The 46,070-nt window shown below is 55.9% G+C and carries 50 protein-coding genes; 25 read left to right on the top strand and 25 right to left on the bottom strand.

Going from position 1 to position 46,070, the window contains the following annotated elements; genetic code table 11:
- Positions 1-4: 4 nt before the first annotated feature.
- Positions 5-322, bottom strand: coding sequence for a PTS sugar transporter subunit IIB (locus tag HX884_RS10560; protein WP_178328121.1), 318 nt, complete (start codon positions 320-322; stop codon positions 5-7).
- A 281-nt stretch (positions 323-603) separates the two neighbouring features.
- Positions 604-948 (bottom strand): osmotically-inducible lipoprotein OsmE, encoded by a 345-nt coding sequence (osmE, locus tag HX884_RS10555; protein WP_003857836.1) that lies wholly within the window; start codon positions 946-948, stop codon positions 604-606.
- 232 nt (positions 949-1,180) lie between these two features.
- Here osmE and nadE point away from each other — a divergent pair, with 232 nt between their 5' ends.
- Both nadE and cho read left to right on the top strand, forming a co-directional pair.
- Entirely contained in the window at positions 1,181-2,008 is an 828-nt protein-coding gene (gene nadE, locus HX884_RS10550; protein WP_178328118.1) for an ammonia-dependent NAD(+) synthetase, read from the top strand.
- A gap of 149 nt (positions 2,009-2,157) precedes the next feature.
- Positions 2,158-3,036, top strand: a complete 879-nt coding sequence (gene cho / locus HX884_RS10545; RefSeq protein WP_211944446.1) for an excinuclease Cho — start codon at positions 2,158-2,160, stop codon at positions 3,034-3,036.
- On the opposite strand, the gene ves is transcribed toward cho, so the two are convergent.
- From ves to HX884_RS10510, 7 genes are all read right to left on the bottom strand, one after another.
- On the bottom strand, positions 3,014-3,571 hold the full coding sequence (ves, locus tag HX884_RS10540; RefSeq protein ID WP_178328116.1) for an environmental stress-induced protein Ves: 558 nt from the start codon (positions 3,569-3,571) through the stop codon (positions 3,014-3,016). The genes cho and ves overlap by 23 nt on opposite strands.
- A 288-nt stretch (positions 3,572-3,859) precedes the next feature.
- Positions 3,860-4,351: an ATP-independent periplasmic protein-refolding chaperone Spy gene (spy, locus tag HX884_RS10535; protein ID WP_014831529.1), complete on the bottom strand. Its 492-nt coding sequence runs from the start codon at positions 4,349-4,351 to the stop codon at positions 3,860-3,862.
- A gap of 337 nt (positions 4,352-4,688) precedes the next feature.
- Positions 4,689-5,654, bottom strand: a complete 966-nt coding sequence (gene astE / locus HX884_RS10530; RefSeq protein WP_178328115.1) for a succinylglutamate desuccinylase — start codon at positions 5,652-5,654, stop codon at positions 4,689-4,691.
- A gap of 10 nt (positions 5,655-5,664) precedes the next feature.
- Entirely contained in the window at positions 5,665-6,990 is a 1,326-nt protein-coding gene (gene astB / locus HX884_RS10525; RefSeq protein ID WP_178328114.1) for an N-succinylarginine dihydrolase, read from the bottom strand.
- Positions 6,977-8,464, bottom strand: coding sequence for a succinylglutamate-semialdehyde dehydrogenase (gene astD / locus HX884_RS10520; protein WP_178328113.1), 1,488 nt, complete (start codon positions 8,462-8,464; stop codon positions 6,977-6,979). The genes astB and astD overlap by 14 nt, the downstream gene beginning before the upstream one ends.
- On the bottom strand, positions 8,461-9,495 hold the full coding sequence (gene astA, locus HX884_RS10515) for an arginine N-succinyltransferase (protein WP_178328112.1): 1,035 nt from the start codon (positions 9,493-9,495) through the stop codon (positions 8,461-8,463). Before astA ends, astD begins: the two co-directional genes overlap by 4 nt.
- Positions 9,492-10,712, bottom strand: a complete 1,221-nt coding sequence (locus HX884_RS10510; protein ID WP_178328111.1) for an aspartate aminotransferase family protein — start codon at positions 10,710-10,712, stop codon at positions 9,492-9,494. Before HX884_RS10510 ends, astA begins: the two co-directional genes overlap by 4 nt.
- Before the next feature lie 433 nt (positions 10,713-11,145).
- On the opposite strand from HX884_RS10510, the gene xthA reads away from it, so the two are divergent.
- From xthA to HX884_RS10480, 6 genes are all read left to right on the top strand, one after another.
- Complete coding sequence (gene xthA / locus HX884_RS10505) at positions 11,146-11,952, top strand: exodeoxyribonuclease III (protein WP_013097033.1); 807 nt, start codon at positions 11,146-11,148, stop codon at positions 11,950-11,952.
- 6 nt (positions 11,953-11,958) lie between these two features.
- Positions 11,959-12,642, top strand: a complete 684-nt coding sequence (locus tag HX884_RS10500; protein ID WP_178328110.1) for a TVP38/TMEM64 family protein — start codon at positions 11,959-11,961, stop codon at positions 12,640-12,642.
- A gap of 15 nt (positions 12,643-12,657) precedes the next feature.
- Complete coding sequence (locus HX884_RS10495; RefSeq protein ID WP_375138599.1) at positions 12,658-13,818, top strand: ABC transporter substrate-binding protein; 1,161 nt, start codon at positions 12,658-12,660, stop codon at positions 13,816-13,818.
- Positions 13,791-15,320: a thiamine ABC transporter permease gene (locus HX884_RS10490; protein ID WP_178328108.1), complete on the top strand. Its 1,530-nt coding sequence runs from the start codon at positions 13,791-13,793 to the stop codon at positions 15,318-15,320. The genes HX884_RS10495 and HX884_RS10490 overlap by 28 nt, the downstream gene beginning before the upstream one ends.
- The gene (locus HX884_RS10485; protein WP_178328107.1) at positions 15,320-15,940 is read left to right on the top strand and encodes an ATP-binding cassette domain-containing protein; all 621 of its coding nucleotides are present in this window, start codon (positions 15,320-15,322) and stop codon (positions 15,938-15,940) included. Before HX884_RS10490 ends, HX884_RS10485 begins: the two co-directional genes overlap by 1 nt.
- 73 nt (positions 15,941-16,013) lie before the next feature.
- Entirely contained in the window at positions 16,014-17,321 is a 1,308-nt protein-coding gene (locus HX884_RS10480; protein ID WP_058684496.1) for a sulfurtransferase, read from the top strand.
- Here HX884_RS10480 and HX884_RS10475 read toward each other — a convergent pair.
- Both HX884_RS10475 and HX884_RS10470 read right to left on the bottom strand, forming a co-directional pair.
- Complete coding sequence (locus HX884_RS10475) at positions 17,318-17,935, bottom strand: CDP-alcohol phosphatidyltransferase family protein (RefSeq protein WP_014831518.1); 618 nt, start codon at positions 17,933-17,935, stop codon at positions 17,318-17,320. The two genes, HX884_RS10480 and HX884_RS10475, sit on opposite strands and share 4 nt — an antisense overlap.
- Complete coding sequence (locus HX884_RS10470; protein WP_045295811.1) at positions 17,928-18,497, bottom strand: carboxymuconolactone decarboxylase family protein; 570 nt, start codon at positions 18,495-18,497, stop codon at positions 17,928-17,930. Before HX884_RS10470 ends, HX884_RS10475 begins: the two co-directional genes overlap by 8 nt.
- A 75-nt stretch (positions 18,498-18,572) precedes the next feature.
- On the opposite strand from HX884_RS10470, the gene HX884_RS10465 reads away from it, so the two are divergent.
- Positions 18,573-18,989 (top strand): pyrimidine (deoxy)nucleoside triphosphate diphosphatase, encoded by a 417-nt coding sequence (locus HX884_RS10465; protein ID WP_045902848.1) that lies wholly within the window; start codon positions 18,573-18,575, stop codon positions 18,987-18,989.
- Here HX884_RS10465 and HX884_RS10460 read toward each other — a convergent pair.
- Positions 18,949-19,221, bottom strand: a complete 273-nt coding sequence (locus HX884_RS10460; protein ID WP_013097042.1) for a YnjH family protein — start codon at positions 19,219-19,221, stop codon at positions 18,949-18,951. The two genes, HX884_RS10465 and HX884_RS10460, sit on opposite strands and share 41 nt — an antisense overlap.
- A gap of 228 nt (positions 19,222-19,449) precedes the next feature.
- Here HX884_RS10460 and gdhA point away from each other — a divergent pair, with 228 nt between their 5' ends.
- Complete coding sequence (gene gdhA, locus HX884_RS10455; protein ID WP_020688396.1) at positions 19,450-20,793, top strand: NADP-specific glutamate dehydrogenase; 1,344 nt, start codon at positions 19,450-19,452, stop codon at positions 20,791-20,793.
- Positions 20,794-20,862: 69 nt separating this feature from the next.
- Here the strand turns inward: gdhA and HX884_RS10450 are convergent, their stop codons facing one another.
- From HX884_RS10450 to HX884_RS10440, 3 genes are all read right to left on the bottom strand, one after another.
- Positions 20,863-22,770: a DNA topoisomerase III gene (locus tag HX884_RS10450; RefSeq protein ID WP_178328106.1), complete on the bottom strand. Its 1,908-nt coding sequence runs from the start codon at positions 22,768-22,770 to the stop codon at positions 20,863-20,865.
- Between the two features lie 4 nt (positions 22,771-22,774).
- Positions 22,775-23,818: a selenide, water dikinase SelD gene (selD, locus tag HX884_RS10445; RefSeq protein WP_014831513.1), complete on the bottom strand. Its 1,044-nt coding sequence runs from the start codon at positions 23,816-23,818 to the stop codon at positions 22,775-22,777.
- Positions 23,819-23,934: 116 nt separating this feature from the next.
- Positions 23,935-24,486 carry an NAD(P)H nitroreductase gene (locus tag HX884_RS10440; protein WP_013097046.1) on the bottom strand — a complete coding sequence of 184 codons (552 nt, stop codon included), beginning with the start codon at positions 24,484-24,486 and terminating at the stop codon, positions 23,935-23,937.
- Between the two features lie 167 nt (positions 24,487-24,653).
- Between HX884_RS10440 and sppA the strand changes: the two genes are divergently transcribed.
- The 4 genes from sppA (at position 24,654) to HX884_RS10420 (ending at position 29,670) form a co-directional block, all read left to right on the top strand.
- Positions 24,654-26,510, top strand: a complete 1,857-nt coding sequence (gene sppA, locus HX884_RS10435) for a signal peptide peptidase SppA (protein WP_178328105.1) — start codon at positions 24,654-24,656, stop codon at positions 26,508-26,510.
- A 63-nt stretch (positions 26,511-26,573) separates the two neighbouring features.
- Positions 26,574-27,590 (top strand): asparaginase, encoded by a 1,017-nt coding sequence (ansA, locus tag HX884_RS10430; protein WP_013097048.1) that lies wholly within the window; start codon positions 26,574-26,576, stop codon positions 27,588-27,590.
- Between the two features lie 9 nt (positions 27,591-27,599).
- Positions 27,600-28,241, top strand: a complete 642-nt coding sequence (gene pncA, locus HX884_RS10425) for a bifunctional nicotinamidase/pyrazinamidase (RefSeq protein ID WP_029881996.1) — start codon at positions 27,600-27,602, stop codon at positions 28,239-28,241.
- Between the two features lie 172 nt (positions 28,242-28,413).
- Positions 28,414-29,670, top strand: a complete 1,257-nt coding sequence (locus tag HX884_RS10420; protein ID WP_178328104.1) for a glycoside hydrolase family 18 protein — start codon at positions 28,414-28,416, stop codon at positions 29,668-29,670.
- A 60-nt stretch (positions 29,671-29,730) separates the two neighbouring features.
- Here HX884_RS10420 and HX884_RS10415 read toward each other — a convergent pair whose 3' ends face one another.
- On the bottom strand, positions 29,731-30,009 hold the full coding sequence (locus tag HX884_RS10415) for a YeaC family protein (protein WP_013097051.1): 279 nt from the start codon (positions 30,007-30,009) through the stop codon (positions 29,731-29,733).
- 41 nt (positions 30,010-30,050) lie between these two features.
- A complete protein-coding gene (gene msrB / locus HX884_RS10410; protein WP_178328103.1) occupies positions 30,051-30,464 on the bottom strand; it encodes a peptide-methionine (R)-S-oxide reductase MsrB in 414 nt (137 codons plus the stop codon).
- A gap of 341 nt (positions 30,465-30,805) precedes the next feature.
- Here msrB and gapA point away from each other — a divergent pair, with 341 nt between their 5' ends.
- Both gapA and HX884_RS10400 read left to right on the top strand, forming a co-directional pair.
- Positions 30,806-31,801, top strand: coding sequence for a glyceraldehyde-3-phosphate dehydrogenase (gene gapA, locus HX884_RS10405; protein ID WP_013097053.1), 996 nt, complete (start codon positions 30,806-30,808; stop codon positions 31,799-31,801).
- 72 nt (positions 31,802-31,873) lie between these two features.
- Complete coding sequence (locus HX884_RS10400) at positions 31,874-32,758, top strand: D-hexose-6-phosphate mutarotase (RefSeq protein ID WP_178328102.1); 885 nt, start codon at positions 31,874-31,876, stop codon at positions 32,756-32,758.
- 91 nt (positions 32,759-32,849) lie between these two features.
- Here the strand turns inward: HX884_RS10400 and HX884_RS10395 are convergent, their stop codons facing one another.
- On the bottom strand, positions 32,850-33,596 hold the full coding sequence (locus tag HX884_RS10395) for a MipA/OmpV family protein (RefSeq protein ID WP_178328101.1): 747 nt from the start codon (positions 33,594-33,596) through the stop codon (positions 32,850-32,852).
- Between the two features lie 431 nt (positions 33,597-34,027).
- Between HX884_RS10395 and yeaG the strand changes: the two genes are divergently transcribed.
- From yeaG to HX884_RS10380, 3 genes are all read left to right on the top strand, one after another.
- A complete protein-coding gene (gene yeaG, locus HX884_RS10390) occupies positions 34,028-35,962 on the top strand; it encodes a protein kinase YeaG (RefSeq protein WP_178328100.1) in 1,935 nt (644 codons plus the stop codon).
- A gap of 74 nt (positions 35,963-36,036) precedes the next feature.
- Complete coding sequence (locus tag HX884_RS10385; RefSeq protein ID WP_178328099.1) at positions 36,037-37,320, top strand: YeaH/YhbH family protein; 1,284 nt, start codon at positions 36,037-36,039, stop codon at positions 37,318-37,320.
- A gap of 114 nt (positions 37,321-37,434) precedes the next feature.
- Positions 37,435-37,935, top strand: coding sequence for a YbaK/prolyl-tRNA synthetase associated domain-containing protein (locus HX884_RS10380; protein WP_178328098.1), 501 nt, complete (start codon positions 37,435-37,437; stop codon positions 37,933-37,935).
- Between the two features lie 21 nt (positions 37,936-37,956).
- Here HX884_RS10380 and yoaI read toward each other — a convergent pair whose 3' ends face one another.
- The gene (gene yoaI / locus HX884_RS27190) at positions 37,957-38,061 is read right to left on the bottom strand and encodes a small membrane protein YoaI (protein ID WP_020690334.1); all 105 of its coding nucleotides are present in this window, start codon (positions 38,059-38,061) and stop codon (positions 37,957-37,959) included.
- 145 nt (positions 38,062-38,206) lie between these two features.
- On the opposite strand from yoaI, the gene HX884_RS10375 reads away from it, so the two are divergent.
- Positions 38,207-38,653, top strand: a complete 447-nt coding sequence (locus tag HX884_RS10375) for a DUF441 domain-containing protein (RefSeq protein ID WP_008500737.1) — start codon at positions 38,207-38,209, stop codon at positions 38,651-38,653.
- Here the strand turns inward: HX884_RS10375 and HX884_RS10370 are convergent.
- Positions 38,637-39,428: a helix-turn-helix transcriptional regulator gene (locus HX884_RS10370; protein WP_280925302.1), complete on the bottom strand. Its 792-nt coding sequence runs from the start codon at positions 39,426-39,428 to the stop codon at positions 38,637-38,639. The genes HX884_RS10375 and HX884_RS10370 overlap by 17 nt on opposite strands.
- A 99-nt stretch (positions 39,429-39,527) precedes the next feature.
- Between HX884_RS10370 and HX884_RS10365 the strand changes: the two genes are divergently transcribed.
- On the top strand, positions 39,528-40,703 hold the full coding sequence (locus HX884_RS10365; RefSeq protein WP_013097065.1) for a CynX/NimT family MFS transporter: 1,176 nt from the start codon (positions 39,528-39,530) through the stop codon (positions 40,701-40,703).
- Positions 40,704-40,736: 33 nt separating this feature from the next.
- Here the strand turns inward: HX884_RS10365 and HX884_RS10360 are convergent, their stop codons facing one another.
- A complete protein-coding gene (locus HX884_RS10360) occupies positions 40,737-41,444 on the bottom strand; it encodes a CTP synthase (protein ID WP_038419133.1) in 708 nt (235 codons plus the stop codon).
- A 101-nt stretch (positions 41,445-41,545) separates the two neighbouring features.
- On the opposite strand from HX884_RS10360, the gene HX884_RS10355 reads away from it, so the two are divergent.
- Positions 41,546-41,890, top strand: coding sequence for a DUF488 domain-containing protein (locus HX884_RS10355; RefSeq protein WP_130626400.1), 345 nt, complete (start codon positions 41,546-41,548; stop codon positions 41,888-41,890).
- Here the strand turns inward: HX884_RS10355 and HX884_RS10350 are convergent, their stop codons facing one another.
- Entirely contained in the window at positions 41,891-42,196 is a 306-nt protein-coding gene (locus HX884_RS10350) for a hypothetical protein (protein WP_013097068.1), read from the bottom strand.
- Between the two features lie 80 nt (positions 42,197-42,276).
- Positions 42,277-42,531 carry a DUF333 domain-containing protein gene (locus HX884_RS10345; protein ID WP_038979863.1) on the bottom strand — a complete coding sequence of 85 codons (255 nt, stop codon included), beginning with the start codon at positions 42,529-42,531 and terminating at the stop codon, positions 42,277-42,279.
- A 307-nt stretch (positions 42,532-42,838) separates the two neighbouring features.
- Here HX884_RS10345 and HX884_RS10340 point away from each other — a divergent pair, with 307 nt between their 5' ends.
- From HX884_RS10340 to yoaJ, 3 genes are read left to right on the top strand one after another with little or no spacing between them, the layout of a single operon-like run.
- Positions 42,839-43,867, top strand: coding sequence for a sensor domain-containing diguanylate cyclase (locus HX884_RS10340; protein WP_178328097.1), 1,029 nt, complete (start codon positions 42,839-42,841; stop codon positions 43,865-43,867).
- A gap of 45 nt (positions 43,868-43,912) precedes the next feature.
- Positions 43,913-44,011, top strand: coding sequence for a YoaK family small membrane protein (locus HX884_RS10335; RefSeq protein ID WP_014883431.1), 99 nt, complete (start codon positions 43,913-43,915; stop codon positions 44,009-44,011).
- Entirely contained in the window at positions 44,012-44,086 is a 75-nt protein-coding gene (gene yoaJ, locus HX884_RS27625; protein ID WP_071830143.1) for a protein YoaJ, read from the top strand.
- Between the two features lie 54 nt (positions 44,087-44,140).
- Here the strand turns inward: yoaJ and HX884_RS10325 are convergent, their stop codons facing one another.
- Together HX884_RS10325 and HX884_RS10320 are read right to left on the bottom strand one after the other, a co-directional pair.
- Positions 44,141-44,389: a GlsB/YeaQ/YmgE family stress response membrane protein gene (locus HX884_RS10325; RefSeq protein WP_008500746.1), complete on the bottom strand. Its 249-nt coding sequence runs from the start codon at positions 44,387-44,389 to the stop codon at positions 44,141-44,143.
- A gap of 279 nt (positions 44,390-44,668) precedes the next feature.
- Entirely contained in the window at positions 44,669-45,967 is a 1,299-nt protein-coding gene (locus HX884_RS10320; protein WP_249166301.1) for a sensor domain-containing diguanylate cyclase, read from the bottom strand.
- Positions 45,968-46,070: the final 103 nt, after the last annotated feature.

Here is a 46,070-nt window from a genome sequence, read left to right as displayed (position 1 = left end):
TTAATCAGCGAGTCAGCTTGGGAAGAAATGACCTGCTTATTCGCACCTTCCCTAAACCATCAATCTTACCGTACAGCCCTGAGTCGATAACCTCGACCGGTTTATTCGGTAACAGACGTTGAATTTCTGGCAACATGTAAGCGATCTGCGGACCCAGTAAAATAACATCTGCGGTCTGGCCTTTTTCGCCCGCCAGCGTTTCCGGGAACGCTTCGATCACCACCGGCACTTCATACTTTTCGGCCTGCGCACGCATCTTCGACACCAGCAGTGACGTTGACATGCCTGCAGAGCAGAACAGGTAGATATGTTTCTTTTCCATCATGATTTCCCTCTTTTATGACTACCTGCCGTCTCGCTATCACTCGACTCGCTCTCCTGGCTGACAGGTAATGTGCTGACTGTTGTTTATCGTTGGAGTGAGTATACGTAATGGTACAGAGGGGGGATAATTCTGCACAGGCCTAAATTGTCTCTCATTGACCTGGCTTGTTGACTACCTTCACATTTCAGGCAAATAATTCGCGCAAAGAAATAAGATTTACGTATGCATAAAAAAACCGGCCCAAAGGCCGGCTTGTTAACATCCTCAGGCAAGCAGGGTTACTGCGCCTTAGGTGCCTGCGGATCGGTATCATATTCTGCACAGGTCTGGTAACCGGAATTGATGACGTGACCGGTGTCATCCAGAGCAACAAAGTAGGTTTCTGCCTTACCATCACGTTGACCCAGGATATAGGTCTGGCAGGTACCACGCGCGTGGATCATGGTCACTTCTGACGAAGGCTTACCGGCAATCGCAGCCACCTGCGAACGGGTCATGCCTTTTTTGACATCTTTCACTACCGGCTGTGTAAACTGATCTTTGGTGCGATCGTAAGCCGTACACCCTGCCAGCATAGTCAGTACCGCCGCTGCGCTAAGAATTCCTGCTACGTTCTTGTTCATATTCCGTCCTCTTGTTTATCAGCGTGTTATCTAAGCATGGGATAAAAAGTACTATTGTTCAACTTTGCGAGTTACGCCAGACGAATTTCGGAAAATTCTAATAAAACAACGATAAGCTGCTAAAACGCTGCAAAATAGCGCACTCGAAACTGTGATCCTTGTCGTTTTACGCCTGAAGGGTTAGTTTTAACAGTTAACACATTCTGTTTATGGTCTGCATATGGAGGGCGTGATGGCTCTGCAACACGAGATTATTCAGGCGCTGGGCGCGAAGCCTGCGGTAGATGCAAATGAAGAGATCCGCCGAAGCGTTGATTTTTTAAAATCCTATTTAAAAACGAACTCGTTTCTGAAAACGCTGGTACTGGGCATCAGCGGCGGGCAGGACTCGACGCTGACCGGCAAACTCTGCCAGATGGCCATTTCAGAGCTGCGCGAAGGGACGGGAGATGAAGCGCTGCAGTTTATCGCCGTGCGTCTTCCGTATGGCGTGCAGGCAGACGAACAGGATTGTCAGGATGCCATCGCCTTTATCCAGCCAGACCGCGTACTGACGGTCAATATCAAAGGATCGGTGCTGGCGAGTGAACAGGCGCTGCGTGAAGCGGGCATTGAGCTGAGCGATTTTGTGCGCGGCAATGAAAAAGCGCGCGAACGTATGAAAGCGCAGTACAGCATTGCAGGCATGACCAAAGGCGTGGTTGTCGGGACCGATCACGCGGCAGAAGCCATCACCGGTTTCTTCACCAAATATGGCGACGGGGGCACCGACATTAACCCTATCTTCCGTTTGAACAAGCGTCAGGGTAAACAGTTGCTGGCTGCGCTGGGCTGCCCGGAGCATTTATACAAGAAAGCGCCAACGGCGGATCTGGAAGACGATCGCCCTTCCCTGCCGGATGAAGCGGCGCTCGGTGTGACCTATGACAACATCGATGATTATCTGGAAGGCAAGAAACTGGACGAGAGTATCGCGAAGATTATCGAAGGCTGGTATCTGAAAACCGAGCACAAACGCCGCCCACCCATTACCGTGTTTGACGATTTCTGGAAGAAATAAAAGCAAAACGGTAACCCAGGTTACCGTTTTTAATGTTTGCGCCCTCTCCCTTGGGAGAGGGTTGGGGTGAGAGCATCAGGCGACCCGGCTCTTTTTTAACCACCCCACACCTGCTACACTGTATACCTGAACAGTATATGGAGTCGTATGTGAGCAGGCGTCAATCTGCCCCGCGTCTGGAGTTTGAAGCGGCGGCTATCTATGAATATCCCGAACATCTCCGCCCCTGGCTTGAGGAATTACCTAAACAGCCGGGCGTGTACATCTTTCATGGCGAAAGCGACACTCTGCCGCTCTATATCGGCAAAAGCGTGAATATTCGCAGCCGGGTGCTGTCCCATCTGCGCACGCCGGACGAAGCCGCCATGCTCCGCCAGTCGCGACGCATCAGCTGGTATCCGACGGCAGGGGAAATGGGAGCGCTCTTACTGGAAGCCCGTCTGATCAAAGAGCAACAGCCGTTGTTTAATAAGCGTCTGCGCCGCAATCGTCAGCTCTGCTCGGTGCAGATAACCGCGGGCAAACCGCAGGTTGTCTATGCGCGCGACGTCGATTTTTCGCACGCACCGAATCTGTACGGCCTGTTCGCCAACAAACGTGCTGCGCTACAGGCGCTGCAAACGCTGGCGGACGAGCAGCAGCTTTGCTATAGCCTGCTGGGGCTGGAGGCCACCACCCGTGGACGCGACTGTTTCCGCTCTGCGCTCAAACGCTGTGCGGGGGCCTGCTGCGGCAAAGAGAGCGTCGAGGATCATCACGCCCGGCTTCTTGGCGGGCTGGCGGCCATCAGCGTGAAGTGCTGGCCATGGGAAGGGGCCGTTGCGCTAAAAGAGGTGGGAGAGACAATGACACAGTACCACATCGTTCATAACTGGTTCTGGCTGGGGGCGGTCGATAATCTGCAGGAGGCCGCCACCCTGTTACGCACACCCGCCGGCTTCGACCATGACGGCTACAAAATTCTCTGTAAGCCCGTGCTGACCGGCGAGTTTGACGTTATTGTGCTTAATGACCAGGCAGCCAGTTGATTTCGCTGAATAATAACCTGCCGTGCGATTCCAGCAAACGCAGGGTGTGGGTTCCCTCCTCCCAGCTCGCGCCCTGATCGGCTGTCAGCAATTTATCCCCCAGCTGCCACGCACCGCTTAAGACGAAGACCACACCCCCGCGTGAGCCAAAGGTAGTGAAGGTGCGGTCCGCCACCCGCACTTTCGCCTGGCAGCAATCCCGCCGGGTCATGATGTTGAAGTCCATCGACATCTGCCCGTCGCTTAACAGCGCTTTTACCGGCTGATCGCCGGAAAAACAAAAGGGCTGATGGTGCTTCAGGGTATGGCAAAACGCCTGACCGGCATCCAGCGTCAATTCCCCCCCTTCCAGCAGGGTGATAACCCGGTCAACACCGGGAAAGGAGGAGAATTCGCCATTGCTGGCGATGGTCGCAATGCTGGCACGCCAGAAAAAATCGCGCGTCGCGGGAGGAAAACAACAAATTTCGCGCGTCTCACCAGCACCATTGCGCCAGAGACTGACCGGCATTTTACGGATATCAAAGAACTCCATCACCACTCCTGAATGGCGCAACGAGCGCCAGGGCAAGGATATCGCTATCGTTGCTGTCTTGTTTGTTATGATTGAATAGTTACAGACGTAGTATCGGCAGCAGAGCGGGCAAGCCTTAGCCGGACGCTGATAAAAAATCTAACGTCATGAATTCTCTGAAGCGATGACAGGAGAATACCGCGCCTGTTGCGGCAGACAAGAGGGTAAGAAAGAAAAAACCGCCGGTCCTGTCCACAGCATTTGCGCTTTTGTAGACAGGATCCCGGCGGTCTTAAGAGAGTGAACCGATTATTCGGTTGGTGCTGGCATTTTACCTTCCATTGCCGGACGTTCTGTCAGACGCTTCTCAAAATTGGCATTAAATTGTTTTTTCTGTTCCGGCGTCAGAATGTTGTAGATCTTGTTCTGGGTTTCCATATGAGCCAGCATGCGGGCTTTATGCTGCTCAGCCATTTTGTCGATCTGCGCTTCGGCTTTTGCCTTATCGAAGCTGTCGCTGGCGATAATGTCATGCATCGCGCGGCGCTCTTCCAGCGGAGGACGTTTCATCTGGTCACGCTGGCTTTTCATGATGTCGCGGATCTGCTGTTTCTGCGCATCCGTCAGGTTCAGATCTTTGAACATCATCATCTCGTGCATACCCGGCTTGCCTTTGTGATGCATCATCATTTTGCCTTCAGCAGGCGCGGCAGTGGTGGTTGCGGTATCTGCGGCGAACGCCATGCTGGTAGCGCCCAGAGCCAGGGTAGAAGCAACAAACAGTGCAGTAAACTTACGCATAATTTATTTCCTTACTTTCAGTTATTCTTCGGCGCTATGCCGTGTTGACGAGATTAACTTTACGGGGTTTATCGTCAATTAGTCAGAGCAACGGTAAAACAATGAAAGTGTAAAAAACAAATTTTCGCCAAATATGGAGGAAATAAGGATAAAGCGTGGAGAGTTGCAACAAAAATATGCAATAAGCTGATTATTAAGAGATTGTGCAGAAGTATAACCAACTGCCGTTTAATAATAAAGCAATTATCCAGGAATATTCTGCAAAGAAAATGCGATCGCCTTAATCGCTAAGAATATAGTTTTAATATTCCCCTCCCGCAGACAGGAGGGGAAACGATCAGGACACTTTTTCCAGCATCAGCCCGGCCCGCAGACCAAAGGCCACAGACGGGTTGGGGAACAGCACATATTCGGTTGTTTTCTGCACCTCATAGCGCTCGTCGCCATCCTCCGCCAGTAATGCCCCCTTGCGAAACGGCGTAAAATTGAGCGTGTGGGCCGCCATATGTAGCTGGAAAGCCTCGCTACGGCGGGTGATCTGCTGCACAACCCGATAACGCTCGACGGGCTGGCTGGTATGCTCCGGCTCCGTCCCCCCCAGCAGCGCCCGCAGCGCAAAATGCGTCGGGGCAAAGCGCGTAAGATCGTTTTGCCCAAACGGCAGCGCTTTTCCCAGCTCCAGCGTGCAGGCCAGCGCGCCGAAGCGTTCGCAGGTAAAGTGCGTGAAGGTCCCCCCCGGCGACTGATGGAAGACCAGCGCTTCCAGTCCCGCATCCCCCAGCCAGCGCAGAAAATCTTCCTCCCAGGGCTGGTTACGCTGCGGCAGTACGCCAAAACGCACGTGATACGAGGCGCGGATCGCCGTATGCAGATCGAGATGCCAGCGCGATGGCCCCGCGTCGGTGAAAAAGGAGGTGACGATCTGCTCCAGCCACTGCGCCCGTGCCGTTTCATCACTTTGTGGGAATTGCGACCAGCGGCCACCGAACATGCGGTTGATGTCGCTCACCAGATAGCGTTTATTTTGCGCCAGCGCAGGCGGGTTTCCCAGAACCACCAGCAGACGGCAGTGCAGCGCGATCTCCCCGCTATACAACGCGCGCAGCAGCAGGTCGACAATCTCGACGGGCGCCGTTTCATTGCCGTGAATGCCGGTTGAGAGCAGAAGCGACAGTTCACTCCTGGCGGTCGGTGTCAGTTCAAGCACGCCGCGCCCCAGCCACCGCCAGTGGAATGAGGGCCCCTCTCCCTCACGTTGTGAGGGCGTTTCGTCGGCCAGCGTCAGCGCCAGTAAATTTTCCATAGCGCCTCCTTTAGCGCTGGAACGGGTAAACCGAACCCAGCTGCAGGATTGAGGTTAACGCGTCCAGCGCCTCGCGGCCTTCGCGCAGCAGCTGCGGGTCAACCAGATCGGCCTGCGTTAACCGGTCGCGATAGTAGCGGTCCACCCAGTCGTTCAGGGTGTTAAACAGCGTCTCATTCATCATCACTGCCGGGTTAACGGCCTGCATTTCGGCAGGCGTCAGGACCACGCGCAGGCGTAAACAGGCCGGACCGCCCCCGTTTGCCATGCTCTCGCGCAGATCAAAGACGCGCAGTTCCGCAATCGGGTTATCGGCTTTCACCAGTTCAGTCAGATAACGCCACACGCCCGGGTGATCGCTGGACTCCTGCGGCAGCACCAGCATCATGCTGCCATCGTCCCGGCTCAACAGCTGGCTGTTGAAGAGGTAGGTCTCAACCGCATCCTGCACGCTCACCGCCTGCGTCGGCACCTGAATCGGCGTAAACCCGGGCACGCGTTCATGCAGCGTGGCGAGGAGTTTCTCCTGATGGGCGAACGCCTGCTCGTGGCAGAACAGAACCTGGCGGTTAGAGACGGCAATCACGTCGTTATGGAACACGCCCTGGTCGATCACATGCGGGTTCTGCTGGGCAAAAATCACCTGCGACGGATTGACCTGATTCAGACGCGCCACAGCCTGGCTTGCCGCCAGCGTCTGGCGGGCCGGGTAGCGGGTTGGCGCAGAGTGGCCACCCTCTTCCCGCCCGTAAATAAACAGCTGTAACCCCGGTTCGCCGTAATCGCCGCCCAGACGGTTATGGTTGGCAGCACCTTCATCACCAAACATCGCCACCTGCGGCAGAGCCGGATGGACAGCAAAATGGGCGTCATTATGGAAAATGGCGCGCAGCACGCGCTCCGTGGTCTCCGCTTCGGTGGCACGGTGGAATTTGTTGTTCAGGTTCGCCACCGTCAAATGGACCTTGCCATCCAGCGTATCGGCAGAAGGTGCGACGGTCGCCGCGTTGGCCACCCACATTGAGGAGGCGGAACTCGCCGCCGAGAGCAGGTGTGGCGTCTGCGTTCCCGCTTTCTCCACCACCTGTTCATCAGTGCCGCTAAAACCAAGCTGACGTAACACCGCCAGGTTTGGACGCTCCTGCGGCGGGATCACCGCCTGCGGAAAACCCGCGTCCGATAGCGCCTTCATTTTCAGCAGCCCCTGCTTTGCCGCCAGTTTCGGGTTGGAGACCTGAAAACGGTGTTTCGTCGAGGCTTCATTACCAAAGGAGAGCCCGGCATAGTGGTGCGTCAGTCCCACCAGGCCGTCAAAATTGACTTCACGCGCTTTCATGGCGATCTCCCTGACTAAAATCCAGACCCGGACTCAGCGTTTCCGGCAGCGTCAGCGCGGGTGTTTCCAGGCTCGCCATCGGCCACGCGCAGTAATCTGCGGCATACCACGCGCTGGCGCGATGGTTCCCGGAAGCCCCTACGCCGCCAAACGGGGCGGTACTCGCGGCACCGGTCAGCGGTTTGTTCCAGTTAACAATCCCGGCGCGCGCTTCGAGCAGCAGCTGTTCAAATTTCTCGCGCTGCGGTGAAATCAGACCGCTCGACAGGCCGTAGCGGGTGTTGTTGGCCATCGCAATGGCACTGTCAAAATCGTCATAGCGCCAGACGCACAGCAGTGGTCCAAAGACCTCTTCATCCGGCACGTTGCTCGCGCCGCTCATCTCAACAATGCCCGGCGTCAGCAGCGACGTGCCCGGCTGAACCTGCTTCGGCTCCAGCAAGGTTTTCGCGCCGCGTGAGACATGGTCCTGCCAGGCTTTCAGAACGTTCAGCGCCGCCTGTTCGGAGATGAGCCCGCCGATAAACGGCTGCGGGTCGGCATCCCACGTCGCAGGCACCAGACGCGCGCTCACCTCTACCAGACGCCTGAGGAACGCATCGCCCTGCGCCCCGCGCTTCACCAGCAGACGACGCGCACAGGTGCAGCGCTGACCGGCAGTAATAAAGGCCGACTGGATGGTCAGGTGGACTGCCGCGTCCATATCATCAGGATCTTCCACAATGAGCGGGTTGTTCCCCCCCATCTCCAGCGCCAGAATTTTTTCCGGCTGCCCGGCCAGCTGGCGATGCAGCTGATAGCCCGTCCCGGCGCTGCCGGTAAACAGCAGGCCATCAATATCACTTAACGCGCTCAGCGCCTGGCCGGTTTCACGCCCGCCCTGCACCAGGTTCAGCACGCCCGGCGGCAAACCCGCCTGCTCCCAGAGCTTCACCACCACCTCACCGGTCAGCGGCGTTAATTCACTCGGTTTGAAAATGACGCTATTTCCCGCCAGCAGTGCGGGCACAATATGCCCGTTTGGCAGATGCCCCGGGAAGTTGTAGGGGCCAAACACCGCCAGTACGCCGTGGGGGCGATGGCGCAGCGTGGCCGCGCCGTCAGCCATTTCGGTATGCTGCTCGCCGGTGCGGGTATGGTACGCCTTTACCGAGATGGCGATTTTGTTGATCATCGCCGTCACTTCAGTCGCCGCTTCCCAGCGTGGCTTGCTGGTCTCCAGGGCGATCGTGCGGGTCAGCTCGGTTTTATTCGCTTCCAGCAGAGAGGCAAACTTTTCGACAATCCCCTGGCGCACAGTGAACGGCTGTTTTGCCCACGCCGGAAACGCGCGGCGCGCGGCGTGGCAGGCCTGTTCAACCTGCCCGGCGCTGGCATCATTACCTTTCCAGAGCACCTCGTTGCCGACCGGATTGGTCTTCACTCGCTGTTCGCCTTCGCCCGTTACCCAGTCTCCGTTGATCCATAAAGTCATGCTGTTTTCTCCTCAGGGCAGAGTCGCACCAGGCGAACCGTATCGCCGGCATTACATTTCAGGGCATCCAGTTCTGCAGCCGTTAGCACCAGACGTTCACATTTCGGGTTGGTACGCACCAGCATGGCGCGGAAGTTGGTGTAATTTTCGTTCGCCACCAGGCACGCCGGCCAGTCACCCGGCGCGGGCTGACCTTCAGAGACGTCAACCAGTCGGCTTTTACGGATCGCGCGCACGCGGTCGATGTCGCACTCCAGCGTCGGCCCGCCGTCAAAGATGTCGACATAGTTACGGTAGCGGAAGCCTTCTTTCTCCAGCACCGCGCGGGCAGGTGCAGTTTGCGGATGGACTTCGCCAATTACCGCCTGTGCTTCCGGGGTTAAGAAATGGGTATAGATAGGGTGTTTCGGCATCAGCTCAGCGATAAACGCTTTCTGTCCGGTGCCGCACAGATAGTCTGCCCGGCTGAACTCCATCGAGAAGAAACGCTCGCCCAGGCTCTCCCAGAACGGCGAATAGCCTTTATCGTCGATCACACCGCGCATTTCGGCCACCACCTTTTCGTTAAAACGATCGCGGAAAGCGGCCATAAACATAAAGCGCGATTTGGAGAGCAGATACCCGTTGCCCTCTTTACGCCACGCCGGATCAAGGAACAGCGTGCAAAGCTCGCTGGCACCGGTGTGGTCATTACAGAGAAACAGCGTCGGCAGCGCGTTATAGACGTTCAGCTCTTTTGAGGCATGAACCATGGTGCCCACGCGGTAGTTGTACCACGGGTCGTTAAGACCAACGGCCACTTCGATGGCGCAGATCCCGGCTACGGTCCCCGTGTCGGTATCTTCCAGCACGAACACATAGCCCTGTTCGCTTTTTGGCAACGTCCCCTGCCAGGTTTGCAGGGCGCGCTCAATGCGCGCCGACAGCGTTTTTTCATCGGCAGGAAGCGAGGTCAGCCCGCCCCCCGTCTTACCGGCAAGCCGCATGAGCCCGGCGAGATCGCCGCGCTCAACGGGACGGATGACCATCATGATGACACCCCGGATTTCACACGTTCACAGGCCAGCGCAAAACGGTCTAAACCGGTGCTCACCTCTTCCTCGCTGACAATCAGCGCAGGGGCAAAACGCACCACGTTGGCACCGGCAATCAGCACCATCACGCCCTGTTTCGCCGCTTCCTGTGAAATAAGTTTAGCTTTTCCGGCAAACTCCGGCGTCAGTTCGCAGCCAATTAACAGCCCCAGGCCGCGAATCTCTTTAAACAGACCGGTCTTGCTGTTAATGGCGTTCAGACGCTCCACAAACCAGTCGTGACGCTGTTTAACCCCCTTCAACACTTCCGGGGTATTGATGATATCCAGAACCTGTCCGGCCACGGCCGTTGCCAGCGGGTTACCGCCATAAGTGGTGCCATGCGTGCCCACGACCATTACGCTGGCGAATTTATCGGTGGTCAGCATCGCGCCAATCGGGAAGCCGCCGCCCAGCGCTTTCGCCGTTGAGAGAACGTCCGGCGTTACGCCGTAGAGCATATACGCATACAGCTCACCGGTACGGCCTACGCCGGTCTGCACTTCATCGAAAATCAGTACCGCGTTGTGACGGTCGCACAGTTCGCGCAACCCTTGCAGGAACGCTTTCTGTGCGGGCAGCACACCGCCTTCTCCCTGCATTGGCTCAACGATCACCGCGCAGGTGGTGTCGTCGATCAGCTCGCGGGCTGACTGCAGATCGTTATACACCCCGTGGCGGATATCCGGCGGCAGCGGCGCAAAGTCCTGCGAGTAGGACGGCTGCCCCCCTGCGCTGACGGTAAAGAGCGTGCGGCCATGGAACGCGTTCTTAAAGGCCACAATCCCGTTCTTGTGCACACCGAATTTATCGTGCGCATATTTGCGTGCCAACTTCAGCGCCGCTTCGTTTGCCTCCGCGCCCGAGTTGCAGAAAAAGACTTTCTCCGCAAACGTCGCGTCGATCAGTTTTTTCGCCAGACGCAGCGCCGGTTCGTTGGTATAGCCGTTCCCGGTGTGCCAAAACTTCGCCGCCTGGTCGTTTAACGCCTGGCGCAGCGCCGGGTGTGCATGGCCCAGCGCGTTAACCGCAATGCCGCCCGCAAAGTCGATATACTCTTTACCCTGCTGATCCCACAGGCGCGAGCCTTCCCCACGAACCGGAATAAAAGCCGCCGGAGCGTAAACCGGCATCATCCATTCATCGAAATTTTCACGCGTAATTGACAGAGACATAGCGACCTCATCCGGTAAATAAAAGGTTATTTGAATGTTAAATAATTGAGTGTTTGCACTGTGAATGTAGATTGCAGCCTTCGTGCCAGCCAGCGATAAAAATGCATAAACGGGTGGGGGTAACAGAATATCAATAAGTTACAATATGGAGTTATTCACTGTTAGTGCATAAAAAGTGAATATTTTTACGACAAGCGGCGCTTTGCCGCATGAAAATCAGAAAGAGTATGCAGAGGCCAAATATAATTCTGGAATTGTGATCGCTCGCGAAATTTATCGGCCATTTACGCCCCTTTTAAGGGCGAAGCGCGTCAGAATGGTGCAAATATTGCACCGTTGGCATTATCTGTCGCAGTTATTGGTCAATCCCCGTAACAGACGACGCAAATTCTGCTACCATCCATGCACTATTCACCTTGCACTGGCAGCGACTATGAAATTTGTCTCTTTTAATATCAACGGCCTGCGTGCCCGCCCTCACCAGCTTGAAGCGATTGTTGAACAACATCAGCCTGATGTGATCGGCCTGCAGGAGACAAAAGTTCACGACGATATGTTCCCCCTCGAAGAGGTGGTGAAACTGGGTTACAACGTCTTTTATCACGGGCAGAAAGGGCATTACGGCGTTGCCCTCCTGACCAAAGAGACGCCGGTTTCCGTCCGCCGCGGCTTCCCGGGTGATGGCGAAGAAGCGCAGCGCCGGATCATCATGGCGGAAATTCCTTCAGCGCTCGGCAATATCACCGTGATCAACGGCTATTTCCCGCAGGGGGAGAGCCGTGACCATGAGACCAAATTCCCGGCGAAAGCGAAGTTTTATCAGGATCTGCAGGATTACCTGACCACCGAACTGAAAAAAGAGAATCCGGTGCTGATCATGGGCGACATGAATATTAGCCCGACCGATCTGGATATCGGCATTGGTGAAGAGAACCGCAAACGCTGGTTGCGCACCGGCAAATGTTCATTCCTGCCGGAAGAGCGCGAGTGGATGGATCGCCTGCTGAGCTGGGGTCTGGTGGATACCTTCCGCACGGCTAACCCGGACACCCAGGATCGCTTCTCATGGTTCGATTACCGCTCAAAAGGCTTTGATGACAACCGCGGGCTGCGCATAGACCTGCTGCTGGCAAGCTCCCCGCTGGCGGAACGCTGCATTGAAACCGGGATCGACTACGATATCCGCAGCATGGAAAAACCGTCGGACCACGCGCCGGTGTGGGCGAAATTCAAGCTGTAACCCCGTGTGAACATTCGAAAAATTGTCGTACTGTGCGCCCTGCTGGGCGCCTTTATGCTGACGTGGCTCACTCTTCCTCCGGGCACGCTCTCTCTTGAAACCGTCAAAACGCATCAGCAGACCTTGCTCGCCAGCGTCGAACACGCCCCGCAGCAAAGTGCGCTGATCTTTTTTGCGCTCTATGTGGTGGTTTCCGCCCTGTCTATCCCCGGTGCCGCGATACTGACCCTGCTGGGCGGCGCGCTGTTTACGCTGTGGAAGGGGACGCTGCTGGTGTCGTTTGCCTCCACGCTCGGCGCCACGCTCGCAATGCTCGCCAGCCGTTATCTGCTGCGCGACTGGGTTCAGCGACGGTTTGCCCAACAGATGAAAACGGTGAACGCCGGGATGGAGCGTGACGGCGCAGGGTATCTATTCGCCCTGCGCATGATGCCGTTGTTCCCGTTTTTTCTGGTCAATCTGCTGATGGGGCTGACCCGCATTGGGGTGCGTCGGTACTGGTGGATCAGCCAGCTCGCCATGCTGCCCGCAACAGTTATCTTCCTCAACGCCGGCCGCGAGCTGGGAAAAATCACCTCGCTGCGCGATATTCTGTCGCCGGGCATGCTGTTAGCCTTTACACTACTGGGGTTATTACCGCTGATGAGCCGATGGCTGTTTTCCCGACTCCCCTCTTCGTTTAAAAAGTGAGGCATTATGCGCCGTGTGCGTTTTTGCGCGTTTCTGACCAATCTGCTGCTGACCGCCCCTCTGTGTGCCGCCGACAGCTGGCACGTTATCCAACAACAGGCCAAAGGCCAGACCGTCTGGTTTAACGCCTGGGGAGGCGATCAGGCGGTTAACCGCTACCTCGACTGGGTCAGCGGCGAGATGAAAACGCACTACGCGATCAACCTCAACATTGTCCACCTGGCCGATGCGGCGGATGCGGTAAAACGGATCCAGACAGAAGCTGCCGCCGGGCGTAAGACCCATGGCTCGGTGGATCTTTTGTGGGTTAACGGTGAGAATTTCCGCACGCTGAAAGAGGCTAACCTGCTGCAAACCGGGTGGGCACAGACGCTGCCTAACTGGCGTTATGTCGACACGGGCAAACCGGTCACGGAAGATTTCGCCCTGCCAACCGAGGGTGCAGAATCTCCGTGGGGTGGCGCGCAGCTTACCTTTATCGCCCGCAAAGCGAGCATGCCGACTCCGCCATCAGACCCGCAGGCATTACTGGCCTGGGCGCAGCAGCATCCGGGTAAAATCAGCTATCCTCGTCCGCCTGATTTTACCGGCACCGCGTTTCTGGAACAGTTACTTCTCACGCTCACCTCCCGGCCCGATGCGCTGAAACGCGCGCCCGATGACACCTTTACACTGGTTACCGCGCCGCTCTGGGACTACCTCGACAAACTCCACCCGCTGCTGTGGCGAGAAGGAAAAGATTTCCCGCCTTCACCTGCGCGGATGGATACCCTGCTCGCCCGCGGCAGTCTGAGCCTGTCGCTGACCTTTAACCCGGCACATGCGCTGCAAAAAGTGGCCAGCGGTGAACTGCCTGCCGATAGCTACAGCTTTGGTTTTCACAACGGGATGATCGGTAACGTTCATTTTGTTGCCATCCCGGCGAACGCCAGCGCCAGTGCGGGGGCGAAGGTGGTTGCCAATTTCCTGCTCTCACCTCAGGCGCAGATCCGCAAAGCCGACCCGGCTATCTGGGGCGATCCGAGCGTACTGCAGGCGAACACGCTGCCCGCAGATGAAGCAAAACAGCTTCAGGCCCACATGCCACAAGGGCTTCCGCAGATGCTTGCGGAGCCACACGCAGCCTGGGTTAACGCGCTGGAGCAGGAATGGCTGCGTCGTTACGGCACCCGCTAAGCGCACTCATCTGGCTGGCGATGGCGGCAGTGTATCTGCCGCTTGTTCCCGCCGCCGCCATGCTGTTGACTCCGGCGCTGTCGGCAGGAAACTGGCAACGCCTGTTTGACGACCCGCAGATCCCGCAGGCGCTCGCTGCCACCCTGGTATCCACGCTGATTGCCACTCTCGGCACCCTGTTTATCGCCCTGATTTTCGTCACCACGCTCTGGCCCGGTGAGCGCTGGCGTCTTCTGTGCACCCGTTTGCCGTGGCTGCTGGCCGTTCCGCACGTTGCTTTCGCCACCAGCGTGTTGCTGACTTTTGCCGAAGGCGGTCTGTTTTATCAGCTCTGTACACGCTGCTCCCCGATGTTGGATCGCTACGGGATTGGGCTGGGGCTAACTCTCGCCGTCAAGGAGAGCGCCTTCGTGCTGTGGGCGATATACGCGGTGTTACCTGAAACCCGGCTGGGTCGCCAGAATGTCGTGTTGCAAACCCTGGGATACGGGCGGTTCCAGCGGCTGTGCTGGCTGGTGATCCCGGAGATCGCGCCAGCGCTGGGTGCCACAATGCTGGCGGTGCTCGCCTGGTCCCTCTCTGTTGTGGATGTCGCCATCATCCTGGGGCCGGGGAATCCGCCTACCCTGGCGGTACTGGCCTGGCAGTGGCTGACCCAGGGCGACGTGCAGCAGCAAACGAAAGGAATGCTGCTCTGCCTGCTGATGCTCGCGCTGCTGGCCGTGCTTTCGGCGCTGGGGTTCGGTATCTGGAAGGCGTGGCGTCGCACGTTGCCTGCGCTGACAGGGGTGCGACGCACGTTCCCCCTCGCGCCGCCCGCCCGTATGCTCAGCGGAATCCTCCCCGCATGCGGCATGCTTTGCGCCGGAGTGCTGCTGATGCTGGCCCAGTGGGATGATGTTAGCGCCGTGCGTGCCAGCTTATCGTTCGGCCTGCTTGCCAGCCTGATAGGCCTGATCATGATACTGCTCTGGCTGGAATGGGGGCCGCGGCGTGGTGCACTGTGGGTCTGGCTCCCTCTCGCCCTTCCTGCGCTGCCGTTGGTTTCCGGGCAATACAGGGTGGCGTTATGGCTGGGTATCGACGGGCAGTACGCCGCCGTGCTCTGGAGCCATTTGCTGTGGGTGTTGCCGTGGATGCTGCTGATACTGCAACCCGCCTGGCGGCGCATCGATCCGCGGCTTCTCCTCACGGCCAGAACGCTTGGCTGGCGGCGGACAAAAGTCTTCTGCCTGATCAAATGTCGCCTGCTGTTGCGCCCCGCGCTGCTGGCGTTTGCAACCGGATTTTCGGTCAGCATGGCGCAATACATGCCAACACTCTGGCTCGGCGCGGGGCGTTTCAGCACCCTTACCACCGAAACCGTGGCGCTCAGCAGCGGCGGCAGCATCCCGATTCTGGCTAACCGGGCGCTGTGGCTTCTGTTGGTGACAGGGGCCGTCTTCGGCGTTGCCGCACTGTTATCCCGGCTCGCAGGCCATTATCGACGAGGATTACGTTAATGCTGAAGGTCAACAATCTCACCATTGCGCCGCTGTTCCGTGAAGTTAACTTTTATGTCCCTCGCGGTGAAATTGTCACCCTGATGGGGCCGTCCGGCAGCGGGAAATCGACCCTGTTCTCATGGATGGTTGGGGCACTGTCTGACGACTTTCAGGCGCAGGGCGAGCTGTGGCTTGACGATCGCCGCTGTGACGGGCTGCCTGTCGAGCAACGCGGGATCGGGATTCTCTTTCAGGACGCACTGCTGTTTGACCAGTACAGCGTCGGGCAAAATCTGCTGCTGGCGTTACCGGCGCGAATAACCGGACGCGCACGCCGGGAAAGGGTGCAACAGGCCCTGGATTCAGCCGGGCTAAATCGCCACTATGCCAGCGATCCGGCCACGCTGTCCGGCGGGGAGCGTGCCAGGGTGAGCCTGCTAAGGGCTCTGCTTGTCGAGCCACAGGCGTTGTTGCTGGACGAACCGTTTAGCCGCCTGGATAAATCATTGCGGTCCTCCTTTCGGACATGGGTGTTTGATGCCCTGCGCGCACGCAATATCCCGGTGGTGCTGGTCACGCATGACGATGAAGATATTCCGCCGGGTGGCGAGGTGATTGAGATTTCTCGCTGGCAATAATGTGCTAACGCAATGTTTTACCTTTCAGGAGAGACGACAATGCCCCCCTCTTTTAATGACGTCAGGTTATTCGATGAAACGTGTTTCTCAACTGACCGCGCTGGCCCTGCTTTGCGGCCTCGCCTCACTCTCTTGCATGGCCGCTGATATGCCCCATTCGCTCACACTGGCTCAGCTTCAGGAACAGCACGGCGCGGCGATCGATACCCGTGCCAGTGCGTTTTATAACGGCTGGCCGCAAACGCTGAGCGCCCCCTCCGGGCACGAGCCCGCTGCGCTTAACCTCTCTGCCACCTGGCTGAGCGCGATGAGCGACGACCAGATTGGCCGCTGGGCAAAACAGCATCAGCTTACCCCCACAACGACTATCGCCCTCTACGGCAGTGACGCTGACAACCAGGCGGTGAGCGCCCGCCTGAAGAAAGCCGGTTATCCCCGGGTTTCCGTTCTCAGCGATGCCCTGCAGTCCCCTGAGCGTCTGCAGCGCCTGCCGCACTTTGAACAACTCGTTTACCCGCAGTGGATTTATCAGCTTTCTCAGGGCAAACCGGTGGCAGCCGCCCCGGCCGGTGACTGGAAAGTGATTGAAGCCGCCTGGGGTGCGCCGAAGTTCTATCTGCTGAACCACATTCCCGGCGCGGATTATATTGATACCAACGAAGTGGAAAGCGAGCCGCTGTGGAATAAGGTTTCTGACGACAAACTGAAAGCGATGCTGGCAAAACACGGGATCCGTCACGATACCACCGTTATTCTGTATGGTCGCGATGTCTATGCCGCCGCCCGCGTGGCACAAATTATGCTCTACGCGGGCGTGAAGGACGTGCGTATTCTTGATGGTGGCTGGAAAGCGTGGTCAGAGGCCAACCTGCCGGTGGAAAGAGGGATGCCTGCTGATGTCAAACCCGCTCCCGATTTCGGCGCGCCAATCCCCGGTCAGCCACAGCTGATGATCGATATGGCGCAGGCGCGCGGGATGCTGCATCGCCAGGATGCTTCGCTGGTCAGCATTCGCTCGTGGCCGGAGTTTACTGGCGAAACCAGCGGCTACAGCTACATCAAACCCAAAGGTGAAATTGCCGGTGCCCGCTGGGGTCATGCCGGAAGCGATGCCACCCATATGGAAGATTTCCATAACCCGGACGGCACCATGCGCAGCGCCGATGACATCGCCGCCATGTGGAAAAGCTGGAACATCCTGCCGGAACAGCACGTGGCCTTTTATTGCGGTACCGGCTGGCGAGCCTCTGAGGGCTTTATGTATGCCCGGGCGATGGGCTGGAAAAACATCTCCGTCTATGACGGTGGCTGGTACGAATGGAGCAGCCACCCGCAAAACCCGGTGTCGTCTGGCGAACGCGGACCCGACAGTTCGCGCTAGGGCGTGAGTGAACGCAGCGTCAGATACCCGCTCCAGATGCGCGTTGTGGTGGTCAGCCAGCACAACGCGCCAAATACCCACGCGAGAAGCGTGAAGTGCGCCGGAAACAGGCAGCACAACACAAACAGCACGATGGTCTCCGTCCCTTCCGTTAATCCGCCGATATAGTAAAACGACTTGTGCGCATAGCCGGGGTTATCGATATTGTGTTTCGCCGCCAGAGCGGCAAAGGCCAGAAAGCTGCTGCCGGTTCCGATAAAGGCGAACAGTAGCCAGGCCGCGGCCAGCGCATTCTCAGCGGGAGCCGCGAGGGCAAAACCAAACGGCACCAGCGCGTAGAACAGAAAATCGAGCGCGATATCCAGAAACCCGCCCGCATCCGTCAACCCTCTGCGGCGTGCCAGTGCGCCGTCCAGGCCATCCAGCAGGCGATTAACCACAATGGCGACCAGGGCCGCCGGATACCAGCCAAGCGCCAGAAACGGTAGCGTCAGCACGCCTGCGGCAAATCCGGTCAACGTTAAACCATCGGGCGTGATGCCGGGTTTATCCAGCCAGGAGGCCAGCCGGTTAAGGGCGGGCTTTACCCGGGGATGAATATGTCGATCAAGCATGCGGCTTTCCTTTAAACGTGTCGCACAGTCCCTGCGCCGGGATATCCAGGGCGGCATTAAAGCGGGCCGAAAGGTTTTGAAACGCAATCAGCGCCGTCATTTCGCTAATCGTCTCATCGGTAAAAAGGCGTTTGAGCTCGCGTTTAAGCGCCTCATCCACCTGCGGCGGCGTGGCGGTGACGGCCTCCGCGTAGGCCAGCGCCGCGCGCTCCTGCTCATTGAAAAGCGCGGCGTCACGCCACTGGCTTACGGCCTGCACTTTATCCAGCGCGCCCGCGCGTTCGGCCAGGCGCAGGCTGTTGGCATCAATGCAAAATGCACAGTGACAGAGCTGGGATACCCGCGTCATCAGCAGCGAGCGCAGCACCGGCGTCAGGCGGGCGTTGCGTCGCTCCAGAAACCCGACAAACAGCGCCACCAGCCAGAACAGGCGCGGCATACGTCCCCACCAGCGCGTGGGGTTAAGCACTGCGCCAAAGTGTTTTTTCTGCATGGCGGCAATAGGTTTGAGGCTGGCGGGAAGGGATTCAACCGGGGCAACCCAGGTGGATGTCTCTTTCACGTGATTCTCCTGATGACTGGACTCCTGGAAAGGGCACGATAATATGGTGCTTTTCGCTATCAAGTATTGACGACCATGCTGAAAACACTCGATGTCGTTGCGGCAATCATCGAAAAAGACAATAAAATTTTACTGGCGCAGCGCCCCATGCATGCCGATCAGCCGGGCCTGTGGGAGTTTGCCGGTGGAAAGGTGGAAGCCGGAGAAACGCAGCCCGAAGCGCTGATCCGCGAGCTGCAGGAGGAGTTGGGGATCCACGCGCAACCGTCGTACTACGTGGCAAGCCACCAGCGGGAGGTGTCACAGCGGATAATCCATTTACACGCCTGGCACGTGCCCCACTTCAGCGGTGAACTAACGGCGCACTACCACAGCGCCCTGGTGTGGTGTACGCCTGAAGAGGCGTTTGACTACCCCTTAGCCCCGGCGGATATTCCGCTGCTGGAAGCCTTTATTCTTTTACGCGACGCCAGACCAGTGGGTTCGTACTGATGGTGCGTTCATCGCGCTGGCACTGCAGCAGGATGCCGTCCGCTTTCACCACCGCCCCTTCTGAGTAGTTCTGATCCTGATAGATGCAGCACTGGTTACAGGGCTGCGCTCTCTGGCCGCTGGAGCTAAAGACCTCCGGCGGTACGTTCACTTCCACATCCGGGCGAATGCGGTCAGCCTGCGCGCCAGCGCTCAGCATCAAACATAACGCGGTCATCACGTAACGGTTCATAGACTTCTCTTCCTGTTGTGTCCTGATAATGACTATAACGGTTAATCATCGCGGAACCTTTAATTTATCTCGTCATCGCTTTTGGTTATGACGCCGCACAGGTCATTAATTTCCCTTTCGACATAAATTTCTGCTTGCTTCGCAAAGCGGTACGGGTGGTATAGTCAAAAAAACAACACAAATCGTATAAGACACATACGGAAATTATCATAAGAGGTTCTTATATCTATGGATCAGACACGCACTCTGGAAAGTTTTCTCACCCATGTTCAGCAGCGCGACCCGCATCAGAGCGAGTTTGCGCAGGCCGTACGTGAAGTAATGACCACCCTGTGGCCCTTCCTGGAACAAAACCCACGTTATCGTCAGATGTCTTTGCTTGAGCGCCTCGTCGAACCTGAGCGCGTGATCCAGTTCCGCGTGGCGTGGGTGGACGACCGCAATCAGGTGCAGGTCAACCGCGCGTGGCGCGTGCAGTTTAACTCGGCTATCGGGCCGTTTAAGGGCGGGATGCGCTTCCACCCTTCAGTGAACCTGTCGATTTTGAAATTCCTTGGCTTTGAGCAGACCTTTAAAAACGCGCTCACTACCCTGCCGATGGGCGGCGGTAAAGGCGGCAGCGATTTTGATCCGAAAGGCAAAAGCGAAGGCGAAGTGATGCGTTTCTGCCAGGCGCTGATCACCGAGCTTTATCGCCACCTTGGCCCGGACACCGACGTCCCTGCCGGTGATATCGGCGTGGGCGGGCGTGAAGTGGGCTTTATGGCCGGAATGATGAAAAAGCTCTCAAACAACAGCGCCTGCGTCTTTACCGGCAAAGGACTCTCCTTCGGCGGCAGCCTGATCCGCCCGGAAGCGACCGGCTACGGTCTGGTCTATTTCACCGAAGCGATGCTGAAACGCCACGGCTTAGGCTTTGAAGGCATGCGCGTGGCGGTCTCCGGCTCCGGCAACGTGGCGCAATATGCCATCGAAAAAGCAATGCAGTTTGGTGCCCGCGTGGTCACCGCGTCTGATTCCAGCGGTACCGTCGTGGATGAAGCCGGCTTCACGGCTGAGAAACTGGCGCGTCTGTGTGAAATCAAAGCCAGTCGCGATGGCCGCGTGGCCGATTATGCCCGCGAGTTTGGTCTGACCTATCTTGAGGGTAAACAACCGTGGGGCGTGCCGGTGGATATCGCCCTGCCGTGTGCAACCCAGAACGAACTGGACGTTGAAGCCGCCCGCACCTTAATCAGCAATGGCGTAAAAGCGGTAGCCGAAGGGGCGAATATGCCAACCACCATCGAGGCTACCGATCTGTTCCTGGAAGCAGGCGTACTGTTTGCACCGGGCAAAGCCGCCAACGCCGGCGGCGTGGCAACGTCCGGTCTGGAGATGGCGCAAAACGCCGCGCGTCTGGGCTGGAAAGCAGAGAAAGTGGATGCCCGTCTGCACCACATCATGCTGGATATTCACCACGCCTGCGTAGAGTACGGCGGTGAGGCCTCGCAAACCAACTACGTGCGTGGTGCGAATATCGCCGGGTTCGTGAAGGTGGCGGACGCGATGATTGGGCAGGGTGTGATTTAAAGTTTATTGTGCGGCCGGGTGCCCTCACCCCAGCCCTCTCCCACGGGGAGAGGGAGAAAACCGGAGGTATCAGGCCGCGCTCTTTTTCTTTTTAAACGGTTTCTTCGCACCACCACCCGGTGCCACCATTCCTCTGAACCGCTTCACCGGCGTGCTGCGTGCCTGATCGATCAGCTGGTACAGCGTCCCCACCAGCGGCTGCATAAAGTCCTGATAGCGGCACTGCTTCTCGCTGATTTGCGTCAGCACCGATTCCCAGTGCGCCGTCATATCCGGCCGGGCGGCCAACTCCGGCAGGGAGTGGATTAATGCCCTGCCCGGCTCGGTGGAGTGAATATAGCGCCCTTTTTTCTCCAGGAAGCCGCGTTTGAACAGCAGTTCGATGATCCCCGCGCGGGTCGCTTCGGTTCCCAGCCCGTCAGTGGCGCGCAGGATCTTTTTCAGCTCTTTGTCCTGCACAAAACGGGCAATCCCGGTCATGGCGGAGAGTAGCGTCGCATCGGTGAAATGGCGTGGTGGCTGCGTCTGGCGCTCTACCACTTCCCCTTTCTCACACAGCAGCTCGTCGTCTTTAGCCACCACCGGCAGCGGAGTACCGTCGTTCTCTTCGTCACGCTCTTTGTTGCCAAGCAGCGTACGCCAGCCCGCTTCCGCCAGAAAACGCGCTTTGGCAATAAATTTGCCTTTGGCGATCTCCAGCTCAATGACGCACTTGCGGAACACCGCATCCGGGCAGAACTGCATCAGATACTGACGCGCGATCAGGTTATAGACCTTCGCTTCGTTCTCCGTCAGGTTGACGTTGCTGGCCCGCGCCGTCGGGATGATCGCATGGTGGGCATCGACTTTTTTATCGTCCCAGCAGCGGTTATGGGTATCCGGGTTGACGACCGGCTGCGGCAGCAGATCCGGCGCATGCACGCCGATGGCGTTCATCACCGCGTGGCGTCCGGCAAAGTGTTCTTCAGGCAGGTAGCGGCTGTCTGAACGCGGATAGGTGATGAGCTTGTGGGTTTCGTAGAGCTTCTGGCAGATATCCAGCACGTTCTGCGCGCTCAGGCCAAAGCGCTTCGCGGCCTCAATCTGCAGGGCAGAAAGTGAAAACGGCAGCGGTGCGGGTTCGGATTCACGTTTATCGTTATAGCTGGTGACGATGGCAGGTTGACCGGTGATCCGGTTGACCACGTGCTCCGCCAGCGGACGGTGCAGCAGACGGCCCTCTTCATCCTGATACGATTCGCAGGCATCACTCGGCTGCCAGACGGCGGTAAAACGCTCCTCTTTCGGGGTGACGATGTGCGCTTTCACTTCGAAAAAATCTTTGGCGACGAAGTTTTCAATTCCTTCATCACGGCGCACCACCAGCCCCAGCACCGGCGTTTGCACGCGGCCAACGGAGAGTACCCCCTGATAGCCGGCATTCCGCCCAAGGATCGTGTAGGCGCGGGTCATGTTGATCCCGTACAGCCAGTCTGCGCGCGCACGGGCCAGCGCGGACACGCACAGCGGGATAAACTCGCTGTTGGCGCGAAGGCGCGAAATCGCCCGCTCCACCGCCTGCGGGTTGAGATCGTTAATCAGGCAGCGCTGCACCTGCTGGCGTTTTTCCGGCGCCAGCTCCAGATAGTCCAGCACTTCATCCACCAGCAGTTGTCCTTCCCTGTCCGGGTCACCGGCGTGGACAACTTCAGACGCTTCATGCAGAAAGCGCTTAATGACGTTGAGCTGTTTGGTGACGGAGGGGCGCGGTTGCAGGCGCCATTTTTCCGGCACGATAGGCAGATCGTTGAGGTTCCAGCGGGCATAGCGGCTGTCGTAGACGTCTGGCTGTGCCTGCTCAAGCAGGTGACCAATGCACCAGGTGACCACCTGCCCTTTACCGCATTCAATAAAGCCGTCGCCTTTGCGATGCGGCTTAGGCAGCACATCGGCGATGGCACGAGCCAGACTCGGCTTTTCGGCAATAAACAACCGCATCGAATTAACGGATCTCAATCATCGGTCGGCCACCGCGCGCGGTCACCAGTTCGCCGATCGCCGTCAGGGTAATACCAAACTCGGCGGCCGTAGCCTGCACCTCGGCTTCTGACTCCGGCGTGACTGCCAGCAGCAGACCACCCGAGGTTTGCGGATCGCACAGCAGGTTACGCCACTCTTCAGGCATTTCGCCCATCAGATGACCATAGCTGGCAAAGTTACGCTGAGTACCGCCCGGCACGGCGCCCTGGGCAATATACGCTTCCACGCCTGGCAGCTTCGGCACGTCCTGATACCAGACCTGCGCCTGCACACCCGCGCCCTGACACACTTCAGAGAGATGCCCCAACAGGCCAAAACCGGTGACGTCGGTCATCGCCTTCACGCCGTCGATATTGGCGAAAGCGGCACCGGCCAGGTTCATCTGGCACATCACTTCCGTTGCCAGACCTTTATGCTCGGGTTTCAGCAGGGATTTTTTCTCGGCGGTGGTCAGCACGCCAATGCCCAGCGGCTTGGTGAGGAACAGCTTGCAACCCGCCTGCGCGGTGCTGTTGCGTTTGACGCGCTCGGTAGGCACCACGCCCGTGACCGCCAGACCGAAGATCGGCTCCGGCGCATCAATAGAGTGACCACCGGCCAGGGCAATCCCCGCCTGCTGGCAGGCAAAGCGTCCGCCCTCAATCACCTGGCGGGCTATTTCTGGCGCAAGGGTGTTGATCGGCCAGCCCAGAATCGCAATCGCCATAATCGGTTTACCGCCCATCGCGAAGATATCGCTGATGGCGTTGGTCGCTGCGATGCGCCCGAAATCGAACGGGTTATCGACAATCGGCATAAAGAAGTCAGTGGTACTGATAATGCTGGTGCCGTTACCCAAGTCATAAACCGCTGCATCGTCACGCGTTTCGTTGCCAACAAGCAGGTTCGGGTCGACAAACTTCGCCTGTTCGCTGTGCAGGATGGTTTCCAGCACTTTGGGGGAAATTTTACAACCGCAACCGGCTCCGTGGCTGTATTGCGTTAAACGAATGGTTTGCTCGCTCATGGACATCTCCTGTCAATGCAATCGCGCTATGGTAGCGCTCATTCCTTAAAGAGGTAAGTATGACTGTCTGAATTCTGCGGCAGATGCTCAGAATCCAGACAGTTTAGCGCGCGTTATCAGAAACGGCTGACGAAAGGCGTAGTGTCCGGCACGCTAATGGTGCTGGAGGCTTTAAGCTGAGGGGTGCCGAGATAGAGGAAACCGACGATTTTGTCATGCTCGCCGCAGTTGAGTCCGTCGCGCACCGCCGGGCTTTCAGTCAGTGGCCCGGTACGCCAGATACCGTTGAAGCCTTGTGCAACAGCGGCCATCTGCATCGCCATCACCGCGCATCCCGCCGACATCTCCTGCTCCCAGACCGGCACTTTATGCTCCGCCTGACATTTCGCCACGACGGCGATAATCATCGGTGCACGGAACGGCGCATTACGGGCTTTATCGATCCCTTTCTCATCCTGACCGGCGGCAACCGCCCCCTGCTCCAGCAGCTGACTGAAGCGCTCGCGGCCTTCACCTTCAATAATAAAGAAGTGCCACGGCTGAAGTGTGCCGTGATCCGGCGCACGCATACCGGCACGCAGAATGTTCTCCAGCTGCTCACCCGCTGGCGCAGGTTCCGCCAGACGTGACGCGCTACGGCGGTTAACAAGCAGTTCAAGTGCGTCCATTGGTTAACTCCTTTCTTGAAATTTACTCACAAAATTAACACGACGGCAGATTTTGTTACAGCCTGGCAGGCGATTCCTGCTGACAAGTGGCGGTTGGGTCATTACGATAACCCAACATTACCGTCCAGTGGCGACGGAAACAGTCATTTTCTGGTTAGGGAGAATACATGCGAACCCTTTGGCGAATCTTTGCCGGTTTCTTTAAATGGACGTGGCGACTGCTCAATTTCGTCCGCAACCTGGTGATGAACCTCGTTTTCATCCTCCTGGTGCTGGTTTGCGCGGGCATCTGGATGCACATCAGTAACGCAAACCAGTCACAGCATTCGACGCGCGGCGCGCTGCTGCTCGACATCACCGGCGTGATTGTCGATAAGCCTTCCACCAGCAATCGTCTGGGAGTGATTGGTCGTCAGCTGTTCGGCACTACCTCGGACCGCCTGCAGGAAAACTCCCTGTTCGATATTGTCGATACCATTCGTCAGGCAAAAGATGATCGCAACATTACGGGTATCGTGCTGGATCTGAAAGATTTTGCCGGGGCCGACCAGCCTTCCATGCAGTACATCGGCAAAGCCCTGCGTGAATTCCGTGACAGCGGTAAACCGGCGATCGCAATAGGCGACAGCTACAGCCAGGGGCAATATTATCTGGCGAGCTTTGCCAATAAAATCTGGCTTTCACCTCAGGGTACGGTCGACCTGCACGGCTTTGCCACGAACGGGCTTTACTACAAATCTCTGCTCGACAAGCTGAAGGTCACCACCCACGTGTTCCGCGTCGGTACGTATAAATCTGCCGTTGAGCCATTCATCCGTGATGACATGTCCCCTGCCGCCCGTGAAGCGGACAGCCGCTGGATTGGTGAGCTGTGGCAGAACTACCTGACCACAGTTGCCAGTAACCGTCAGATTACCCCTGCACAGGTCTTCCCTGGTGCTCAGGGCGTGCTGGACGGCTTGCGCAAGGTTGACGGCGATACCGCGAAATATGCGCTTGATAACAAACTGGTCGATGCCCTGGGAACCAGCGCGGAGATCGAAAAGTCCCTGAGCAAACAGTTCGGCTGGAGCAAAGAGGATAAAAATTACAGCGCGATCAGCATGTACGATTACGCGGCGAAAAAACCGGATGAGAGCGGTGACAGCGTTGCGGTCGTCTTCGCCAATGGCGCAATCATGGATGGTCAGGAGACACCGGGGAACGTCGGGGGTGATACCACCGCGTCGCAGATCCGTGACGCGCGTCTTGACCCGAAAGTGAAAGCGATTGTGCTGCGCGTGAACAGCCCGGGGGGCAGCGTCAGCGCCTCTGAAGTGATCCGCGCCGAGCTGGCCACTGCGCGTGCAGCAGGTAAACCGGTGGTGGTTTCCATGGGCGGCATGGCGGCTTCCGGCGGTTACTGGATCTCAACCCCGGCTAACTACATCGTCGCTAACCCAAGCACCCTGACCGGATCAATTGGCATCTTCGGGGTGATCAACACGGTAGAGAACAGCCTGGATTACCTGGGTGTACATACGGATGGTGTGGCCACTTCACCGCTGGCGGATGTGTCGGTAACCAAATCCCTGCCACCTGAAGTGTCCGAGATGATGCAGCTCAGCATTGAGAATGGCTACAAGCGCTTTATCACGCTGGTCGCTGACTCGCGTAAAAAGACGCCGCAGCAGATCGACGAAATTGCTCAGGGCCACGTCTGGACAGGACAGGATGCGAAGAGCAACGGCCTGGTCGATAGCCTGGGTGACTTTGATGACGCGGTGAAGAAAGCCGCCGAACTGGCGAAGCTCAAACAGTGGCATGTTGAATACTATCAGGATGAGCCGTCGTTCTTCGATATGGTGATGGACAGCATGTCCGTCTCCGTGCGCGCCATGTTGCCGGAAGCGCTGCAGGCTTATCTGCCAGCGCCTGTCGCCACGGCCGCGAAAGCGATTAAAGCGGAAAGCGATAAGCTCGCGGCGTTTAATGATCCACAAAGTCGTTACGCGTTTTGCCTGACCTGCGCAAACGTACGTTAAACCCCGTCCCCTCTTCCGGTGAAGAGGGGATTTTTTTCTTTTGAAGAACAAGAAATCACTACCATGCAGAAGAAATCGATTTATGTAGCCTACACTGGCGGTACCATCGGGATGCAGCGCTCTGAAAACGGCTATATTCCTGTGTCCGGTCATCTTCAACGTCAGCTTGCCCTGATGCCGGAATTCCACCGCCCGGAAATGCCTGACTTTACCATCCACGAGTACGAGCCGCTGATGGACTCCTCCGACATGACGCCGGAAGACTGGCAGCATATCGCGGATGACATCAAAGCCCATTACGACCAGTACGACGGCTTTGTGATCCTGCATGGTACCGACACCATGGCCTTTACCGCCTCGGCGCTCTCCTTCATGCTGGAAAACCTGAGCAAACCGGTGATTGTCACCGGCTCGCAAATTCCGCTGGCGGAACTGCGCTCGGATGGACAGATTAACCTGCTTAACTCTCTCTATGTGGCGGCGAACTACCCGATTAACGAGGTCTCGCTGTTCTTCAACAACCGTCTGTATCGTGGCAACCGTACCACCAAAGCGCACGCCGATGGGTTTGACGCCTTCGCCTCACCAAACCTGCAACCGCTGCTGGAAGCGGGTATTCATATTCGTCGTCTGGGCACGCCGCCTGCGCCGACCACCTCAGGCGAGCTGATCGTTCACCCGATCACCCCGCAGCCGATCGGTGTGGTAACCATTTATCCGGGCATCTCTGCTGATGTGGTGCGTAACTTCCTGCGCCAGCCGGTAAAAGCGCTGATTTTGCGCTCCTACGGCGTGGGTAACGCGCCGCAGAACAGTGAATTCCTGAAAGAGCTGCAGGAAGCGAGCGAGCGCGGGATTGTGGTGGTTAACCTGACGCAATGTATGTCCGGCAAGGTCAATATGGGCGGCTATGCCACCGGAAACGCTCTGGCGCATGCGGGGGTGATCAGCGGATTCGATATGACCGTCGAGGCCACACTGACTAAACTTCATTATTTACTGAGTCAGGATCTGGACATCCAGTCCATTCGCAGCGCCATGATGCAAAACCTGCGCGGCGAACTGACCCCGGACGAATAAGGAGGCCTCATGAAGCAACGCGCCCTGTTACTGGTCGATTTGCAAAATGATTTCTGCGCGGGCGGCGCACTGGCCGTCGCAGAAGGTGACAGCACGGTCGACGTGGCCAATACCCTGATTGACTGGTGTAAATTGCGCGGTGAAGCCGTTGTCGCAAGCCAGGACTGGCATCCGGCCAACCATGGCAGTTTTGCCAGCCAGCACGGCGTTGAACCCTTCAGCCAGGGTGAGCTCGACGGTCTGGCGCAAACCTTCTGGCCCGATCACTGCGTGCAGCAAACGGAAGGCGCTGCGCTACATCCGCTGCTGAATCAGAAAGCCATCGACGCGGTGTTTCATAAAGGCGAAAACCCGGCTATTGACAGCTACAGCGCCTTTTTCGATAACGGACATCGTCAGAAAACGGCGCTGGACGCGTGGTTACGTCACCACGAAATCACCGAGCTGATTGTGCTGGGGCTGGCAACGGACTACTGCGTGAAGTTTACCGTGCTGGACGCGCTCCAGTTGGGTTATACGGTCAGCGTCATCACCGACGGCTGTCGCGGGGTGAACATTCAACCGCAGGACAGCGCGCAGGCGTTTATGGATATGGCCGCTGAAGGCGCGACGCTGTATACGCTGGCAGACTGGCTGGAGACGCAGGCGTAGTCTTTTATGCCGGGAGGGCGGCTTCGCCTTTCCCGGCATTTCCACTCCGATCCCCATAAAGTGAACTCCCTCGCATCACCAGCGAAGCGGCAGTGCTATGCTTTTCAGGCTGTTTTTTCGCCACGCTTTTTCTGTGGCGTGGTTATTTTTATTATGTCAAAGAGGAACACCTATGAAACGTTTGCCATTGCTAGCAGCTTTACCCTTGCTTTGCGCGTCAGTTGCTTACGCCGCTCCCCTGATGTCCGTGGGCTACTTCAACGGCGGTGGTGATGTCACTGCCGGACCCGGCGGCGATATCAATACGCTTGATGTCCCCCAGATCACCCACCTGAACTATTCGTTTGGCCTTATCTACAATAACGAAAAAGACGAAACCAACGCCGCATTGAAAGATCCGGCGAAGCTGCATCAGATCTGGTTATCTCCGAAAGTGGCGTCCGACCTGGCGCTTATCCCACAGCTTCGTAAACAAAACCCGAATTTAAACGTTCTGCTTTCCGTCGGCGGCTGGGGTGCCCGCGGTTTCTCGGGCGCAGCAGCCACCAAAGAGAGCCGCGCGGTGTTTATTCGCTCGGCGCAGGAGATTGTTGAGAAATACGGTCTGGACGGGATCGACCTTGACTGGGAGTACCCGGTAAACGGCGCATGGGGGCTGGTCGCAAGCACGCCTGCAGACCGGGATAACTTCACCTTCCTGCTGAAAGAGCTGCGTGCCGCCTTCGGGCAGAAAAAACTGGTCACGATTGCGGTTGGGGCCAATGCGGAAAGTCCGAAAAGCTGGGTCGATGTGAAAGCCATTGCTCCCCTTCTTGACTATATCAACCTGATGACCTACGACATGGCGTACGGCACTCAGTATTTTAACGCGAACCTGTATGACTCCAGCGCCTGGCCGACCGTGGCGGCAGCAGATAAATACAGCGTTGATTTTGTGGTGAACAATTATCTGGCCGCGGGGCTGAAGCCACAGCAGATGAACCTTGGGATTGGTTTCTATGGGCGCGTGCCAAAACGCGCTGTAGAACCGGGCATTGACTGGAGCAAGCCCGATGCGCAAAACAATCCGGTGACACAGCCTTACTTCGGCCCTCAGGAGATCGGGTTGTTCAGATCACTCGGTTATGACCTGACCAAAGATACCTACGTGAAGTACAACGATATCGTGAAGAAACTGCTAAACGACCCGCAAAAGCGCTTTACTGAACACTGGGACGACCAGGCGAAAGTGCCGTGGCTTTCCGTGAAGGGCGCCGACGGGAAGGATCTGTTTGCCCTCTCGTATGAGAATCCACGTTCCGTCGCTATCAAAGCGGACTATATCAAAGAGAAAGGTCTGGCAGGCGCAATGTTCTGGGAGTATGGGGCGGATGATAATAACCAGTTAGCGAAGCAGCTGGCAGAGTCGCTCGGGATCTCGCACAAGTAGTGAGGCAATCAAACCCTCTCCCACAAGGAGAGGGTTGAGTGAGGGCATCAACCCACACCGTTATTGTATTTTCATCGTCGCAATCGGCTTTGGCGTGATACCAAACTCTTCCTTCAGTTCACGCTTGCTCTTCATCACCATCTGGCCGTTGGTATCGATTGTCATGTGCTGCGCATCGGTATTGTTGCGCGCCTGCCACAGCATGACCAGCTGCAGACTGTTCTCTTTTTGCTCCGGGGTTAAGGCAACGCCATCAGGCCATTTCCCCAGCTCAACGGCGGTGACCAGACGCTGATAAACTTCCGGCGTCATACCGTTAATCATGTCATCAATATTCACGATCTCTCCCTTTCAAAGGAATAATTTGCTGAATCGTTTTTTCAACCTTTAATCTGGTCGCCGTTTTCATCGTCGCTAAAGCTCAGAGAAGCTGAGTTAACGCAGAAACGCTCGCCCGTTGGCTGAGGGCCATCCGGGAAGACATGCCCCAGGTGCGCATCGCAGTTGCCGCAGCGAATTTCGGTACGCACCATCCCGTGCGACGAGTCAGTTAAGTAGCGGATCGCGTCATCGCTCACCGGCTCGTAAAAGCTCGGCCAGCCGCAGCCAGAATCGTATTTCGTTTGTGAATTGAACAGGGGGGCGTCACAGACCAGGCAATGGTATACGCCATCGCGTTTGTTGTGCAGTAAACGCCCAGTAAATGGCGGCTCCGTGCCGTGATTCTGCGTCACGTAAAACTGCATTTCTGTGAGGTTTTTTTTCAAATCTTCAGGGTTACGTTGGTTCGACATATGCTTACATCTCGCTGTAGAAACAGACACCTTTTAACCCGGATTCTAACAAAACATTAACACCCTTGCGTGCACTTTTGATCTAAACTTATGTGTCGCGAAAAGGCGGTCAGGCAATTGTGATCATGCTCACATATTTATCCTGCGAGGCCTTTAAAATTCCGGGCGCAGCCCCCATGTGGTTGCTAGCTCAAAGGGAAAGTGAGGCGAGTCAGTCGCACAAACGTTAGTCACAGGATTGATTTGTCGCAATGATTGACACGATTCCGCTTGACGCTGCGTAAGGTTTTTGTAATTTTACAGGCAACCTTTTATTCACTAACAAATAGCTGGTGGAATATATGACTATCAAAGTAGGTATCAACGGTTTTGGCCGTATCGGCCGTATTGTTTTCCGTGCTGCTCAGAAACGTTCTGACATCGAAATCGTTGGTATCAACGATCTCCTGGACGCTGAATACATGGCGTACATGCTGAAGTACGACTCAACTCACGGTCGTTTCGACGGCACCGTTGAAGTGAAAGACGGCCACCTGGTTGTTAATGGCAAAACCATCCGCGTTACTGCTGAGAAAGACCCAGCTAACCTGAAATGGAACGAAATCGGTGTTGACGTTGTTGCTGAAGCAACCGGTATCTTCCTGACCGACGAAACTGCGCGTAAACACATCACCGCGGGTGCGAAAAAAGTTGTTCTGACTGGTCCTTCCAAAGACAACACCCCAATGTTCGTTCGTGGTGCTAACTTCGAAACTTACGCTGGCCAGGATATCGTTTCTAACGCATCCTGCACCACCAACTGCCTGGCACCGCTGGCAAAAGTTATCAACGACAACTTCGGCATCATCGAAGGTCTGATGACTACCGTTCACGCGACCACCGCTACTCAGAAAACCGTTGACGGCCCGTCTCACAAAGACTGGCGTGGCGGCCGTGGCGCGGCTCAGAACATCATCCCATCCTCTACCGGTGCTGCTAAAGCGGTAGGTAAAGTACTGCCAGAACTGAATGGCAAACTGACTGGTATGGCGTTCCGCGTTCCAACTCCTAACGTATCCGTTGTTGACCTGACCGTTCGTCTGGAAAAAGCTGCTTCTTACGAAGACATCAAGAAAGCAATCAAAGCTGCTTCCGAAGGCCCAATGAAAGGCGTTCTGGGTTACACCGAAGACGACGTTGTATCTACCGATTTCAACGGCGAAGTATGCACTTCCGTGTTCGATGCTAAAGCAGGTATCGCACTGAACGACAACTTCGTTAAACTGGTATCCTGGTACGACAACGAAACCGGCTACTCTAACAAAGTACTGGACCTGATCGCTCACATCTCCAAATAAACTGGAATGAGTGCTTGATCCAAAAAGGCGACTTCGGTCGCCTTTTTTATTTATAAGACAGAGGATTGCTTAATGATTAATAAAATTTTTGCACTTCCGGTAGTCGAACAACTTACCCCTGTGCTCTCCCGTCGCCAGATTGACGGCGCTGATGTTATCGTCGTTGACCACCCGCGTGTGAAAGCCTCCGTTGCGCTGAACGGCGCCCACCTGCTCTCCTGGAAACCGGAAGGTGAAACGGAAGTGCTGTGGCTGAGCGATGCGACTTCTTTCAAAAAAGGAGCGGCGATCCGCGGCGGCGTGCCTGTCTGCTGGCCATGGTTTGGCCCGTCAGCGCAGCAGGGACTGCCTTCTCATGGTTTTGCCCGCAACCAGCAGTGGACCCTGAAAGCGCATAACGAAGATGATAACGGTGCCGTGCTGACCTTTGAGCTTCAGGCCAATCACGAGACCCGTGCGCTGTGGCCTCACGAGTTTACCCTGTACGCCCGCTTCAAGCTGGGTAAAACCTGCGAGATTGAGCTGGAAGCGCACGGCGAGTTTGAAACGACCTCTGCCTTGCACACCTACTTCAACGTGGGTGATATCAGCGCGGTAAAAGTGAGCGGCCTTGGCGATACCTATATCGACAAAGTGGACAATGCAAAAGAAGGGAAACTCAGCGACGGCGTGCAGACCTTCCCTGACCGTACCGACCGCGTTTACCTGCATCCGGAAGCGTGCAATGTGATCCACGACAGTGCCCTCAACCGTGGCATCGAAGTGATTCACCATCATCACAGCAACGTGGTGGGCTGGAACCCAGGTCCGGCACTCTCAGTGAGCATGGCCGACGTGCCCGATGACGGTTACAAAACGTTTGTCTGCGTCGAAACGGCCTGCGTCACTACGGCGCAAAAAGCCAGCGAAGAAAAACCGTCTCGCTTAGGGCAAACTATTCGCATTGTGAAGCGCTAAGACGCGGTATTATTTTGACCGCACCAGCACAACGCAAACGGGGCGCAAGCGCCCCGTTAAAATGCTAAGATTGCACTGTTTTAATGCGCAATCAGAACTTGTAGGTCACACCGACAGAGAAAATACCCGCCCAGGACTTGTCGACCATTGGGCTGTCTTTCACTTCGTCGCTCAGACGCTCGTAACGGCCAGTACCGTATACGTTCCAGTCACCCAAGAAGTTGTAGCTCGCGGTTAGCTCCAGGTACGGATCCCAACCATCATCTGCGCTGTAGCTCTTCAGACCGCTACGACGGGACTCATTCTTAGAGACGCCATAGTAGTAGTCGTTGTAGTTCTCACTGTTGTACTGCACACCAATACCTGGCGTCAGGGTTAACGCACCGTTCGTGTAGCGATAGAGCCAGGCCAGATCCCAGATAAAGCCGTTGCTGTTATCCAGCGTGTCTCCCGCCAGCGCGGTACGCAGGAAGCCATACTCGGTGTTATGCACATAAGAGAGACCCGCCATCATGGTGCTCTTACGCTTGTCGAGTCGACGCAGGGCGTGGCTGTCGCTGTCACCCGGTTTGAAGTGCGTCGGATCGTAGTAGGCCATAATGGAGAGCTTATCGGCCGTATCGTTCCACAGATAGTAGCCGCCGCCCAGTCCACGGAACCAGAAGTTATCGTCTTCATAGGTGACAACCGGAACGGGATAAACATCACGATCATACTGTTTATACGGGCTGTTAATGACGCCAACGCCCGCACCTACCGTCCACTGGCTTTCCGCCTGTGCGGTGCTAACTGCGGTCGCGGCGAGTACGCCCAATGCCAGAAGTTTGAGTTTGGTCACAATCCATTCTTTCCTGTAGTCAAATAATCAGCGGGAGAAGTGTAACCGCCAGACCCGTACTTCCCCAAATTTTTTGCCTGCTAATCAGTTTGATTAACCCGTTATTTTTCATTTTTCAGATGACAGGCCGTTTTCACTTCTGTGACCGCAGGGTGAAAAATGCCCGTATGACATATAACGGCAATGGATATTTTTGGATGAGTTATTGATATGTCATTGAAATTAGATTTTATCAGCATGCAAGTTTTGCAAATGCCATCTACGCTTTAATTTAAGAAGAGTTTTCCTGCACGCCCTGCGGTTCTTAGCGTCTGACCTGGCACACAGGTTGCTGCTCTGGCAGTGAGGTGCGAGAGATTCTCTTCCGGGAGCCTCCACTACTCATACGAACGGCTCTTATCCTGTGCTAAAAAACGAAAGGACGGCATGCCATGAATATATTCGATCACTATCGCCAGCGCTATGAAGCTGCCAAGGACGAAGAGTTCACACTGCAGGAGTTTCTTACCATCTGTCGGCAAGATCGCAGTGCCTATGCCAACGCGGCAGAACGGCTATTGATGGCTATTGGTGAGCCAAACATGGTTGATACTGCCCAGGAACCACGGCTTTCCCGTCTCTTTTCGAATCGGGTGGTCGCCCGATACCCGGCGTTTGAAGAGTTCTATGGCATGGAAGATGCCATCGAGCAAATCGTCTCCTACCTGAAGCATGCTGCTCAGGGTCTGGAAGAGAAGAAACAGATCCTCTATTTACTCGGCCCGGTGGGTGGCGGTAAATCGTCGCTGGCTGAACGGCTGAAATCGCTGATGCAGCGCGTGCCTATCTATGTGCTGAGCGCCAAAGGTGAACGCAGCCCGGTGAACGACCATCCGCTGTGCCTGTTTAACCCGCAGGAAGATGCGCAAATTCTGGATAAAGAGTACGGCATTCCGCGTCGTTATCTCGGCACCATCATGTCGCCGTGGGCGGCGAAACGCCTGCATGAGTTTGGTGGCGATATCACCAAATTCCGCGTCGTGAAAGTGTGGCCATCCATTCTGGAGCAGATCGCCATCGCCAAAACGGAACCGGGTGATGAGAACAACCAGGACATCTCGGCGCTGGTCGGTAAAGTCGATATCCGTAAGCTGGAAAATTACGCCCAGAATGACCCGGATGCCTACGGCTACTCCGGCGCACTGTGCCGGGCGAACCAGGGCATTATGGAATTCGTCGAGATGTTTAAAGCACCCATTAAAGTGCTGCATCCGCTGCTGACGGCCACCCAGGAGGGGAACTACAACGGGACGGAAGGTATCTCTGCCCTGCCGTTCAACGGCATCATCCTGGCGCACTCGAACGAATCAGAGTGGGTCTCCTTCCGAAATAACAAAAACAATGAGGCGTTCCTTGACCGTGTGTACATCGTCAAAGTGCCTTATTGCCTGCGGATCTCCGAAGAGATCAAAATTTACGAAAAACTGCTTAACCACAGTGAGCTAATGCATGCCCCATGCGCACCGGGCACGCTGGAAACGCTGTCGCGCTTCTCCATCCTGTCGCGTCTGAAAGAGCCGGAAAACTCCAGCATCTACTCCAAAATGCGCGTGTATGACGGGGAAAGCCTGAAAGATACCGACCCGAAAGCGAAGTCATATCAGGAGTACCGCGATTACGCGGGTGTCGACGAGGGCATGAACGGTCTGTCCACGCGTTTCGCGTTTAAGATCCTCTCCCGCGTGTTTAACTTCGACCATGCGGAAGTGGCGGCCAACCCGGTTCACCTGTTCTATGTGCTGGAGCAGCAGATTGAACGCGAACAGTTCCCACAGGAGCAGGCGGAACGTTATCTTGACTTCCTGAAAGGTTATCTGATCCCGAAATATGCCGAGTTTATTGGCAAAGAGATCCAGACGGCCTACCTGGAATCCTATTCAGAATACGGCCAGAACATCTTTGACCGTTACGTCACTTATGCTGACTTCTGGATCCAGGATCAGGAGTATCGCGACCCGGATACCGGACAGCTGTTTGACCGTGAATCCCTGAATGCGGAACTGGAAAAAATTGAGAAGCCTGCCGGGATCAGTAACCCGAAAGACTTCCGTAACGAAATTGTGAACTTCGTACTGCGTGCCAGAGCGCATAACAACGGTCGTAATCCGAACTGGACCAGCTACGAGAAACTGCGCACGGTCATCGAGAAGAAAATGTTCTCTAACACCGAGGAGCTGTTACCCGTCATTTCGTTTAACACCAAAACCTCAACTGACGAGCAGAAAAAACACGACGATTTTGTCGACCGTATGATGGAAAAAGGCTACACCCGCAAACAGGTTCGTTTGCTGTGCGAATGGTATCTGCGCGTACGGAAATCGTCTTAAAACAAGTGCCCGGTAGCGTTTAACGCTCACCGGGCCGACAAAATGCAAGTTGGCAAATGCAGTACGGGGGGTATATGACCTGGTTTATTGACCGGCGTCTGAACGGCAAAAACAAGAGCATGGTGAATCGCCAGCGCTTCTTGCGCCGTTACAAAGCGCAAATTAAACAGTCGATCTCCGAGGCCATCAACAAACGCTCGGTAACCGACGTCGACAGCGGCGAGTCTGTCTCCATCCCCACCGATGACATCAGCGAACCGATGTTTCATCAGGGGCGTGGCGGCCTGCGCCATCGCGTACACCCAGGTAATGACCACTTCGTTCAGAACGACAGAATCGAGCGCCCACAAGGAGGCGGCGGCGGTTCTGGAAGCGGTCAAGGACAGGCCAGTCAGGATGGTGAAGGTCAGGATGAATTCGTCTTTCAGATCTCAAAAGATGAGTATCTCGACCTGCTCTTTGAAGATCTGGCGCTGCCTAATCTGAAAAAGAACCAGCACCGTCAGCTTAACGAATACAAAACCCATCGCGCGGGTTATACCGCGAACGGCGTACCGGCCAATATCAGCGTCGTTCGTTCGCTGCAGAACTCGCTGGCGCGGCGCACGGCCATGACGGCCGGTAAACGGCGGGAGCTGCGCGAACTGGAAAGCAGCCTGAAGGTGGTAGAAAACACAGAACCGGCGCAACTGCTGGAAGAGGAGCGCCTGCGTAAAGAGATTGCCGAGCTGAGGGCGAAGATTGAGCGGGTACCGTTTATTGATACCTTCGACCTGCGCTATCAAAACTACGAAAAACGGCCGGAGCCTTCGAGCCAGGCTGTCATGTTCTGTCTGATGGACGTCTCCGGTTCAATGGACCAGGCCACTAAGGATATGGCGAAGCGTTTTTACATTCTGCTCTATCTGTTCCTGAGCAGAACCTATAAGAACGTGGAAGTGGTTTATATCCGCCACCACACCCAGGCCAAAGAGGTGGATGAACATGAGTTCTTCTACTCGCAGGAGACCGGCGGCACCATCGTATCGAGCGCCCTGAAGCTGATGGATGAGGTGGTGAAAGAGCGTTACGATCCGGCTCAGTGGAACATCTATGCTGCGCAGGCGTCGGATGGCGACAACTGGGCGGATGATTCGCCGCTGTGTCACGACATTCTGGCGAAGAAAATTTTGCCGGTGGTGCGTTACTACAGCTATATCGAAATCACGCGTCGTGCTCACCAGACGCTGTGGCGTGAATATGAACATCTGCAATCGATGTTCGAAAATTTCGCCATGCAACACATACGTGACCAGGATGATATCTATCCGGTATTCCGGGAGCTGTTCCACAAGCAATCGGCCACCAGCAATGCCTGACCCCACAGCCAGCGACACGCTGGCTGTTTTCTTTGCCCTTCGTCCATCCCCTTCGCAAAAAGATCTGTGCTACTGTTGGAAACTGCGTATTGGCAGATAACAGGTAAACTGACTATGTCTGATGAGGTTAAGGGTACGGCTACCCACCAGCAACTCATTTCGCTGTTAACGCAGCATGGTGCGCGCTTTCGCGTGATGGAGCACGAGGCCGTAGGAAAATGCGAAGCGGTAAGCGAAATCCGCGGAACCGAACTGGGGCAAGGCGCAAAAGCGCTGGTCTGCAAAGTGAAGGGAAACGGCGTAAAAAAACACGTTCTGGCGATCCTGGCCGCTGACCAGCAGGCCGACCTGAGCCAGCTTGCCAGCCATTTCGGCGGCTTAAAAGCCTCTCTCGCAAGCCCGGCCGAAGTTGATCATCTGACCGCCTGCGTGTTTGGTGCTATCCCACCGTTTAGCTTCCATCCGGATCTGACGCTGGTCGCCGACCCGCTCCTGTTCGAGCGTTTTGACGAAATCGCGTTCAACGCCGGTCTGCTGGAAAAATCCGTGATCATGGATACCCAGGATTATCTGCGCATTGCCCGCCCTGAACTGGTGACGTTTCGTAAAGCGTGACCGTGATGGCTGACGCCGCTGTCAGCCTCTCTTTTCCAGAAACAGAACTGATGCGATCAAAATCACCGCAATAGCGAAAAACGATGAGGAGATAATCAGCGTTTCAACAAACATGTGATCGTTCATCTTAGCGACCCTTTGCGATGCCTGATGCCGTTTTATCCCCTGCAAATGACACGGATATGACAATCTCCTATTTTTTTTAAAACACTGTCGTCAGCCGTTTTTCCGCGTAAAGTAAGCAGGCTTAATATTCTGGCAAGGACTCCTCATGTTTGACCCTACTCTGCTTATTCTACTGGCACTCGCTGCACTCGGCTTTATCAGCCATAACACCACCGTCGCCATCTCGATCCTGGTGTTGATCATTGTGCGCGTCACCCCGTTAAACACTTTTTTCCCGTGGATAGAAAAACAAGGCCTGACGATCGGGATAATCATTTTGACCATTGGGGTGATGGCCCCCATTGCCAGCGGCACGCTTCCGGCCTCAACGCTGCTGCACTCGTTTGTTAACTGGAAATCACTGGTGGCTATCGCGGTGGGGATTTTCGTGTCATGGCTGGGTGGTCGCGGCGTCACGTTGATGAGCAGCCAGCCCTCGCTGGTGGCTGGCCTGCTGGTGGGAACGGTGCTTGGCGTGGCGCTCTTTCGCGGCGTTCCGGTGGGCCCGCTCATTGCCGCCGGGCTGGTTTCGCTGTTTATTGGGAAGTCGTAGTCAGGCTGGCAATATAGCGCGCGGGCGTTTGCCCAAGCCCCTTTTTAAACATCGTAATAAAGGCGGTGGTGGAGTCATAACCAAGTGACTGCGCCACCTGCTGAACTGACTTCCCGCCAATCAGCAGCTGCAACGCCACAATCAACTGCAGCTGATGACGCCAGCGGCGAAAGCTTAAGCCCGTCTCTTTGACCACCAGCCGCGCCAGGTTGCGCTCACTCATGGCAAAGTGGCTCGCCCATTGCGCCAGCGTCTGCCACGCGGCGGGCTCTTCCGCCATCTTTTCGCTCATCAACCGAATTTTAGGATGAGGGGAAACGGGCAGCTGTAAATGCTCCTGTCGCTGGAGCGGCAGTTCATTAAACAGCACATCCACCAGACGCGAGGTGGTGGCAAGCGGCAGTTGCTCACGCGTTTTTCCCGCCAGCGACAGAATCTGCTCCCGCACCAGCGGCGATATTTTCAGGGTACAGCACCGGTCCGGCAGACTGACGGCACCCGGTTCAATAAACAAAAAGCAGAGCTGCGCGCCTGGCGTGGCCCTGTTGCTGTGGGGCATCTGCCCGGGGATCCACACGGCATACTGGGGCGGTACCATCAGCATGGCATTTTCTACCTCGCAGGTGATTGCACCACCCAGCGCCAGAATCAGCTGCCCTTTGCGGTGCTGATGGAGCGGAATATATTGCTCCTGCGCTACCACGCGGATGCGAAACGCGACCGCCGCATCCAATTGGCTATCGGGATCGTAGCCGTCGAGTCCCAGACCGTTCATCAGGTTGTCCGATATTAGCGATAAACTGTCATTTTAGCCTGATTTCAACCACGGCGAAAATCGGTATTGTGTGCGCTCGCCTGAACGTATGAGAAAACAATGACTACTGCTACTCGCAAAGGCGCGCTGCTGATCGCCGGCATTCTGATGATTGCCACGACGCTTCGCGTCACCTTTACCGGAGCAGCGCCGCTGCTCGATACCATTCGCCTTGAATATGGATTAACCACCGCGCAAACCGGCCTGCTAACCACCCTGCCACTATTAGCGTTTGCCCTTGTCTCGCCGCTTGCCGCGGGCGTAGCACGGCGTATCGGCATGGAGCGCAGCCTGTTCCTCGCCCTGCTGCTGATCTGCGCCGGGATTGCCGTGCGCTCTCTGCCCTCCGCGGCCCTGCTGTTTACCGGCACGGCGGTGATAGGTTGCGGGATCGCGCTCGGGAATGTGCTGTTACCGGGCTTAATCAAACGCGACTTTCCCGGCCAGGTTGCCCGCCTTACCGGGGCCTATTCCCTGACGATGGGCGTTTCGGCGGCGCTCGGTTCGGCGCTGATTGTTCCTCTCGCTCAGGGGGCCGCAGGCTGGCATGGCGCGCTGCTAATGCTGATGATCTTTCCCCTGCTGGCGCTGCTGCTCTGGCTGCCGCAGTGGCGCCAGAAGCAGGTCGCTACGGTGACCGGTGCAGGGGCGCTGCACAACCGCGCCATATGGCGTTCTGCCCTCGCCTGGCAGGTGACGCTCTTTCTCGGCATTAACTCGCTGATTTACTACGTCATCATCGGCTGGTTACCCGCGATATTACTCAGCCACGGCTACAGCGAAGCGCAGGCAGGCTCCATGCACGGGCTCTTACAGCTGGCCACGGCCATTCCGGGCCTTGCCGTACCGCTGATCCTGCATCGCCTGAATGATCAACGCGGGATCGCCGGCGCCGTAGCCCTGATGTGCGCAGTAAGTGCGGCCGGTTTCTGGTTTGCACCGGATTTGGCAGTCGTGTGGACGCTGGTGTTTGGCTTTGGCACCGGAGCAACGATGATCCTCGGTCTGACGTTCATCGGCCTGCGCGCCAGCTCTGCTCATCAGGCGGCGGCACTGTCCGGTATGGCGCAGTCGATTGGTTATCTTCTGGCCGCCTGCGGGCCTCCGCTGATGGGGAAAATTCACGATACCGCCGGTGACTGGCAGATCCCCCTTCTGGCCTGCGCGCTGGCCTCGGTGGTGATGGCCATCTGCGGCATGCTTGCCGGGCGCGACCGGGAGATCACGCCCCGCTAAAAACAGTGGCAGACCTGACGGTCTGCCTGTTATTTATCCTCGTGCCGCACGCAGCATCGCCTGTACTAACACCACCGGACGCCCCGCCAGCGCTGCACGCTCGTGCTGGAATAAGGTAATCACGAAGAACGGATGGGTGACCAGCTCTGCGGCACGGATTTCCCCCTGCTCGTCCCAGCCCGTCACGCGCATATCACCGCTCTCCAGCTCCTGCGCAAATTCCGGGGATACGCCGTAGTTGCAGTGATATCCCTCTTCAATTTCCGGCTTGCCGTAGGCTTTCGCAATAAGCGTGTTGTTGCGCAGTTCAATCGCATCGGTTTTTTCCACCAGCGAGCAGGTCAGCGGCGCAATCACCATTGAGCCTTCGGTGTCCGTTTCGGCGTGCGCCGCATCGCTCCAGCCGAGCACATTACGCGCATACTCAATCAATGCATGCTGGAAACCGCCGCAGGTGCCGAGAAACGGAATGCTGTTTTGGCGCGCGTAGCGTGCAGCGATAAAGGCGGCTTCGGTGTTTTTGTAGGGGCTTGCAGGAACCAGCCAGATGGCATCGTAACCCACCAGGTCTTCAGGGCTGGTCAGCTCCGTCGTCGCTAGCCAGTCGTAATCAGCGGTGAGATCCAGTACTGCAGCAGCATCATCAATGGCCAACGGGATCGCCTGGTGCGCAATCACATCGGGATTGTAATCGCCAACCAGCGCAATGCGCAGCGTCGTTTTAACCGGGAGGTGTTCCATGAAAGGTTCCTTATGCCAGAGTATTATCAGATAACATAAGGAACCTCAGACTACCGATCTTCTGCAATAATCACAATACCTTAAATTGGGAGGGGGAAATGATGATTCAGTGCAAGCGCGTCTATGAACAGGCAGCCCCGGAGGATGGTTATCGGGTGCTAGTGGACAGACTGTGGCCGCGAGGGGTGAAAAAAGCAGACCTTGTGCATAATGAATGGTGCAAGGCGCTCACGCCTTCTGACGGGTTACGTAAGGCCTTTCACAGTGAAACCATTGATTTCGCTGCCTTCAGCCTGGCGTATAGGGAAGAGCTGGCGCAGCATAAAGACGATGGTTTGCGTCTTGCAACCCTCGCCAGACAGCAAACCTTAACCCTTCTCTACGCCGCGAAAAATACCGAACAGAATCACGCAATGGTCTTAGCCGACTGGCTGCGCCATCTGTGATTAGCTGGCCGTCAGCGCATCGAAGGTTTGCGGTGCCTCATCCGGCGTGAGCGGCAGCAGATGTTCGGCGCGCACAAACGCAAAACCGTGCTGATTATCAAAGGCGTAGACATCGCCAGTTACCAGCCAGAGCGCGCGATCCGCTGTCGCAGGCAGCTGCGTCATCACGCCATTAACCGGGTTAACAAAGCGCTGGCCGGGCTGGCAAAGGCCAAACAACTCAACGGATTTACCCACATTGCGACGGCCTGAGGCCGTGCGGGCACCAATGATCAACGCCATGCTGCCCGGTTTAAGCTGAAACATACTTCTCTCACGATAACGGTGGCCAGAAACTGGCTAAGAATAATCCTAAAGAGAAGTGTATCGCAATCTTTGTCCTGCTGTCACCTGGCGGGTTGCGGATGATCGCGGCGGTAGAGCTCCCATTCGTCGATCACTTCGCCACCGGGCAATTTACACTCCGTACGCACGCCCTGCGGGCTCTGGATTGGGATCTGCTCTCCCCCTTTTTCCAGACAATAGACAGAGGCAGGGTTAGCCATCCCCACCCTATGCGGCGGCGGTGGGGCAACAGGTGGAGACGTTTTTGTGGTACAGGCCGCCAGGGGTAGCGCGAGAGCCAAAAGCAGAAATCTCATCGTGTTGATCCTTTTTACATCATCAGAAGATAAGGGTAACGGGTCGCCGTCGCTTTCTCCATCATTTCTCCATTTTAACTGCACTTTTCAACACTATAGTGAGGCGTGTTCTCCTTATGACCAGAGAACATCATTCCGTAATCAAGATGTCTTTGCCCCGGTCTCAACAACGGGGCCTTTTTCTCCCCTGCCTGCTTCTGGTGGATATATAAAATTCTCACCATTCATGTTTTACTATGGCTGAAGTCGAAATTTTCAGCATAACATGCAGATGCAGACGTCTTGTGCATGGGAGTCAACCTACGTCATGTCAGATATCATCCTGGCCCGAGTGTCAGAAACGCTCACCACGGAACAATCCCTTGAAAGTCTCGTTCGCCAGTTGCTGGAGATGCTGGAACTTGTGACCGAAATAGAGTCGACCTACCTGACGAAGGTCGATATCAATGCCCGTCTTCAGCATATTTTGTATGCCCGAAACAGTAAGCAGATGCAGATCCCGGAGGGACTAAGCGTGCCCTGGGGCGATACATTGTGCAAACGTGCGCTGGACAGTGACACCATTTTCAGTAACGAGGTTCCTGAACGCTGGGCGGATTGCGATGCCGCGAAAGCGCTCGGTATTACCACGTACATGAGCGTGCCGGTTCACCTGGCGGATGGTTCCCTGTACGGCACGCTCTGTGCGACCAGCACGGAAAAGAAGCTGCTCAGTGAACGCGGCGAACACGTGCTAAAACTCTTTGCCGGGCTGATTGCCCAGTATATTCAGAAAGAGTCGTTGCTTTCTCAACTTCGAGAAGCGAATGCAGCGCTCATCGCCTATTCCTTTACCGACGTTCTCACCGGTTTACCCAACCGCCGCGCCATCTTTGAAGATCTCAATACCCTGTTTTCTTTAGGCCGCCACCTTAAACGCAACGTAATTATCGCTTTTATCGATCTGGATGATTTTAAACGGATTAACGACCAGTACGGGCATGAAGCAGGCGATCAATTTCTCATTGAGGTCGGCAAACGTCTGTCAGATGAAAAGACCGAAGACGAGATTATCGGCCGCCTGGGGGGCGATGAGTTCCTGGTAGCCTGCCTGAGTAAAGCGGAAAATCAGGCTGATGAGGGTCAGATTAACCAGCTCAGGGCACGGCTTCGCGTCCGGATTGCCGGCCAATACGGGTTGGGCAGTGTGAGTATCGTGTACCCGGGTGCAAGCCTGGGAGTTGTCGAAGTTGATCCTGCCGGGATGGATCCGGACAGCGCATTACGCGTCGCGGATGTTGCGATGTATCAGGATAAAAAGGGTAAAGGCAAAACGCGCTTTCACGTTTTGGATTAACCCCGTACACTCTACGGCATTCTGAAAACCGAAACAGGTGATGGCATGAGAATAGGGATCCTCTTCCCGGTCGTTATTTTTATAACGGCGGTGGTTTTTTTAGCATGGTTTTTTGTCGGTGGTTACGCGGCTCCGGGAGCATAAATGAGAAAAACCACCCTCATTATGCTGCTCGTCGCCATCGTCGCCGTTGCTGGCACACAATTTGGCTGGTGGTAACACCGCAACGTAAAAAGGCCGCCATCTGGCAGCCTTTTTTAACGCTTATCAAACTTAGCTTTTGATTTTTCTGTAGATAAACAGAACAACCAGCGCGCCGATCACGGCGACAGCAAAACTGCCGAAGTTGAAACCGTCAACTTTGCCAAACCCGAACAGCGTACTGATCCAGCCGCCGACGACCGCGCCGACAATACCCAGTATCACGGTAACGATAAAACCACCGCCATCTTTGCCCGGCATGATCCACTTCGCCAGAATACCCGCAATAAGCCCAAAGATAATCCAGGATAAAATTCCCATAACTTTCCTCTCTGTATGGTTTTTGTCATTAAATCAACGACACAAAAAGGATAGCACAGGATCCGGGAAAGGAAATTTGTGATTAGTATCACAGCGAGAGAGTGCGCATTTAGTATCCAAAACCGCACCACACGAAATGTGGGGTTGCAACTTAAGTTGAGAAAGATTATCTTTCTCAACACTGAATAGTTGAGTTAAACGCTCAGGTATTCAGTACGACATTGCTCACATTGCTTCCAGTATTTTTGCCCACGCTTTAGTGGGCATTTTTTTGCCCGCTTACACGGCGATAAAGGCATAGCGGTTGCGTCCTGCGCGCTTTGCCTGATAGAGCGCCTGGTCAGCCGCAATAATAATGTTCTGCTGGCTGCCTGCAATGTCAACGGCACGTGCGGTTGACACCCCGACGCTGACCGTTACCCGTCCAAAGGGGCTAAAGGCATGCTCAATATGCAGTGAAAATACATTGCGGATGATTGTCTGGGCCAGGCGGATGGCTTCCTGAATATCGGCGTCTGGCAGGATCAGCGCAAACTCTTCGCCGCCATAACGCGCCACAAGCTGGTTGTTGCGGGTAAGGCTCTCTCTGAGGCTATTCCCCAGCAGGGTAAGACAACGGTCTCCTTCTGGGTGACCATAGTTATCATTGTATTTTTTGAAATAATCGACATCGACAATGAGGATAGAAATTGGCGTGTCGTTATCCGCACACGTGGCGATTTCAGACAGAATTTTTTCATCAAACGTGCGGCGGTTGAAAAGCCCCGTCAGCGCATCTTCAGAGGCTATTATCTTGAGCTCTTTGTTATCTCTGGTTTTTCTGGACAGATCTGAATAGAGGAAATAAGACGCGACGATAAGCGCCACGGTAAAAATAAGAATGAGTACGGCGAGCTGAATGGCCTGCTTACGCCAGGCTGCAAGTGCTTCATCTTTACTCACTGCAACGGTGGTGACCAATCCGTAACGTTTGTTTTTCTCAAAAGCGAAAATGCGTTCGACTTTATCAAACCGCGAAACCGAGCTGGCAATCCCTGAATTTTGTACCTTCAGGTATTCTCTGAACAGGGGTGAGTCTGAAACAATCGCGCCAATGTAGTTATTTTTAAACGGATAGCGAACCAGCAACACGCCGGATTGTGTCGTGAGGCCAATGACACCAGCATGGCCAATATTAATCTGCCCGTAGAGTGCCAGAAAATTTTCGATTCCAAGCGTCACCACTACAACGCCGTTAAAGTCTCCGGTCTGCGTTTCAAGCCGTCGACTGATCGTAATCACCCATTTCCCGTTCGTTCTGCTCACGACCGGCTGGCCAATAAAAATCTGCTGACTTTTATTTTCCTTGTGATAGATAAAAAACGATCTGTCAGCCCCTTTTCGCGGCCCGGAAAAACGTCCGTACAATGCCGTAAAGATGTCACCATTGACATCGTAAATAACCACATTATTAATCTGGCTAAGAAGATTATCCTGATTTTCTATTATCCGCTGAATATTGGTCGCCTGTTCCGGGGTCATACCATAAATGTCGATCATGTCTGAAATGGTGGTGATCAGCATTTCGCTTTGACGCATGATCCCCTCAGTATAAACATCCAGGGTATGGCTCAGGTTAGCAACGCCGGGGCTTTGTTGAATAAATCAGATTTCGGGTAAGTCTCCCCCGTAGCGGGTTGTG

It is taken from the genome of Enterobacter sp. SECR19-1250, from assembly GCF_013391025.1.
In the GTDB taxonomy this organism is placed as follows: domain Bacteria; phylum Pseudomonadota; class Gammaproteobacteria; order Enterobacterales; family Enterobacteriaceae; genus Enterobacter; species Enterobacter cloacae.
This window is presented reverse-complemented; position numbering and strand designations above follow the sequence as displayed.

Coding starts and splice junctions, on each gene's coding strand:
- HX884_RS10375 (WP_008500737.1), top strand. CDS start 38,207: ATGTTTGACCCTACTCTGCTTATTCTACTGGCACTCGCTGCACTCGGC.
- HX884_RS10380 (WP_178328098.1), top strand. CDS start 37,435: ATGTCTGATGAGGTTAAGGGTACGGCTACCCACCAGCAACTCATTTCG.
- astE (WP_178328115.1), bottom strand. CDS start 5,654: ATGGAAAATTTACTGGCGCTGACGCTGGCCGACGAAACGCCCTCACAA.
- HX884_RS10370 (WP_280925302.1), bottom strand. CDS start 39,428: ATGAACGGTCTGGGACTCGACGGCTACGATCCCGATAGCCAATTGGAT.
- HX884_RS10450 (WP_178328106.1), bottom strand. CDS start 22,770: ATGCGGTTGTTTATTGCCGAAAAGCCGAGTCTGGCTCGTGCCATCGCC.
- HX884_RS10340 (WP_178328097.1), top strand. CDS start 42,839: ATGTCAGATATCATCCTGGCCCGAGTGTCAGAAACGCTCACCACGGAA.
- astA (WP_178328112.1), bottom strand. CDS start 9,495: ATGATGGTCATCCGTCCCGTTGAGCGCGGCGATCTCGCCGGGCTCATG.
- xthA (WP_013097033.1), top strand. CDS start 11,146: ATGAAATTTGTCTCTTTTAATATCAACGGCCTGCGTGCCCGCCCTCAC.
- HX884_RS10385 (WP_178328099.1), top strand. CDS start 36,037: ATGACCTGGTTTATTGACCGGCGTCTGAACGGCAAAAACAAGAGCATG.
- selD (WP_014831513.1), bottom strand. CDS start 23,818: ATGAGCGAGCAAACCATTCGTTTAACGCAATACAGCCACGGAGCCGGT.
- HX884_RS10360 (WP_038419133.1), bottom strand. CDS start 41,444: ATGGAACACCTCCCGGTTAAAACGACGCTGCGCATTGCGCTGGTTGGC.
- pncA (WP_029881996.1), top strand. CDS start 27,600: ATGAAGCAACGCGCCCTGTTACTGGTCGATTTGCAAAATGATTTCTGC.
- astB (WP_178328114.1), bottom strand. CDS start 6,990: ATGAAAGCGCGTGAAGTCAATTTTGACGGCCTGGTGGGACTGACGCAC.
- HX884_RS10475 (WP_014831518.1), bottom strand. CDS start 17,935: ATGCTTGATCGACATATTCATCCCCGGGTAAAGCCCGCCCTTAACCGG.
- ansA (WP_013097048.1), top strand. CDS start 26,574: ATGCAGAAGAAATCGATTTATGTAGCCTACACTGGCGGTACCATCGGG.
- gapA (WP_013097053.1), top strand. CDS start 30,806: ATGACTATCAAAGTAGGTATCAACGGTTTTGGCCGTATCGGCCGTATT.
- HX884_RS10440 (WP_013097046.1), bottom strand. CDS start 24,486: ATGGACGCACTTGAACTGCTTGTTAACCGCCGTAGCGCGTCACGTCTG.
- HX884_RS10355 (WP_130626400.1), top strand. CDS start 41,546: ATGATTCAGTGCAAGCGCGTCTATGAACAGGCAGCCCCGGAGGATGGT.
- msrB (WP_178328103.1), bottom strand. CDS start 30,464: ATGTCGAACCAACGTAACCCTGAAGATTTGAAAAAAAACCTCACAGAA.
- HX884_RS10465 (WP_045902848.1), top strand. CDS start 18,573: ATGCTGAAAACACTCGATGTCGTTGCGGCAATCATCGAAAAAGACAAT.
- astD (WP_178328113.1), bottom strand. CDS start 8,464: ATGACTTTATGGATCAACGGAGACTGGGTAACGGGCGAAGGCGAACAG.
- HX884_RS10320 (WP_249166301.1), bottom strand. CDS start 45,967: ATGCGTCAAAGCGAAATGCTGATCACCACCATTTCAGACATGATCGAC.
- HX884_RS10485 (WP_178328107.1), top strand. CDS start 15,320: ATGCTGAAGGTCAACAATCTCACCATTGCGCCGCTGTTCCGTGAAGTT.
- HX884_RS10345 (WP_038979863.1), bottom strand. CDS start 42,531: ATGAGATTTCTGCTTTTGGCTCTCGCGCTACCCCTGGCGGCCTGTACC.
- HX884_RS10350 (WP_013097068.1), bottom strand. CDS start 42,196: ATGTTTCAGCTTAAACCGGGCAGCATGGCGTTGATCATTGGTGCCCGC.
- gdhA (WP_020688396.1), top strand. CDS start 19,450: ATGGATCAGACACGCACTCTGGAAAGTTTTCTCACCCATGTTCAGCAG.
- HX884_RS10400 (WP_178328102.1), top strand. CDS start 31,874: ATGATTAATAAAATTTTTGCACTTCCGGTAGTCGAACAACTTACCCCT.
- HX884_RS10480 (WP_058684496.1), top strand. CDS start 16,014: ATGAAACGTGTTTCTCAACTGACCGCGCTGGCCCTGCTTTGCGGCCTC.
- HX884_RS10510 (WP_178328111.1), bottom strand. CDS start 10,712: ATGTCTCTGTCAATTACGCGTGAAAATTTCGATGAATGGATGATGCCG.
- osmE (WP_003857836.1), bottom strand. CDS start 948: ATGAACAAGAACGTAGCAGGAATTCTTAGCGCAGCGGCGGTACTGACT.
- nadE (WP_178328118.1), top strand. CDS start 1,181: ATGGCTCTGCAACACGAGATTATTCAGGCGCTGGGCGCGAAGCCTGCG.
- HX884_RS10335 (WP_014883431.1), top strand. CDS start 43,913: ATGAGAATAGGGATCCTCTTCCCGGTCGTTATTTTTATAACGGCGGTG.
- HX884_RS10420 (WP_178328104.1), top strand. CDS start 28,414: ATGAAACGTTTGCCATTGCTAGCAGCTTTACCCTTGCTTTGCGCGTCA.
- sppA (WP_178328105.1), top strand. CDS start 24,654: ATGCGAACCCTTTGGCGAATCTTTGCCGGTTTCTTTAAATGGACGTGG.
- HX884_RS10560 (WP_178328121.1), bottom strand. CDS start 322: ATGGAAAAGAAACATATCTACCTGTTCTGCTCTGCAGGCATGTCAACG.
- HX884_RS10460 (WP_013097042.1), bottom strand. CDS start 19,221: ATGAACCGTTACGTGATGACCGCGTTATGTTTGATGCTGAGCGCTGGC.
- HX884_RS10490 (WP_178328108.1), top strand. CDS start 13,791: ATGGCTGCGTCGTTACGGCACCCGCTAAGCGCACTCATCTGGCTGGCG.
- spy (WP_014831529.1), bottom strand. CDS start 4,351: ATGCGTAAGTTTACTGCACTGTTTGTTGCTTCTACCCTGGCTCTGGGC.
- yeaG (WP_178328100.1), top strand. CDS start 34,028: ATGAATATATTCGATCACTATCGCCAGCGCTATGAAGCTGCCAAGGAC.
- yoaI (WP_020690334.1), bottom strand. CDS start 38,061: ATGAACGATCACATGTTTGTTGAAACGCTGATTATCTCCTCATCGTTT.
- HX884_RS10325 (WP_008500746.1), bottom strand. CDS start 44,389: ATGGGAATTTTATCCTGGATTATCTTTGGGCTTATTGCGGGTATTCTG.
- HX884_RS10365 (WP_013097065.1), top strand. CDS start 39,528: ATGACTACTGCTACTCGCAAAGGCGCGCTGCTGATCGCCGGCATTCTG.
- ves (WP_178328116.1), bottom strand. CDS start 3,571: ATGGAGTTCTTTGATATCCGTAAAATGCCGGTCAGTCTCTGGCGCAAT.